This window comes from Streptomyces sp. WMMB 322, assembly GCF_900090145.1.
In the GTDB taxonomy this organism is placed as follows: domain Bacteria; phylum Actinomycetota; class Actinomycetes; order Streptomycetales; family Streptomycetaceae; genus Streptomyces.
In genome coordinates, this window is sequence record NZ_FMHI01000019.1 from 110,594 (window position 1) to 156,055 (window position 45,462).

42 protein-coding genes and 1 pseudogene (1 of these 43 running past the window's edge) are annotated in these 45,462 nt (G+C 72.0%); 31 read left to right on the forward strand and 12 right to left on the reverse strand.

Annotated features, from left to right (window positions below):
* Together eat and H180DRAFT_RS24660 are read right to left on the reverse strand one after the other, a co-directional pair.
* Positions 1-1,392, reverse strand: partial view of an ethanolamine permease gene (eat, locus tag H180DRAFT_RS24655; protein ID WP_055488337.1) — the 5' portion only. The gene continues 117 nt to the left of window position 1, outside the view; the window shows 1,392 of its 1,509 coding nt (coding positions 1-1,392); the start codon lies at positions 1,390-1,392; its stop codon lies off the left edge, out of view.
* Positions 1,393-1,509: 117 nt separating this feature from the next.
* Positions 1,510-2,295: a FadR/GntR family transcriptional regulator gene (locus H180DRAFT_RS24660; RefSeq protein WP_055488338.1), complete on the reverse strand. Its 786-nt coding sequence runs from the start codon at positions 2,293-2,295 to the stop codon at positions 1,510-1,512.
* An 84-nt stretch (positions 2,296-2,379) separates the two neighbouring features.
* Here H180DRAFT_RS24660 and H180DRAFT_RS24665 point away from each other — a divergent pair, with 84 nt between their 5' ends.
* From H180DRAFT_RS24665 to H180DRAFT_RS24680, 4 genes are all read left to right on the forward strand, one after another.
* Positions 2,380-3,747: a glutamine synthetase family protein gene (locus H180DRAFT_RS24665; RefSeq protein ID WP_055488339.1), complete on the forward strand. Its 1,368-nt coding sequence runs from the start codon at positions 2,380-2,382 to the stop codon at positions 3,745-3,747.
* A 9-nt stretch (positions 3,748-3,756) separates the two neighbouring features.
* Positions 3,757-5,142 (forward strand): aldehyde dehydrogenase family protein, encoded by a 1,386-nt coding sequence (locus H180DRAFT_RS24670; RefSeq protein WP_055488340.1) that lies wholly within the window; start codon positions 3,757-3,759, stop codon positions 5,140-5,142.
* Positions 5,139-5,945 carry a 3-oxoacyl-ACP reductase gene (locus tag H180DRAFT_RS24675; RefSeq protein WP_055488341.1) on the forward strand — a complete coding sequence of 269 codons (807 nt, stop codon included), beginning with the start codon at positions 5,139-5,141 and terminating at the stop codon, positions 5,943-5,945. Before H180DRAFT_RS24670 ends, H180DRAFT_RS24675 begins: the two co-directional genes overlap by 4 nt.
* 83 nt (positions 5,946-6,028) lie before the next feature.
* Entirely contained in the window at positions 6,029-6,868 is an 840-nt protein-coding gene (locus H180DRAFT_RS24680; protein ID WP_079100378.1) for a DUF2510 domain-containing protein, read from the forward strand.
* Positions 6,869-7,041: 173 nt separating this feature from the next.
* On the opposite strand, the gene H180DRAFT_RS24685 is transcribed toward H180DRAFT_RS24680, so the two are convergent.
* Positions 7,042-8,253, reverse strand: a complete 1,212-nt coding sequence (locus H180DRAFT_RS24685; RefSeq protein WP_254666170.1) for an amino acid deaminase/aldolase — start codon at positions 8,251-8,253, stop codon at positions 7,042-7,044.
* A gap of 765 nt (positions 8,254-9,018) precedes the next feature.
* On the opposite strand from H180DRAFT_RS24685, the gene H180DRAFT_RS24690 reads away from it, so the two are divergent.
* From H180DRAFT_RS24690 to H180DRAFT_RS24705, 4 genes are all read left to right on the forward strand, one after another.
* On the forward strand, positions 9,019-9,804 hold the full coding sequence (locus H180DRAFT_RS24690) for a hypothetical protein (protein WP_107097762.1): 786 nt from the start codon (positions 9,019-9,021) through the stop codon (positions 9,802-9,804).
* Positions 9,805-9,887: 83 nt separating this feature from the next.
* Positions 9,888-11,036, forward strand: a complete 1,149-nt coding sequence (gene mycP / locus H180DRAFT_RS24695) for a type VII secretion-associated serine protease mycosin (protein ID WP_254666173.1) — start codon at positions 9,888-9,890, stop codon at positions 11,034-11,036.
* A 168-nt stretch (positions 11,037-11,204) separates the two neighbouring features.
* Positions 11,205-11,954, forward strand: coding sequence for an SseB family protein (locus tag H180DRAFT_RS24700; RefSeq protein WP_055488343.1), 750 nt, complete (start codon positions 11,205-11,207; stop codon positions 11,952-11,954).
* Between the two features lie 178 nt (positions 11,955-12,132).
* A complete protein-coding gene (locus H180DRAFT_RS24705; protein WP_055488344.1) occupies positions 12,133-12,870 on the forward strand; it encodes an MIP family channel protein in 738 nt (245 codons plus the stop codon).
* Positions 12,871-12,916: 46 nt separating this feature from the next.
* Here H180DRAFT_RS24705 and H180DRAFT_RS24710 read toward each other — a convergent pair whose 3' ends face one another.
* Complete coding sequence (locus H180DRAFT_RS24710; protein WP_055488345.1) at positions 12,917-13,306, reverse strand: DUF1844 domain-containing protein; 390 nt, start codon at positions 13,304-13,306, stop codon at positions 12,917-12,919.
* Positions 13,307-13,593: 287 nt separating this feature from the next.
* Between H180DRAFT_RS24710 and infC the strand changes: the two genes are divergently transcribed.
* The 8 genes from infC (at position 13,594) to H180DRAFT_RS24750 (ending at position 23,043) form a co-directional block, all read left to right on the forward strand.
* Positions 13,594-14,256, forward strand: a complete 663-nt coding sequence (infC, locus tag H180DRAFT_RS24715; protein ID WP_074466978.1) for a translation initiation factor IF-3 — start codon at positions 13,594-13,596, stop codon at positions 14,254-14,256.
* Positions 14,257-14,375: 119 nt separating this feature from the next.
* Entirely contained in the window at positions 14,376-14,570 is a 195-nt protein-coding gene (gene rpmI, locus H180DRAFT_RS24720) for a 50S ribosomal protein L35 (protein ID WP_055488347.1), read from the forward strand.
* Positions 14,571-14,652: 82 nt separating this feature from the next.
* Complete coding sequence (rplT, locus tag H180DRAFT_RS24725) at positions 14,653-15,036, forward strand: 50S ribosomal protein L20 (protein ID WP_028436556.1); 384 nt, start codon at positions 14,653-14,655, stop codon at positions 15,034-15,036.
* Between the two features lie 108 nt (positions 15,037-15,144).
* Positions 15,145-16,086: a TrmH family RNA methyltransferase gene (locus H180DRAFT_RS24730; RefSeq protein ID WP_055488348.1), complete on the forward strand. Its 942-nt coding sequence runs from the start codon at positions 15,145-15,147 to the stop codon at positions 16,084-16,086.
* A 209-nt stretch (positions 16,087-16,295) separates the two neighbouring features.
* Positions 16,296-17,534 (forward strand): sensor histidine kinase, encoded by a 1,239-nt coding sequence (locus tag H180DRAFT_RS24735; protein ID WP_055488349.1) that lies wholly within the window; start codon positions 16,296-16,298, stop codon positions 17,532-17,534.
* 153 nt (positions 17,535-17,687) lie between these two features.
* Positions 17,688-18,839, forward strand: a complete 1,152-nt coding sequence (gene pheS, locus H180DRAFT_RS24740) for a phenylalanine--tRNA ligase subunit alpha (RefSeq protein WP_055488350.1) — start codon at positions 17,688-17,690, stop codon at positions 18,837-18,839.
* The gene (gene pheT, locus H180DRAFT_RS24745; RefSeq protein WP_055488351.1) at positions 18,839-21,400 is read left to right on the forward strand and encodes a phenylalanine--tRNA ligase subunit beta; all 2,562 of its coding nucleotides are present in this window, start codon (positions 18,839-18,841) and stop codon (positions 21,398-21,400) included. Before pheS ends, pheT begins: the two co-directional genes overlap by 1 nt.
* Before the next feature lie 302 nt (positions 21,401-21,702).
* Complete coding sequence (locus tag H180DRAFT_RS24750; protein ID WP_079100380.1) at positions 21,703-23,043, forward strand: PP2C family protein-serine/threonine phosphatase; 1,341 nt, start codon at positions 21,703-21,705, stop codon at positions 23,041-23,043.
* A gap of 60 nt (positions 23,044-23,103) precedes the next feature.
* Here H180DRAFT_RS24750 and H180DRAFT_RS24755 read toward each other — a convergent pair whose 3' ends face one another.
* On the reverse strand, positions 23,104-23,961 hold the full coding sequence (locus tag H180DRAFT_RS24755; protein WP_055488352.1) for a 3-hydroxybutyryl-CoA dehydrogenase: 858 nt from the start codon (positions 23,959-23,961) through the stop codon (positions 23,104-23,106).
* A 423-nt stretch (positions 23,962-24,384) separates the two neighbouring features.
* Between H180DRAFT_RS24755 and H180DRAFT_RS24760 the strand changes: the two genes are divergently transcribed.
* Positions 24,385-25,632 carry a glycoside hydrolase family 10-like protein gene (locus H180DRAFT_RS24760; protein WP_055488384.1) on the forward strand — a complete coding sequence of 416 codons (1,248 nt, stop codon included), beginning with the start codon at positions 24,385-24,387 and terminating at the stop codon, positions 25,630-25,632.
* 69 nt (positions 25,633-25,701) lie between these two features.
* On the opposite strand, the gene H180DRAFT_RS24765 is transcribed toward H180DRAFT_RS24760, so the two are convergent.
* Together H180DRAFT_RS24765 and H180DRAFT_RS24770 are read right to left on the reverse strand one after the other, a co-directional pair.
* Positions 25,702-25,905 carry a DUF1918 domain-containing protein gene (locus H180DRAFT_RS24765; protein ID WP_055488353.1) on the reverse strand — a complete coding sequence of 68 codons (204 nt, stop codon included), beginning with the start codon at positions 25,903-25,905 and terminating at the stop codon, positions 25,702-25,704.
* Positions 25,906-26,047: 142 nt separating this feature from the next.
* Positions 26,048-27,028 (reverse strand): DMT family transporter, encoded by a 981-nt coding sequence (locus H180DRAFT_RS24770; RefSeq protein WP_074466979.1) that lies wholly within the window; start codon positions 27,026-27,028, stop codon positions 26,048-26,050.
* On the opposite strand from H180DRAFT_RS24770, the gene H180DRAFT_RS24775 reads away from it, so the two are divergent.
* Together H180DRAFT_RS24775 and ligD are read left to right on the forward strand one after the other, a co-directional pair.
* On the forward strand, positions 27,027-28,478 hold the full coding sequence (locus H180DRAFT_RS24775; RefSeq protein WP_055488354.1) for an aminotransferase-like domain-containing protein: 1,452 nt from the start codon (positions 27,027-27,029) through the stop codon (positions 28,476-28,478). The two genes, H180DRAFT_RS24770 and H180DRAFT_RS24775, sit on opposite strands and share 2 nt — an antisense overlap.
* Positions 28,479-28,595: 117 nt before the next feature.
* Positions 28,596-29,611, forward strand: a pseudogene (gene ligD / locus H180DRAFT_RS24780) (non-homologous end-joining DNA ligase).
* A 176-nt stretch (positions 29,612-29,787) separates the two neighbouring features.
* On the opposite strand, the gene H180DRAFT_RS24785 reads toward ligD, so the two are convergent.
* On the reverse strand, positions 29,788-30,714 hold the full coding sequence (locus tag H180DRAFT_RS24785) for a hypothetical protein (RefSeq protein WP_074466982.1): 927 nt from the start codon (positions 30,712-30,714) through the stop codon (positions 29,788-29,790).
* 191 nt (positions 30,715-30,905) lie between these two features.
* On the opposite strand from H180DRAFT_RS24785, the gene H180DRAFT_RS24790 reads away from it, so the two are divergent.
* Together H180DRAFT_RS24790 and H180DRAFT_RS24795 are read left to right on the forward strand one after the other, a co-directional pair.
* Positions 30,906-31,475, forward strand: coding sequence for a histidine phosphatase family protein (locus tag H180DRAFT_RS24790; protein ID WP_055488356.1), 570 nt, complete (start codon positions 30,906-30,908; stop codon positions 31,473-31,475).
* A gap of 419 nt (positions 31,476-31,894) precedes the next feature.
* Complete coding sequence (locus tag H180DRAFT_RS24795; RefSeq protein ID WP_055488357.1) at positions 31,895-32,779, forward strand: oxygenase MpaB family protein; 885 nt, start codon at positions 31,895-31,897, stop codon at positions 32,777-32,779.
* A 243-nt stretch (positions 32,780-33,022) separates the two neighbouring features.
* Here the strand turns inward: H180DRAFT_RS24795 and H180DRAFT_RS24800 are convergent, their stop codons facing one another.
* Together H180DRAFT_RS24800 and H180DRAFT_RS24810 are read right to left on the reverse strand one after the other, a co-directional pair.
* Positions 33,023-33,721, reverse strand: coding sequence for an alpha/beta hydrolase (locus H180DRAFT_RS24800; protein ID WP_055488358.1), 699 nt, complete (start codon positions 33,719-33,721; stop codon positions 33,023-33,025).
* A gap of 389 nt (positions 33,722-34,110) precedes the next feature.
* Positions 34,111-34,698, reverse strand: coding sequence for a TetR/AcrR family transcriptional regulator (locus H180DRAFT_RS24810; RefSeq protein WP_055488359.1), 588 nt, complete (start codon positions 34,696-34,698; stop codon positions 34,111-34,113).
* Between the two features lie 102 nt (positions 34,699-34,800).
* Here H180DRAFT_RS24810 and H180DRAFT_RS24815 point away from each other — a divergent pair, with 102 nt between their 5' ends.
* The 6 genes from H180DRAFT_RS24815 (at position 34,801) to H180DRAFT_RS24840 (ending at position 41,146) form a co-directional block, all read left to right on the forward strand.
* Positions 34,801-35,847: an NAD(P)-dependent alcohol dehydrogenase gene (locus H180DRAFT_RS24815; protein ID WP_055488360.1), complete on the forward strand. Its 1,047-nt coding sequence runs from the start codon at positions 34,801-34,803 to the stop codon at positions 35,845-35,847.
* A 253-nt stretch (positions 35,848-36,100) separates the two neighbouring features.
* Positions 36,101-37,129, forward strand: coding sequence for an N-acetyl-gamma-glutamyl-phosphate reductase (gene argC / locus H180DRAFT_RS24820; RefSeq protein WP_055488361.1), 1,029 nt, complete (start codon positions 36,101-36,103; stop codon positions 37,127-37,129).
* 91 nt (positions 37,130-37,220) lie between these two features.
* Positions 37,221-38,375, forward strand: a complete 1,155-nt coding sequence (gene argJ / locus H180DRAFT_RS24825) for a bifunctional glutamate N-acetyltransferase/amino-acid acetyltransferase ArgJ (RefSeq protein WP_055488362.1) — start codon at positions 37,221-37,223, stop codon at positions 38,373-38,375.
* Complete coding sequence (gene argB, locus H180DRAFT_RS24830) at positions 38,372-39,322, forward strand: acetylglutamate kinase (RefSeq protein ID WP_055488363.1); 951 nt, start codon at positions 38,372-38,374, stop codon at positions 39,320-39,322. Before argJ ends, argB begins: the two co-directional genes overlap by 4 nt.
* The gene (locus tag H180DRAFT_RS24835) at positions 39,319-40,572 is read left to right on the forward strand and encodes an acetylornithine transaminase (protein ID WP_079100381.1); all 1,254 of its coding nucleotides are present in this window, start codon (positions 39,319-39,321) and stop codon (positions 40,570-40,572) included. The genes argB and H180DRAFT_RS24835 overlap by 4 nt, the downstream gene beginning before the upstream one ends.
* 19 nt (positions 40,573-40,591) lie before the next feature.
* Positions 40,592-41,146 (forward strand): arginine repressor, encoded by a 555-nt coding sequence (locus H180DRAFT_RS24840; protein ID WP_055488364.1) that lies wholly within the window; start codon positions 40,592-40,594, stop codon positions 41,144-41,146.
* Positions 41,147-41,579: 433 nt separating this feature from the next.
* On the opposite strand, the gene H180DRAFT_RS24845 is transcribed toward H180DRAFT_RS24840, so the two are convergent.
* Positions 41,580-41,882 carry a helix-turn-helix domain-containing protein gene (locus tag H180DRAFT_RS24845; RefSeq protein WP_139151434.1) on the reverse strand — a complete coding sequence of 101 codons (303 nt, stop codon included), beginning with the start codon at positions 41,880-41,882 and terminating at the stop codon, positions 41,580-41,582.
* A 103-nt stretch (positions 41,883-41,985) separates the two neighbouring features.
* On the opposite strand from H180DRAFT_RS24845, the gene H180DRAFT_RS24850 reads away from it, so the two are divergent.
* The 4 genes from H180DRAFT_RS24850 (at position 41,986) to H180DRAFT_RS24865 (ending at position 45,042) form a co-directional block, all read left to right on the forward strand.
* Complete coding sequence (locus H180DRAFT_RS24850; RefSeq protein WP_139151435.1) at positions 41,986-42,849, forward strand: hypothetical protein; 864 nt, start codon at positions 41,986-41,988, stop codon at positions 42,847-42,849.
* Entirely contained in the window at positions 42,846-43,259 is a 414-nt protein-coding gene (locus tag H180DRAFT_RS24855) for a GntR family transcriptional regulator (RefSeq protein ID WP_055488367.1), read from the forward strand. The genes H180DRAFT_RS24850 and H180DRAFT_RS24855 overlap by 4 nt, the downstream gene beginning before the upstream one ends.
* 61 nt (positions 43,260-43,320) lie before the next feature.
* Complete coding sequence (locus tag H180DRAFT_RS24860; RefSeq protein ID WP_055488368.1) at positions 43,321-43,698, forward strand: DUF488 domain-containing protein; 378 nt, start codon at positions 43,321-43,323, stop codon at positions 43,696-43,698.
* Positions 43,699-43,845: 147 nt separating this feature from the next.
* Entirely contained in the window at positions 43,846-45,042 is a 1,197-nt protein-coding gene (locus H180DRAFT_RS24865; protein ID WP_055488369.1) for an argininosuccinate synthase, read from the forward strand.
* Positions 45,043-45,159: 117 nt separating this feature from the next.
* Here H180DRAFT_RS24865 and H180DRAFT_RS24870 read toward each other — a convergent pair.
* Positions 45,160-45,462: transposase (locus H180DRAFT_RS24870; RefSeq protein WP_139151394.1), on the reverse strand; the 303-nt coding region annotated here is incomplete at its 5' end.

Consider the following 45,462-nt stretch of genomic DNA (forward strand, 5'->3'; position numbering starts at 1 on the left):
GTGACGGCTGTAGAAGGCGAAGTAGGCGACGGCCACGACGTACAGGAGCAGCGCGATCCCGGCCGCGGTCGGGTCCACCAGGAAGGTGGCGACGACGGCGGCGCAGGCGAGCACGAAGGCCACCGAGGAGGTGAGCAGCCCGCCGGGTGTGCGGTACGGACGGGGCAGCTCCGGCTCACGGCGGCGCAGCACGATGTGCGAGAGCGACATCATCACGTAGCTGATGGCCGCGCCGAAGACGGCGATGTTCAGCATCCGCGCGCCGTCACCCGTGGCGGCGGCCAGCGCGAAACCGATCGCGCCCGGCACCAGCAGTCCCAGGTAGGGCGACTTGCGCCGGCTGGTCAGGGAGAGGAAGCGGGGGAGGTACCCGGCGCGGGAGAGAGCGAACAACTGCCGGGATCCCGCGTAGATGAGGGAGAAGAAGGAAGCCACCAGGCCTGCCAGGCCCGCGTAGTTGACGATCCTGCTGAGCGTCGTGGCCTCGCCGCCGGTGGCGGCCTGGAGTGCGGCGACGAGCGGGTTGTCGGCGTCCTTGATGGCGTCCGACCCGGCGGCGCCGGCCGCGGGGATCAGCGTCAGCACGGCGAGCAGCACCAGGATGCCGATGGACAGTGCGAGCGCCTTCGGCATGACGCGAACCGGGTCGCGGGCCTCCTCGGCCGCCAGCGGCACGCCCTCGACTCCGAGGAAGAACCACATGCCGAAGGGGAACGCGGCCCAAATGCCCAGCAGGCCGAGCGGCAGCCACGAGTTGGAGCCGAAGGCGTCGCCGTCGACAGCGACGTCGTTGAGAGAGCCGCCGCCGAAGTGCGTGAAGGCGCCGACACAGAAGACCAGAAGGGCAGCAACCGCGATACCGGTGACGATGAAGCTGAAGCGCAGCGCCTCACCGACGCCCCACATGTGGATGCCGATGAAGAGCACGAAGCAGACGAGGTAGACGGGCCAGCCGGCCTCGATGCCGAAGAGGCCGAGCGATTCGACGTAGCCGCCGATGAAGACGGCGATGGCCGCCGGGGCGAGGATGTACTCGATGAGGATGGCGGTGCCGGTCAGGAAGCCGCCCCAGGTCCCCAGCGCCCGGCGGGCGAAGCCGTAGCCGCCGCCGGCGGTCGGCAGGATCGAGGAGAGCTCCGCGAGGGAGAAGACCAGGCAGGTGTACATCGTGCCCATGAGCACGGTGGCTATCGCCAGGCCCCCGAAACCGCCTTCGGCGAGGCCGAAGTTCCAGCCCGCGTAGTCGCCGGAGACGACGTAGGCGACCCCCAGCCCGGTCAGCAGCAGCCACCCGGCGCTGCCCCGCCGGAGCGAACGGGCCTGGAGATAGGCCTCGGCGCTCTCCGGGCCCGTATCGGAGGACGAGTGCGAGGACTTGGTTCCTTCGGCCATGACCGCTCCTACCCTCGGCATTGGTGTGGCTACATACCTTTGCCCCGAGTCGGGCCGCAGCGCAACCCCTGGTGAGTTACGCGGGGATTACGTGTGCGTGCGGCGTCGTGCCGGAAGTCATGCGAGGAAGCCCCGCAACAAGGCCGCGGTGCCCGCGCAGTGCTCGCGGCTGACGCGGCGGGCCCGTTCCGGATCACCGGCCAGGACCGCCTCGACGAGTTCCGCGTGCTGGCGCTGGGCGTGCTCCAGGTTGCGCACCAGCAGCGGGATGCGCCCCAGCAGGTCGTTGACCTGGGCCCGCACGGCCGCGTACTGCGTCGTGAGGGTGGGGGAGCCCGCCAGTTCGACGAGTGTGAGGTGGAAGAGGGTGTCGCTGCGGCGGTAGTCGGCCAGGGCCGTGTTCCGCGTGGCGTCCAGGGCCGCCCGCAGCCGTGCGGCCTCGGCCTTCTCCAGGCCGCGGGAGGCGCACAGTTCGGCCGCACCCGTCTCGAGCACCTCGCGGAAGCGCAGCGTGTCCTGCACATCCACGCCCTCGTGCGCCGCCGCGCCGCGGGGCGGTGAGTCGGCCGTCTCCGCTGTCTCCCCACCGGGGGAGTGCGGCTGCGGATAGTGGACGAAGGTGCCGCCGTAGCGGCCGCGCCGGCTGATCACCAGGCCTTGTTCCGCGAGCACCTTGAGCACTTCGCGGAGCATCACGCGGCTGATGCCGAGGCGTTCGGCCAGGTCACGTTCGGCGGGGAGCCGTTCGCCGTCGGGGACCAGGCCCAGGCGGACGATCTGGAGTATCTGCTCCAGAGCCTCCTCGAAGCCGTTGCCGGCCCGTACGGGGCGCAGCACAGCCGCGAGCGGGTCGTTCCCGGCCCCGCCGCCGGAGCCTTCAGGTCGGGCGCTCTCGGCTCTCACTGCCCCTCCCTCATCGAACCCCTTCCGAACCAATGGTCTTCGGGACTACCTTATGACTTCCGGAGGACCGACAGGAGGCCAGACGTGGCAGAACGCACACCATTGCTCTCCGTCGACGAGCTGCGGGTGCTCGTCGAACGGGAGGAGATCGACACCGTCGCCCTGGCCTTCACCGACATGCAAGGGCGGCTGCAGGGCAAGCGGTTCGCGGCGCGCCACTTCCTGGACGAGGTACTGGAACACGGCACCGAGGGCTGCAACTACCTGCTCGCCGTGGACGTCGAGCTGAACACCGTCGACGGCTACAGCATGTCCTCCTGGGAGCACGGTTACGGCGACTTCGCCATGCACGGCGACACCAGCACCATGCGCGTCGTCCCCTGGAACCCCGGCACGGTGATGATCACCGCAGACCTCACGTGGCACGACGGCTCTCCCGTCGTGGCCTCGCCGCGGCAGATCCTCCGCCGCCAGCTCGACCGTCTCGCCGAGCGCGGCTGGAGCGCGTACACCGGCACCGAGCTGGAGTTCATGGTCTTCCAGAACACCTACGAGCAGGCGTGGGACAGGGCCTACCGGGACCTGACCCCCGTGAACCAGTACAACGTCGACTACTCGATGCTCGGCACCGGCCGCGTCGAACCGCTGCTGCGCCGCATCCGCAACGAGATGGGTGCGGCCGGGATGAAGGTCGAGTCCGCGAAGGGCGAGTGCAACCTGGGCCAGCACGAGATCGCCTTCCGCTACGACGAGGCGCTCACGACCTGCGACCAGCACGTCGTCTACAAGACGGGCGCCAAGGAGATCGCGGCGCAGTCGGGCCAGGCGCTCACCTTCATGGCCAAGTTCAACGAGCGCGAGGGCAATTCCTGTCACATCCACCTCTCGCTCCGCGACGAGAACGGCTCTCCCGTCCTCGCCGACGACGAAGCGCCGTACGGCATGTCCGAGACCATGCGGCACTTCCTGGCCGGACAGCTCGCCGCCCTGCGTGAGTTCACGCTGCTCTACGCGCCGAACATCAACTCCTACAAGCGCTTCCAGCCCGGCTCGTTCGCGCCCACCGCCGTCGCCTGGGGCCCCGACAACCGCACGTGCGCGCTGCGCATCATCGGGCACGGGCACAGCCACCGGCTGGAGAACCGGGTTCCCGGCGGCGACGTCAACCCGTACCTGGCGACCGCAGGAATGATCGCCGCCGGGCTCCACGGGGTGGACCAGAAGCTGGAGCTGGAGGAGGCCTGCACCGGCAACGCCTACGCCGGGGACGCCGCGCACGTGCCCGCCACGCTGCGCGAGGCGGCCGAACTGTGGGAGCACAGCGCCATCGCCCGCGAGGCGTTCGGCGAGGAGGTCGTGGCGCACTACCTCAACATGGCGCGCATCGAGCAGCAGGCGTACGACACGGCGGTCACGGACTGGGAGCGCTTCCGCTCCTTCGAGCGCATGTGAGGAACGGACTTGCAGGACGAGCACCGAATCAACGAACTCCCGGTCATCAACCCCGCGACCGAGGAACTGATCACCACCGTGACCGCCGCCGGCCCGGCCGACGTCGACACCGCCGTGCGGCGGGCGGCGAACGCGCAGACCACGTGGGCCGCGCTGGCTCCCGGCGAACGCGCCCGGCTGCTGCGCCGGTTCGCCGTCACCGTTGACGAACACCTGGAGGAACTGGCCGCGCTGGAGGTCCAGGAGGCCGGACACCCCGTCGGCAACGCCCGTTTCGAGGCGGGCAACGTCCGCGATCTCCTCGACTACGCCGCCGGCGGCGTGGAGCGGCTCACCGGCCGCCAGATCCCCGTCGCGGGAGGCATCGACGTCACCTTCGCCGAACCCCTCGGCGTCGTCGCCGTCATCGCCCCCTGGAACTTCCCCATGCCGGTCGCTGCGTGGGGGACGGCCCCGGCGCTGGCCGCGGGCAACGCGGTCGTGCTCAAGCCCGCCGAGACCACACCGCTGACCGCGCTGCGGCTGGCCGGACTCGCCCTGGAGGCGGGCCTTCCCGAAGGGCTCTTCCAAGTGCTGCCCGGGGAGGGGCCGGTGGCCGGCACCGCGCTGGTCGAGCACCCGAAGGTGGCCAAGGTGGTCTTCACCGGCTCGACCGCGGTCGGCAAGGACATCATGGCCAGGTGTGCGGCGAGCGTGAAGCCCGTGACCCTCGAACTCGGCGGCAAGAGCCCCAACATCGTCTTCGCCGACGCCGATCTCGCACTGGCCGCCACCGCCGCTCCCGGCTCGTTCCTGGACAACACGGGCCAGGACTGCTGCGCCCGCAGCCGCATCCTCGTGCAGCGCGAGGTCTACGACCGGTTCCTGGAACTGCTGGACCCCGCGGTGAAGACGTTCACGGCCGGCGACCCGAACGACCCGTCGACGCAGATGGGCCCGCTGATCTCGCAGCGCCAGCGGGAACGCGTGCGCGGCTACGTCCCCGAGGACGAGCCCGCCCTCATCCGGGGAGAGGTCCCCGACGGGAAGGGCTTCTGGTATCCGGCCACCGTCCTGGAGGGGCGTCCCGGCGACCGGCTCAGTGCCGAGGAGATCTTCGGACCGGTCGCCGTGGCCATCCCCTTCGAGGACGAGGAGGAGGCCGTCCGCATCGCCAACGACACCCAGTACGGCCTGTCGGGATCGATCTGGACGCGTGACGTGGGCCGGGCGCTGCGCGTCTCGCGAGCGGTGGCGGCGGGCAACCTGTCCGTCAACTCCCACAGTGCCGTGCGCTACACGACCCCCTTCGGCGGCTACAAGCAGTCGGGGCTGGGCCGTGAACTCGGCCCCGATGCGCTCGCCGCCTTCACCGAGACCAAGAACGTCTTCATCAGTACGGAGGAACAGCCGTGACCGAATCGCTCACCGGCGCCGAGGGAGCAGCGCCGCAGTGCCGCCGCCTGACCGGACGCACAGCCGTCGTGACGGGTGCGGGCAGTGGTATCGGCCTCGCGTCCGCGCGGCGTCTCGCCTCGGAGGGCGCCAACGTGGTCTGCGCCGACGTCGACGACGAACGCGGCAAGAGCGTGGCGGAAGAGACCGGCGGCCTGTACGTGGAGACGGACGTCACCGACTCCGCTCAGGTCGAGGCGCTCTTCCGCACCGCTCACGAGATGTACGGCTCCGTCGACATCGCCTTCAACAACGCCGGCATCTCGCCTCCCGACGACGACTCGATCCTCACCACCGGCATCGACGCGTGGCAGCGCGTGCAGCAGGTGAACCTCACCTCGGTCTATCTGTGCTGCAAGCACGCCATCCCGTACATGCAGCGGCAGGGACGCGGCTCGATCATCAACACCGCCTCGTTCGTCGCCGTGATGGGCGCGGCCACCTCCCAGATCAGCTACACGGCGTCCAAGGGCGGTGTGCTCGCGATGTCCCGGGAGCTGGGCGTCCAGTTCGCGCGGGAGGGCATCAGGGTCAACGCCCTCTGCCCGGGGCCCGTCAACACGCCATTGCTGAAGGAGCTGTTCGCCAAGGACCCGCAGCGGGCCCAGCGCCGGCTCGTGCACGTACCGCCGGGCCGCTTCGCGGAACCGGAGGAGATCGCCGCCGCCGTCGCCTTCCTGGCCAGCGACGACTCCTCGTTCGTGAACGCGACGGACTTCATGGTGGACGGCGGGATCTCCGGCGCGTACGTGACGCCCGTCTGATCGCGTCCTCCACCGGGACGTCCCGGGCCGGGCGGTGCCCGTGTGATTCGTACACACGTTGCCCTACAGTGCGATGCGTGAGCATGACGACGCCGCCCGGCTGGTATCCCGATCCCGACCCCGCGCAGAGGGACAACTCGCCCTCTGCGGAACGCTGGTGGGACGGCGCCTGCTGGACCGGGCAGACCCGCACCAGGGCGGCCGTGCGCGGCCCGCTCGTCGCGGGCGTCGTCGGTGCGGCCGTGCTCGCAGCCGCCCTCGTCGTCAGCGTTGTTCTGGCCTTCGGCACCGCTCCGGGGTCCGGCCTCGCACGCGACGAGGCGGGAGCGGGTGACTCCGACAGCCCCGGCCCGCCCGACGACGACGGGGGCCCGCCGGGGGCGGACCCGGAAGCGCCGGACTCACCGGACGGCGACGTTCCCGCCACCGGAGTCGACCTGCCGGTCCTGAAGGGCTGGGACCACGACCCGTTCGGGCCGATGGTCACCACCGGGGAGTACAAGTGCCCCGGAAGCAAGGAGGAGAGCTGCCTGCGCGGCTCGTCCGTCATCATCGTCGCGCCCGGCGGCACCGCCGGGGCCGAGGAGACCGCCAAGAGCGACATCGGGCGGTTCGCCGAACTCGCCTACAGCAAGAGCACTTACGGCGGAATCACCTCGCACGAGGCGATCGCCTCCGAGAAGACCTCGGTGGCCGGCCAGGATGCGTACCGGGTGCGCTGGAAGATCGTCAACCGCACCAAGCCCGACGCCTACGTCGAGTCCGTCGCCTTCCGGCACCCCGACGGATCGGGGGAGATGCTGCTGCTGCGCACCGGCTTCGACATCGCGAAGTCGGCTCCGCCGCTGAGCGACATGGACAAGCTGGCGGAAGGCGTCACCGAGGGCGACCCCGGAGAGGACGGCCGCGGCAAGGACGTCTGAGAAGCCTCAGCCCGCTCGCCGCCCGCCGCCCGACAAGACCTCGGATCAGCACAGTTGAGGGTGCGTGCACGGCAGTCGGGGCGGTGCGGGCACGGGTTCACCGTCACCCCGTGACGAGTCCCCCTCCGCTGCCCGCCGCGGCAGCCGGGCAACCTCCGCAGCCCCCGCGGCCCTCAGAGGAACGTGTGCCCCTCGCCCCGGTACGTCGGGAAGGAACCCGTGACCCGGTCGCCCTCGATCGCGTGCAGCGTGTCGAACCGCTCGCACAGCTCGCCCGCCTTGGCGTGCCGGAACCACACCCGGTCTCCGACCAGAAGGTCGTCGGCGGGCGGGCCGAGCAGCGGTGTCTGCACCTCGCCCGCTCCCTCCTGCCTGTCGTAGCGCAGGCCCTCCGGCAGGTAGGGCTGCGGCAGCCGGTCCGGGCCGGGCGCCCCGGAGGCCGGATAGCCGCCGCCCAGAACCGTCACCACGCCCACGCCGGGCCTGCGTACGACCGGCAGGGCGAACAGCGCGGCAGGACGCCCGCTGAACGATGTGTAGTGGTCGAACAGGCGCGGCACGAACAGGCCGGAGCCCGCCGCGATCTCCGTGACGGCCTCCTCGGCCGCCGTGTGCTGCACGCTTCCCGTGCCGCCCCCGTTGACGAGTTCCAGGTCCGGGGCGACACCGCGCACCGCACGCACCGCTGCCGCCCGGCGTGCCGCCAGCTCCCGTCCGGCCGCCGCCTGCATGAGCCGGACGCCGCGCGAGCGCGCCCAGTTGCCCGGTGCGGCGTCGCCGACGCCCGCGATGTGCCCCTCGTAGGCCATCAGTCCGGTGAGGCGGAAGCCCTTGCGGCGGGCGACCGAGCGGGCGAGCTCCGCGAGCCGCGCCGGGGAGTGCAGCGGTGAGCGGCGCGCACCGATCCGCACCCGGCCGCCCAAGAGCCGCAGGGAGGTGTCGAGTTCGAGACAGACCCGGATCTCCTGTGTGCCGCCGTCCCTCGCGGAGTCGATCAGATCCAGCTGGGCGGTGTCGTCCACCATCACCGTCACGGACCGGGCGAGCTTCGGGTCCGCGGCGAGTTCGGCGAAGCCGGAACGGTCCGCGGAGGGGTAGGCCAGCAGCACGTCGTCGATTCCGGAGCGCGCCAGCCACAGGGACTCGGCGAGCGTGAAGGACAGCACCCCGGCGAAGCCCTCCCGGGAGAGCACCCGCTCCAACAGGGCCCTGCAGCGCACGGACTTGCTGGCCACACGGACCGGCTTGCCGCGCGCCCGGCGCACCAGGTCGGCGGCGTTCGCGTCGAACGCCTCCAGGTCGACGACGGCCAGCGGCGGGTCCAGATGGGCCGTCGCACGGTCGTAGCGGGCGCGGTCGGCTGGGTCTGAGGTGGCGTCGGGCACCCGGGCAGCTTGCCAGAGCGAAGCCGTGCAGGACAGCCCTGCCATGTGCCCGACCGGGTTGCCGGAACCACCAGTTCGCCCCGTAGAGTGACGGCCGCACGCTGCCACGAGTCTGGACCAGCGGCGTGCTGTCCGATACGAACCGGCATGCCCCGAAAGGGATCGTGTGGGGTGGCACTGCGCGCGGGAGGGGTGCAGATGAGCACTGATGCCGACCGCACACACCCGCCGGACCCCTCACCGGACTCATATCGCGGACGCCCCAAGGTCCCGCCGCAGCCCGCTTTTCCCCCGCGCCCCTCTGCCCCTCCGCGCCCCTCCGCCCCTCCGCGCCGGGGCGCGCACGTGGAGCACTCCCAGAGAGACGAGCCCACCGCACACATGCCGCACGACACGGAATCGGACGCGTCCAGGCCCTCCGAGCCGGAGGCCGCGTCCGCCCCGTCGGACAGAACTGCCGACTCCCCGTCCGGTGCGCCGCGCCTTCCCCGTTCCGCGGCGATACCCCAGCCTCCGCCGCCCAAGGGGGAGCCGCTGGCCTTCGGAACGGCACGGCGCACGATGCCCGCCTCCGACGCCGGCGGGCAGACCCGCGGCGCCGGCCCGGCGCCGGGCGAACACCCCCGCGGCGGCGGCCTCTCCGCGCCGCTTCCCCCTGCGGGCGCCGTACCGTCCCAGCGTCCGCCGGAGTTTCCCGGAACGGCCGGGAGTCCGCTGCCTCCGCGGCCGCCCGGCGTTCCCGAATCCGGGCCTCCCACATGGCACTTGCCGCCCGTCGGCGACAAGCCGGCACACCACAGGCCCGCGCCGCGGACCGTCGTCGCCGCCGTCTGCCTCGTCCTGGGTGTGGGGCTGCTGGGCGGAGCCGCGGCCGGTACTTTCCTCACCGACGATCCGGGCCGACAGGCCGCCAGCGAGGGCTCGTTCGACGAGATGCGTGCCGCCTGGCACAACCATTCGGTCGACGAGCTCTTCCCCCGCGTCCTCGAGGGCAAGGGCGCCGGCCCCGGCGGAGCCGACCGCCGCTGGCTCCGCGTCGCCGTCGCCCCCGACTCCAACTGCCGTGAAGCGTTCGACCCGTTGCTGGCCAAGGCCCTCCGGCCCGTCGGCTGCAGCCGGCTCGTACGCGCCACCTACGCGGACGAGACGACCAGCTCCGTGACGACCGTCGGACTGCTCTTCACCCGCTCCGAGGGCGCGGGAATGCGGGCGCTCCGCAAGCGGTTCGCCGTCGAGAACCTCAGCGAGCGCACCGATCTGATGCCCCGTCCGTACGGCTCACGCGGCACCGTCTCCGCCGACTTCGGGGACGCGCAGCGTGCCAGCTGGACGATACGGGTGCTCTCCGACGCTCCCGTCGTCGTCTACGCGGTCAGCGGTTTCGCGGACGGACGGATCGTCAGCGACCCGCAGGCCGCCGCGGAAGCGACCGAGAACGGCGAGACCTCGGCGGCCGCGCAGGCCGGACTCGGCCACGACGCACAGGGCATCGCGGACCGCATCGAGCGCCGGCTGCGCAACGCGGCGGGGGAGAAAGAGGACGACCAGTGAGGCAGACACGTCCCGCGCGGGGCCCGGTCCGGCGCAGCGGGCCGGGACGCCTGGCCGCCGCCGCACTCGCGGCGGTACTCGGCGTGCTCCCGGCAGCCGGAAGTGCACAGGCGGCCGACGGGGAGGGCGTCCAGCGCCGGCAGTGGGGCCTGAAGGCCATCCACGCGACGGAGGCCTGGAAGAGCACCAAGGGCAAGGGCGTCACCGTCGCCGTGCTGGACACAGGAGTCGACCCCGGCCATCCCGACCTGGACGGCAGCGTGCGCAAGGGCCGTGACTTCATCCGCATGGGGGCCGAGAAGGGCGACCGCACGTGGGCCCGGCACGGCACCGCCATGGCCGGGATCATCGCCGGTCACGGCCACGGCAGGGGCGGCAAGCTCGGCGTCCTGGGCGTCGCACCGGAGGCGAAGATCCTTCCCGTCCGCGTCCTCCTCGAGGACAGCGACCCCAAGCGCAAGCGGGCCCGCAACGCCCGGGCCTCCGCGCTCGCCGACGGCATCCGCTGGGCCGCCGACAAGGGCGCGGACGTCATCAATCTCTCCCTCGGCGACGACAGCCGCTCCGCACATCCCGAGCCCCGTGAGGACGCCGCCGTGCGGTACGCGCAGCGCCGCGGCTCCGTCGTCGTGGCGTCCGCCGGCAACGGCGGCGAGGAGGGCGACCACGTCTCCTACCCGGCCGCGTATCCCGGTGTCATCGCGGTCACGGCCGTCGACCGTCGCGGGGCGCGGGCGTCCTTCTCCACCCGCCGCTGGTACGCGACAGTCGCGGCCCCCGGCAAGGGGGTGCTGATCGCCGACCCCGACCGGCGCTACTACGAGGGCTGGGGCACCAGCGCCGCGTCGGCGTTCGTCTCCGGTGCCGTCGCACTGGTACGGGCCGCGCACCCGGACCTCAGCCCCGCACAGATCAAGGAGCTGATCTCCGACACCGCCCGGCACACTCCGGAGGGCGGGCGCAGCGACGCGCTGGGCACCGGCGTCGTCGACCCGGCGGCAGCCATCGAGATGGGTTCGAACATCAAGCCCCGCAAGCAGCAGCCGAGCCACCCCCCGTACCGGAGCGAGTTCTTCGGCACCGGACCGGACGACGGACCGAGCGCAGGCTGGCTGGCGACCATCGCCGCTGTGCTGGGGCTGCTGCTCATCGGCGGCGCGGTGGCAGTGCACAAGGGCGTGAACCTGGAGACGCTGCGCCGCCGTACGGGCACGGGGTCGGCGGGGCACTGAGCGGCGGAGGGCGGCCTGCGCTCCCCGAGGAGGGGCGGCGCCCGCCGAGAGAGCGCGCCGTACGCCCGGCCGCCGCCCCGGCGTGCGAAGCCCTGGCGGAGCGGAACTAAGCTGCCGTCCGTGGCACCGCTCAGGAACATCCCCGACCCCGGCTTCCCCCCCAGGGCCTTGCGGCCCGGGAGGTACCCCCATGCCGACACCGGCGCGGCCGACCCGGTCCTCGCCGAGGCGCTCGCCGCCTGGCGGGCCGGCCCCGGGGAGCCGGGCGCCGAGCAGCGCGTGCTCGAAGCGCTCGCGGGGGCGCGGCTGCTGGTTCCCGTCGTCGCCGTGCTGGGCGAGAGCAGCGTCGACGAGTCCGGGCTGCTGCGCGACAAGTCGAGCGACATGGCCGTCCCCACCCTCACCGCTCCCGGCGGACGCAGGGCCCTGCCCGCGTTCACGAGCACCGAGGCCCTGGCCCGCTGGAACGCGGAGGCGCGGCCCGTGGCCGTACCGCTGCGGCAGGCGCTTCGGGCGCTCGCGCAGGAGCAGGCCGACACCCTCGTCCTGGACCTCGCCGGGCCCGTGACGTATCAGCTCACCGGCGCCGCGCTGCGAGCGCTCGCCGAGGGCCGCACCAGCACCGACCCCGCCGCCGACCCGCAGGTCAAGGACGCATTGCGCGCCCTGCTCGCGGCCGAGCCCGACGTGATGGCCGCCCATCTCGCGCCCGGCGGCCCCGGCACCGGCGCCACCCTCGCGCTGACCCTCACCACGGACGCCGCCGCCGACGCCGCGGGGGCCGCCGGGACCGTGCGGAGGCTGGCCGGTGCACTCGCGTCCGACGAGACGCTGCGCTCACGTCTCGCCGGGGGACTCGAACTGGCGCTGCTCCCGCCCGGCAGCTCCCTGCCCGGGGACGCTCTCCACCGGCGCTGACGGTGTCACCCCGTACAAGGCGGTGTCGCCCCCGTACAAGGCGGCGCCGAAGTGCCCCCGGCCGCCGCGAGACCGCCCGTGCGGACGCTGCCGTCAGGGCGCCTCCCACTCGACATGCGGGCCCGCCGCAGCCGTCGGAGGATGGTGAAACGACCATTCCCGACGTGTCAGGAGTGCCATGTCGACCGAGACGGAGCTGCAGTCCACTGCGGCGGAATTCCTGGGAACCCTGGTCCTCGTGTTCTTCGCGGTGGGTGCCACGGTGCTGTCGGGCGAGTACATCGGCACGCTCGGCATCGCCCTCACGTTCGGGTTCACGCTGCTCGCCCTGGCCTACGTCTTCGGGCCGGTCTCCGGCGCCCACGTGAACCCCGCGGTCACCCTCGGGATGGTGGCGGCCAAGCGCATGGACCTGCCGACCGCGGTCAGGTACTGGATCGCACAGATCGCCGGCGCCATCGCGGGCGCCGCGCTGCTCTTCCTGCTCGCCAAGCAGGTTCCGGGCCTTCAGACCAGCGGCAGCTTCGGCAGCAACGGCTTCGGTGACCGCTCCGCTGTCCAGCTCAACCTCGGGGGCGCGTTCCTGGCCGAACTGCTCATGACCGCCCTGCTCGTCTACGTCTACCTGTGCATGACCCACAAGGTGACGATCGCGGGCTTCGGAGGGATCCCCATCGGTCTCACGCTGGCCGTGGTCAGCCTGCTCGGCATCCCGCTGACGGGAGCCTCGGTCAATCCGGCCCGCAGCCTGGGCCCGGCCATCTTCGCCGGCGGTGCCGCGCTGACCCAGTTCTGGCTGTTCCTCGTGGCCCCGCTCGTGGGCGGCCTGCTCGCGGCGGTGGTGCACCGCATCACGCACCCGCCGGCCGGCGCGGAACTGCACAGGCACCTTCAGCCTTCGGGGTCCCCCCGCTGACCGGCCGCCACCGGCCCGCCGGGCTTCGTCCCCTTGCTCGTGCCCGTCAGCCGAAGACGGGGCCGGTGAACTGCTCGCCGGGCCCCTGTCCCGGCTCGTCGGGCACGGCCGACGCTTCGCGGAAGGCCAGCTGCAGCGACTTCAGCCCGTCGCGCAGCGGCGCCGCATGGTACGAGCCGATCTCGGTGGCGCTCGCGGTGACGAGGCCGGCCAGGGAGTGGATGAGCTTGCGCGCCTCGTCCAGGTCCCGGTGGTGCTCGCCGCCCTCGGAGAGACCGAGGTTGACCGCGGCCGAGCTCATCAGGTGCACGGCGACGGTGGTGATGACCTCGACGGCCGGGACGTCCGCGATGTCACGGGTCAGGCTGTCGAAGTCGGGAGCGCCGGTGGCCGGGCCGCCGGGCCCCGCGGGGCGGTTGGATTCGGTCTCGCTCATGCGTGCCACCCTAGGCCCCCGTGCCGGGGAGCCTCCCGCCCAGGTGACCCCGGTGGGGGCCTGCGGTGACCCCTGGTATGCTGGGATATCGACCGGCTGGAGAGTACGTGACTTCAGCCCGCAAGTGGAGGCTCCGAACTCCCACCTGACGGCCCCCGGGGCCGCGGGTCAACGGTCAGGCTGCGCCCCGCGGTTCGCGCGTCGGTGCTCCAGGTCTTTGAGGAGCCACCGCCTGTGTCCGTCAGGGGCGTTTTCTGCGTCTCCGGCACGGTGGTCACAAAGACGACATCACTTGTGCGGCTGTCCGCCAGACCGCCGCGCCGTGTACCCGAGGAGGCCCCATCAGCGCCGAGCCCCGCATCAACGACCGGATTCGCGTCCCTGAGGTGCGACTCGTCGGTCCCAGTGGCGAGCAGGTCGGCATCGTGCCGCTTGCCAAGGCCCTGGAGCTCGCACAGGAATACGACCTCGACCTCGTCGAGGTGGCGGCGACAGCCCGTCCGCCGGTGTGCAAGCTCATGGACTACGGGAAGTTCAAGTACGAGTCGGCCATGAAGGCCCGTGAGGCGCGCAAGAACCAGGCGCACACGGTCATCAAGGAGATGAAGCTCCGGCCGAAGATCGATCCGCACGACTACGACACCAAGAAGGGTCACGTCGTCCGGTTCCTCAAGCAGGGTGACAAGGTCAAGATCACGATCATGTTCCGCGGACGTGAGCAGTCCCGCCCCGAGCTGGGCTTCCGGCTGCTCCAGCGGCTCGCTGACGACGTCGCCGACCTGGGCTTCGTGGAATCCAACCCGAAGCAGGACGGCCGCAACATGATCATGGTGCTCGGTCCGCACAAGAAGAAGACCGAGGCCATGGCCGAAGCCCGCGAGGCTCAGGCCGCCCGCAAGGCCGGCCGCCAGCAGGAGAGCAGCCCCGCCGAGGAGCCCGCCGAGGCGTGAGCCCTCCAGGGGCCTTCTGCCTCGGGACAACCCCCGGACAACCCGCAAGCGACACACGGCGCCTTCGCCGCCGGCCCCGGCCGGGTGCGAGGCGTCACCGACGAGGAGTGAACGGCGACATGCCGAAGAACAAGACGCACAGCGGTGCCCGCAAGCGCTTCAAGATCACCGGTTCGGGCAAGGTGATGCGCCAGCGTGCGGGTCGCCGCCACTATCTCGAGCACAAGCCGTCCACGCTGACGCGCCGCCTCGCCGGCGACACGGAGATGGCCCCGGGCGACGCCAAGAAGGCCAAGAAGCTTCTCGGCAAGTAAGGCCGGCTCGACCGGGACCCAATCGATTCGGGCCGGGTGGTTCGTCCCACCAGACCGGCCCCGTGTACCAAGGAGTTATCAAGTGGCACGCGTCAAGCGGTCAGTCAACGCACACAAGAAGCGCCGCGCGATCCTGGAGCAGGCCAGCGGTTACCGCGGCCAGCGCTCGCGTCTGTACAGGAAGGCGAAGGAGCAGGTCACCCACTCCTACGTCTACAACTACAACGACCGCAAGCGGCGCAAGGGCGACTTCCGCCAGCTGTGGATCCAGCGGATCAACGCCGCTGCCCGGGCCAACGGCATCACCTACAACCGCTTCATCCAGGGTCTGAAGGCCGCCAACATCGAGGTGGACCGCAAGATCCTGGCCGACCTCGCGGTCAACGACGCGGGCGCCTTCACCGCTCTCGTCGAGGCGGCGCAGAAGGCCCTGCCGAGCGACGTCAACGCCCCGAAGGCAGCCTGAAGCACGCCGGACGTATGACGCACAGCAGCGGACCCGCGGGCAGCGATACCCGCGGGTCCGCTGCTGTGCGTGCCGCACGGTCACGAACCGGGAAGTGAGCAGCCGCCCATGGGCACCCCCGACCTGATCTCGCCGCGCTCCGCACGCGTCGCCGCAGCGCGGCGTCTGGTGCGGCGCAACTTCCGTGCCAAGGACCGGCGTTTCCTCGCCGAGGGCCCGCAGGCCGTACGGGAGGCCGTCGCGCACCGGCCCCTCGGCACCGGTGCGGACGCGGGGAAGGACGCAACGGGTGAGGCCCCGGCGGGGGAGGCCGCCGGCCCTGCCCTGGTGGAGCTGTTCGCGACCCCCGAGGCCGCCGTCCGCCATGCCGGAATCCTGCGCGAGGCCAGGGAATCGGGCGTACGGGTCCATCTCGCCGAGCCGCAGACACTGGACGGCATCGCCCAGACCGTCAGCCCGCAGGGCCTGGTCGGGGTCTGCCGTTTCGTCGACTCACCGCTGGAGACGGTCCTCTCCGCCCGGCCGCGGCTCGTGGCCGTCCTCGCGCACGTACGCGATCCGGGGAACGCCGGCACCGTGCTGCGCTGTGCCGATGCCGCGGGGGCGGACGCCGTCGTCCTCACGGACGCCTCGGTCGACCTGTACAACCCGAAGACCGTACGGGCCTCCGCGGGTTCGCTGTTCCATCTGCCCGTCGCCGTCGGTGTTCCCGCCGAGAAGGCCGCGGAAGGACTGCGCGCCGCCGGGGTACGGCTGCTCGCTGCCGACGGCGCCGGGGAGCGGGACCTGGACGCGGAACTCGACGCGGGAACCATGAGCGGCCCCACCGGCTGGATCTTCGGGAACGAGGCGTGGGGTCTGCCCGAGGAGACCCGGGCCCTCGCCGACGAGGTGGTGCGGGTGCCGATCCACGGCCGTGCGGAGAGCCTCAATCTGGCGACGGCCGCGGCGGTGTGCCTGTACGCCTCGGCGCGTGCACAGCGCGGCGCCGCAGGGCGCGCGCCCGCCGCGGGAGGCGGCCCGGAGCCGGAGCGCCGGGAGCAGCCGTAGGAGTCCTCGCGCGAGAGGGCCGCCAACGAGCCTGCGCCGGGCGGGCGTTGGACGGGTCCGTCCTCGGCGGCGGTGCGCCTCCCGCCCCACGTCGCGGGGAGGGACATCACGGATGCCGCACTAGTAGGGTGGCCGGGCCCGGGGGCGGAGCCAGTGAGCAGTTGGGGCCGGTGGAGTCAGTGAGGCCAGACGAGGGGGGTGCAGCGGCGATGGAGGTGCGGACGCAGCGCGCCCAGCAGCGCGGCGCCCCGTCCCCGTCGGCGGACGCCTCCGCGGACCCGGCCGGCCGCACCGCTGAAGAACAGCACGCCCGGCAAGCTCAGCATGCCCAGCAGGCTCAGGCCGCCGGCAGCGGCGTCCCCGGCGCCGGTCCGGAGCCCGGTACGGCAGGCGTCGCGCCCGGCGTGCACCCCGACGATCTGCCCGACGGGCTCGTGGTCGCCGACCGCACGGGCCGAATCGTCTGCTTCAACGCCGCAGCGGCCCGCATCACGGGACTCAGCCCCGCCGACGCCCTGGGCGGCACCCTCCAGCAGGCGCTGCCCCTGGAGGACATGGACGGTCGCCGCTGGTGGCAGCTGACCGACCCCTACGGCGGTCTGGCCACCCGCACCGGACAGCCCGAGCGGAACCTGCTCCTGCCCGGCGGCCGCGAGGTCATGGTCGCCGCACGCTACGTGCGGGCCCGCCCGAAGGGGCCCGTGCAGCGGCTCGTGGTGACCCTCCGGGGGACGGAGGCGCGGCGGCGTGCGGAGCGCAGCCACGCCGAGCTGATAGCGACGGTCGCGCATGAACTGCGCTCGCCTCTGACCTCCGTGAAGGGCTTCACCGCGACGCTGCTCGCCAAGTGGGAGCGCTTCACCGATGACCAGAAGCGGCTGATGCTGGAGACCGTCGACGCCGACGCCAACCGCGTCACCAGGCTCATCGCGGAACTGCTGGACATCTCGCGCATCGACTCCGGACGGCTCGAGGTGCGGCGCCAGCCGGTGGACATGGGCGCGGCCGTGCGCCGCCACGTCGAGGCGCACATCGCCGCCGGCCGCTCCGCGGACCGCTTCGTCACGCGCATCAGCGACTCCCTGCCCGGCCTGTGGGCGGACCCCGACAAGGTCGACCAGGTGCTGGGCAATCTGCTGGAAAACGCGGTGCGGCACGGCGAGGGGACTGTCACCATCGAGGTGGCACCCGCACCGTCCCGCAGCGACGGAGAAGGAACGGCAGTCACCGTGAGCGACGAAGGTCCCGGCATCCCCGAGGAGTCGATGAGCCGCGTCTTCACCCGCTTCTGGCGGGGCAGCAAGCGCGGCGGCACGGGCCTGGGCCTGTACATCGTCAAGGGCATCGTCGAGGCGCACGGCGGGACGATCACCGTGGACCGCTCGGTCGCCGGTGGTGCCCGGTTCCGATTTACCCTGCCCGTGGGCGCCCCGGCCTTCATGGCCTGAGCGGCGCGCACGGGCTTCTCCGCGGCCCGCGGGAGCGCGGCCCCTGCGCGTGATCGGCCGGTCACGGCCGTGTGCGGGGCCGCACGCCCGTCCATCTAGACTCGGCTGCTGGCACCGTTGCGCAGCCGGATCCAATCGGAAGTACGGGAAAAGATGTCCGCACCCAATAAGTCCTACGACCCCGTCGAGGTCGAGGCACTCAAACCGGAAGTCGTCGACCGGGCGAAGGACGAGGCGCTGTCCGCCATCGCTGCCGCCGGCGACCTCGAAGCGCTGCGAGAGGTGAAGGCCGCACACGCAGGCGACCGCTCCCCGCTGGCCCTCGCCAACCGCGAGATCGGCGCTCTCCCGCCGCACGCCAAGGCCGAGGCGGGCAAGCGCGTCGGCCAGGCACGCGGCGCCGTCGGCCAGGCGCTGAAGAAGCGGCAGGAGGAGCTGGAGCGCGAGCGTGACGAGCGGGTCCTCGTCGAGGAGGCCGTGGACGTCACGCTGCCCCACGACCGCCTGCCCGAAGGCGCCCGCCATCCGCTCACGACGTTCAGCGAGCGCGTCGAGGACATCTTCGTCGCCATGGGATACGAGGTCGCGGAAGGTCCCGAGGCCGAGGCGGAGTGGTTCAACTTCGACGCCCTCAACATCGCGCCCGACCACCCGGCCCGCACGATGCAGGACACCTTCTTCGTGCGTCCGGCCAAGGACGGCGGCGCGGAGGAGTCCGGCGGGCACGCCGCGGAGGACAGCGGCGTCGTGCTGCGCACGCACACCTCACCGGTGCAGATCCGTACGCTGCTCGACCGCGAGCCCCCGGTCTACGTCATCTGCCCGGGCCGGGTCTTCCGCACCGACGAGCTGGACGCGACGCACACGCCCGTCTTCACGCAGGTCGAGTTGCTGGCCGTCGACGAGGGCCTGACGATGGCCGACCTGAAGGGCACGCTCGACCACATGGTGCGCGAGCTGTTCGGCGAGGGCGTGCACACCCGCCTGCGTCCCAACTACTTCCCCTTCACCGAGCCGTCCGCCGAGATGGACATGGTCTGCTACCGCTGCCACGGCGAGTCCGTCGGCGACCCGGACCGCCCCTGCCGCACGTGCTCCAGCGAGGGATGGATCGAGCTGGGCGGCTGCGGCATGGTCAACCCGCGTGTGCTGACGGCCTGCGGCGTGGATCCGGAGAAGTACAGCGGGTTCGCCTTCGGGTTCGGGATCGAGCGGATGCTGATGTTCCGCCACAACGTCGAGGACATGCGAGACATGGTCGAAGGTGACGTGCGCTTCACCAGGCCGTTCGGGATGGAGATCTGATGCGCGCCCCGCTTTCGTGGCTTCGGGAGTACGTGGAGCTGCCGGCAGGTGAGACCGGCCGGGACGTCGCGGCGAAACTGATCGCCGCCGGCCTCGAGGTCGAGACCGTCGACCGGCTCGGCGCCGCTCTCAAGGGGCCGCTCGTCGTCGGCAAGGTGCTCGCGATCGAGGAGCTCGCGGAGTTCAAGAAGCCGATCCGCTACTGCCAGGTCGACGTCGGTGAAGCCGGGGGAGGGTCCGCCGAGCCGCAGAACATCATCTGCGGTGCGACCAACTTCGCCGTCGGCGACAAGGTCGTCGTCGCGCTGCCCGGCGCCGTGCTGCCCGGCGACTTCGCCATCAGCGCCCGCAAGACCTACGGCAGGGTCTCCGAGGGCATGATCTGCTCGGCCGCCGAGCTGGACATGGGCGACGACCACTCCGGCATCATCGTTCTGCCGCCCGAGTACGAGCCGGGCGCCGACGCCGTCGAGCTGCTCGAACTCGTCGACGAGGTGCTGGACATCGCCGTCACCCCCGACCGCGGCTACTGCCTGTCCATGCGGGGCATCGCCCGCGAGACGGCGATCGCCTACGGGCAGCAGCTGCGCGACCCGGCGCTGCTGGACGTGCCCGCACCCAATGCGGACGGATTCCCCGTCCACGTCTCCGACCCGAAGGGCTGCGACCGCTTCGCGGCCCGCACCGTCACGGGGCTGCGGCCGGAAGCCACGTCCCCGCTGTGGCTGCGGCGGCGCCTTCAGAAGTCGGGCATGCGGCCCGTCTCCCTGCCCGTCGACATCACCAACTACGTGATGCTGGAGCTGGGTTCACCGCTGCACGCCTATGACCGCTCACGGCTGCAGGGCCCCATCACGGTCCGCCGTGCCACGCCGGGCGAGCTGCTGACCACCCTCGACGGCACGAAGCGGAAGCTGGACGCCGAGGACCTCGTCATCGCCGACGACGCCGGGCCCATCGGCCTCGCCGGCGTGATGGGCGGCATCAACAGCGAGATCGCCGACCCCGAGCAGGACCCGCAGAGCGGCGAGTGGCGGGGCACGACCGAAGTCGTCGTGGAGGCCGCCCACTTCGACCCGGTCGCCGTGGCCCGCGCCGGCAGGCGGCACAAGATCTCTTCGGAGGCGTCCCGGCGCTTCGAACGCGGGGTCGACCCCGAGGCGGCCGCGGCCGCCGCGCAGCGCACCGTGGATCTGCTGGTGCTGCTGGCCGGAGGCAGCGCGGAGCCGGGGGTCACCCAGTTCGTCACGCCGCACGGGCCGCACACCATCAAGATTCCCGTTACGCATCCGGGCCGGGTCGCAGGCGTCGAGTACGACCGCGAGACGGTCGTGCACCGCCTGCTCCAAGTGGGATGCGACGTGTACGGGCAGGACGAGCTCACCGTCACCGTGCCCTCCTGGCGCTCGGACCTGACCGACCCCAACGACCTGGCGGAGGAGGTCATCCGGCTGGAGGGCTACGAGAGCCTGCCCTCCACTCTGCCCAGGCCCCCCGCGGGGCGCGGTCTGACCGAAAGGCAGCGCCTGCACCGCCGGGTGGGGCGCGCACTGGCGGGCGCCGGTTACGTCGAAGCGCTCAACTACCCGTTCGTCGGGCCGGAGTCCTTCGACCAGCTCGGCCTCGCCCTGGACGACCCCCGCCGCCGTACGGTGACACTCGTCAACCCGCTCTCCGACGAGGAGCCGTCGCTGCGCACGACGCTGCTGCCGGGCCTCCTCGCGGCGCTGCGGCGCAACGACGGCCGCGGCAGCCAGGGCAGCCACGGCGGCCTGGCCCTCTTCGAGACGGGCCTGGTCTTCCTGCCCACCGGGGACGAGTCCCGGGCGGAGCGGCTGCGCGTGGACGCGCGGCCCGCCGACGAGGAGATCGCCTCACTGGACTCGGCGCTGCCGCGCCAGCCGCGGTACGCGGCGGCCGTGCTGGCCGGTCCCCGTGAACAGCCCGGCTGGTGGGGCGAGGGTCATCCGGCGGTCTGGGCGGACGCCGTCGAGGCCGCGCGGTCCGTGGCGCGCGCAGCGCGGGTCGAACTCACCGTCCGCAGCGCCCAGTCCGAGCCGTGGCACCCCGGCCGGTGCGCGGCGCTGTTCGTCGCCGGCGACGACGGCGGCGAGAGGCTCGTGGGGCACGCGGGCGAACTGCATCCGCGGGTGGTCAAGACGCTCGGGCTGCCGCCGCGGTCCTGCGCGATGGAGCTCGACCTCGACGCGGTGGAGAGGGCGGGCGGTGCGGTCGTGCCGGCCCCGCGGATCTCCGGCTTCCCGGTGGCCACGCGGGACGTCGCGCTGGTCGTGGACGAGTCCGTGCCGGCGGCGCGGGTCGAGACCGCGCTGCGTGAGGGTGCGGGTGAACTCCTCGAAGCGGTGCGCCTGTTCGACGTCTTCACCGGCGAACAGCTCGGCAGCGGCAAGAAGTCCCTGGCGTACGCGCTGCGCTTCCGCGCGCGGGACCGCACGCTCACGGCGGAAGAGGCCTCGGCGGCACGAGACGCCGCGGTCGCCTCGGCCGTCGAACGCACGGGCGCGATCCTGCGCGGGGCGGAGGCGCCGGCAGGGGCCTGAGATCACTTCGGCCCGGCCCGGGTTCCGCCCGGGCCGGGCCGAAGTGCGTCCGGACGCGTTCTGCCGTCTCTCTGCCGGACGCGGTGGGGCGCGACCGCACAGCCAGTCGTCGACTCACTCAATCGTGTGAGTAATTGCGGACCTTGGTCATTCCGGCCGCCGCTTCGGACACCATCGTGCTCGTCGCAGGGGGGTGGCACGGGGTGCACGCGTTCTCCGGGAGAGCCGGAGGGAGGGGGCAAAGGGCAGCAGCACGACAGGGGCGGGGTGGCACCGCCCCGACGGCCGGAGGGACCATCCGCATGACCGCAGACCAGCGAACGCGCGTCGGCGTGCAGAGCTCCGGCCCGGCGGAAGCGAACGCCGCCGGCGCCCGGACGAAGGTTCCCCACGGTCCGTGGCGTGCACGCAGAGCGGCGGCCTTCGCGGTGCCCGCCCTGTGGACGGCGGGCGTGGTCGTGTGGGAGCTGCTGCTGCCCACGGACACCCACTGTGTCGCGCTGCTGGCCGCCACCCCCGCGCTGGCCTGTGCCGGTACGGGCGGACGCAGTGGTGCGTGGCTCGGCGGCGGACTTGCGCTCCTCGCGCTGTACCCGTTGGGTTCCGTCCCCGTCTACGAGGAGATCGGCAGCAAAGCCGGAATGGGCGCGGCGATCATCTCCGTGGCGATTGTCAGCTGCTACACGACGCGGCGGCGCGCACGCCTCTCGGACGAGCTCGCACGCACACGTCAGGTCGCTGCGGCCGCGCAGCAGGCGCTGATACGTCCTCTGCCACCGCGCGTCGGGCGGTTCAGCTGCGCGGCCGGCTATCTGTCGTCCGCCCGCGGTGCGGCGGTCGGCGGTGACCTGTACGACGCGGTGGACACGGCCCACGGCGTGCGCATCGTGATCGGCGACGTGCGCGGTCACGGGCTCGGCGCCGTCGGCACGGTGGCGGCCGTGCTCGGCAGCTTCCGCGAGGCCGCACACGACGAGCCGCGGCTGGAGCGTGTGCCGCGCCGCCTGGAGCGGGCGCTGGAGCGGCACTTGGACGACCGCCGTCACGCGCCGGTCTCCCCGCCGGAGCGCGGCGCGGCGGGGGAATCCGGCGAGGTGGACGAGGAGTTCGTGACGGTGCTGCTGCTTCAGGTACGCGCGGACGGCGAAGTCACAGCAGTCAACTGCGGCCACCCCTGGCCGTACCGGCTGACCACCGGCCGCAACGGCGCCTGCCGCAGCGAACCGGTCACGACCGCCGAACCGCTGCCGCCCCTGGGCCTGTTGCCGCTGCCGCCGGAGGATCCCTCGCCCCGGCACCTGCGACTGCCGCCGGGGGAGGGGCTGTTCCTCTACACGGACGGAGCGGAGGACGCGCGTGACGCCGAGGGCCGCTGGTTTCCGCTGGCCGACGCGCTCACGGCAGCCCTCCTCGCCCACCGGCCGGAGGGGGCCGGGCGGGACGGGGGGTGCGGGGTGGCGGAGCCGGCGGACATCGTCGACTCCGTGCGCCGGTCTCTGCTGCGTCACGCGGGTGGACGGCTGCCGGACGACGTCGCGCTGCTCGCCCTGCGCAACGACCGGTGCCGCGTGCACGGCAGGGCGCACGACCCGGAGCCGCAACCGGCAGCGGCCGATGCGGCGTTGCTGTGCTCGTGCACGTGAGAACGGGTCCGCCGGTCCGCGGCCCGGCGGCTGCTCGCTGCCCCCGCCGGCCGGCGGCCGTCAGTACGCGTAGAAGCCCGCGCCCGTCTTGCGGCCGAGGCGTCCCGCGTCCACCATCCGCTGGAGCAGCGGGGGAGCGGCGTACAGGGGTTCCTTGAACTCCGAGTACATCGAGTCGGCGACCGAGGCGACCGTGTCGAGACCGATCAGATCGGTGAGCTTGAGCGGGCCCATCGGGTGTGCGCAGCCGAGCTCCATCCCGTTGTCGATGTCCTCGCGGCTGGCGATGCCCGACTCGAACATCCTGACCGCGGAGAGCAGATACGGGATCAGCAGCGCGTTGACGACGAAGCCGGAACGGTCCTGGGCCCGGATCGTGTGCTTGTCGAGGATGCCCGAGACGGCGGCCTCCGCACGCTTGATCGTCTCCTCGCTCGTGGTCAGCGCGGGGATGATCTCGACGAGTTTCTGCACCGGTGCCGGGTTGAAGAAGTGGATGCCGATGACCTGGTCGGGACGGGCCGTCGCCACCGCGAGCTTGACCAGAGGGATCGACGAGGTGTTGGACGCGAGGACGGCGTCGGGCCGCGTGACGACCTGGTCGAGGACCTGGAAGATCTCCGTCTTGACCTGCTCGTTCTCGATGACCGCCTCGACGACGAGGTCACGGTCGGCGAGGTCGCCGAGGTCCGTGGTGAAGGTGAGCCGGCCGAGCGTGGCATCCCGTTCGTCCTCGGTGATCTTGCCGCGTTCCGCGGCCTTGCCGAGGGAGTTCGCCAGGCGTGTGCGGCCCAGCTCCAGCGCCTCTCCGGTGGTCTCGGCGACCATGACCTCCAGTCCGGCCCGCGCGCACACCTCGGCGATGCCCGAGCCCATCTGGCCGCAACCCACCACTCCGACGCGTTCGATGTCCGTCACCTCGTGCCTTTCGCTGATCCTGTGGTCCCGGGCGCGACGGGCGTGGACCCCTGGAGGAACGGCCCGCCGAGGAACGGCCCCCGGAGGAACAGCCCTGTTCCTCCCTCACCCGGAGTACGTACGGGGTGCTGCCACGCCGCCCACGACGTTACCCCCGAGGGGCCCCGTCCCGGGGAGCGGGGGCGAAAGCCGGCAAGGGGACTTGTACGGGCGCCACGGGCACGGCAGCATCGGCGGATTGGTCTCCACCACTGCGCGGGTCGAGGCCCCCGCCAGGCTCCGCCCGGACCGTCGCGGAAGGCGGACCGGGAACGGGGCGGCCGCGGACGGTCCGCCATGAACGGGCGACCATGAAGAACGGGTGGCCATGGAGAACGGGCGACCATGGAGAGGCGGGTGACCATGAAGGGGGAAGGGGAGACGATGCGGCGCGTCACACGGAGAAGCTTCGCGACGGGTTCGGTGGCGGCACTGGCCGGTGTCGCCGGTTCTTCGAGCCCGAGTGCCGTCGCGCTGGAGCGGCAGCTCGCCCGGGACGCCGGAAACCCGGGCGCCGGGCCGGAGTTGCGCGGCATGTGGATCGCGACGGTCGACAATCGCGACTGGCCCAGCGCCCCCGGTCTGAGCCCGCAGGAACAGCGCGCCGAGCTGCTCGGGCATCTCGAGACCGCTCGCCGCCGCCGGCTGAACACGATCTGGTTCCAGGCGAGGCCGACGGCGGACGCCCTGTGGCCGTCACGTCACGAGCCCTGGTCGGAGTGGCTCACCGGCGTCCAGGGCAAGGACCCGGGCTGGGATCCGCTGGGCTTCGTCGTCCGCGAGGCGCACCGGCGGGGCCTGGCGGTCGAGGCGTGGTTCAACCCCTACCGCATCGCGCTGCACGACGACCCGGGGCGGCTCGTGCGCGCCCATCCGGCCCGCCGCCACCCCGACTGGGCCGTCGCCTACGGCGGGAAGCTCTACTACAACCCGGGACTGCCGCAGGTGCGCCGCTTCGTGCAGGACGCCATGCTCGACGCGGTCCGCCGCTACGACATCGACGGAGTCCACTGGGACGACTACTTCTACCCGTACCCGGTCGAGGGGGAGACGTTCGACGACGACGCCGCGTACGCGGAGTACGGCAGGGGATTCCCGGACCGCGCCGACTGGCGCCGCAACAACATCGATCTGCTCGTCGCGGAGGCCGCGCGGCGCGTCCGCCGCGTCAGGCCCGGAATTCGCTTCGGGATCAGTCCCTTCGGCGTGTGGCGCAACAAGTCGAGCGACCCGGCCGGTTCGGACAGCGCCGCGGGGGTGGAGACCTACGACGACCTGTACGCGGACACCCGTAAGTGGGTGCGCGAGGGCCGGCTCGACTACGTCCTCCCGCAGCTGTACTGGCACATGGGCTTCGAGGCCGCCGACTACGCGAAGCTGGTGCCCTGGTGGGCCGGGACCGTGCGCAGCACTCGTACACGCCTCTACATCGGCGAGGCTCTCTACAAGGCCGGCGACCCGGCCCAGCCCGCTCCGTGGCAGGACCCGGCGGAACTCTCCCGGCACCTCACGTACTGCAGATCGCTTCCCGAGGTGCGGGGGCACGCGTTCTTCTCCGCCAAGGAGGTCTCGGAGGACGTCATCGGTGCGATGGACCGCGTCGTCGCCGACCACTACCCGTTGCGGCGGTAGCGGCCGGCGAGCTGGGAAACGGCTCGATACACACCCCACCCCGGGAACGTCGCATCGGGTGCGCGACCGTCAGGCGGGGCGCTTGCTCTTCTTGCGTGCCATCACCACGGAGTCGGGGCCCGGTGAGACGACTGCCTCGTGCCCGTCGTCGAAGCGCACCCGGAACGGCGGTTCGCCGTCGGCGCCCAGTACCTCGACGATCTCCGCTTCGCGGTCGTGTTCACCCACGACCCGGCCGTGCACCAGCAGACGGTCGCCCGTGTTCGCTCGCATCAGGAGAACCCTCCTGTTCGCAGGGATGCAACGGATGGTCCGTACAGTCCGTGCTGTGCTGTCCGTACCGATAAGTCTAAGTCGGATGGCCCATCCGTGCCTCCGCCGGTACGGGTCCGCATGCGGGATCCAGGGGCGAGATCTACGTGCGGGCTCTTTGCACGACGACGATGCACACCAGCACGGCGAGGGCGGTCGCGGGAGCGGCGGGCGGCAGCTTCTCGCCGAGCAGCAGCACCGACCAGAACAGCGTGAGCAACGGCTGCGCGAGCTGCGTCTGACTGGCCTTGGCGACACCCGCGAGGCCCATGCCCCGGAACCACACCATCAGCCCCAGCAGCTGCGAGCCCATGGCCACCCACACCAGCCCGGCCACGGAGCGGACATCCGGGTGTGCGGGCTCCAGCAGCAGAGCCGCCAGGGCTGCGGGGACCGCCAGCGGCAGGCAGACGGCGAGGGCCCAGCCGATCACCTGGAGTCCGGACAGTTCGCGGGCGAGGCGGCCGCCCTCCCCGTACCCGGCGGCGCAGACGAGAAGCGCGACGGCGAGATACAGGTCGCCGGTGGTGGGGGCGCCGCCGCTCTCGTGCAGTGCGAAGGCGATGACGGCGGCGGCGCCCGCGAGCGCCGCCACCCAGAAGACGGGGGAGGGCCGGGTGCCGGTGCGCAGCGACGAGTACAGCGCCGTCGTCAGCGGCAACAGCCCGACGACGACGGCGGCGTGCGCGGTGGTGGAGGTCTGCAGCGCGAGTGTCGTCAGCAGGGGGAAGGCGATCATCACGCCGGAGGCCGAGACGGCCAGCCACGGCCAGTGCCGCCGTGCGGGCACCGGAACCCTCAGCACGGCGAGCGCCAGGCACGCGACGGCTCCGGACAGGACCGTCCGCAGCGAGGTCACCGACCAGGGGCCGAAGCCGTCCAGTGCCCAGGCGGTCGAGGGAAAGGTGAGGGAGAAGCACAGGACGCCGAGCGCGGCGAGCGCCAGTCCGCTGCCCCTGACGCGCCGGGTCCGCGGGCGCGACGCCGGCGGGGCGGACTGTGACCGGTCCGGTCCGGAACCGGAGGAGATTCCGGAGGGAACTGCTACCGACTCGCAACTGATAGCGCTACTCTTACTATTCATGTACGAGCGTAGCAGTGTGGCTGAACTGGCCGGAAGGCTCCGTCAGGAAGTGGACCGCTACTCTCCTGGTGAGAAACTCCCGTCCAGTCGGGAGCTGGTCGAGGCCCATCGCGTCAGTCCCGTCACCGTCTCCCGCGCGCTCGCCCGGCTCGCCGCCGAGGGGCTGGTCGTCACCAGGCCGGGGGCGGGCGCATTCCGGGCGGGACCGCGCAGGGCGGCAGCAGCCGCGGAGAGCGGCGACACGTCCTGGCAGGAGGTCGCGCTGAGCGCCGACGCGTCCGCCGACCAGGTGCCGCGAAGCGTCGACGCCGAGGGCGTACTGGCCACGCTTTCCGCGCCCCCGCCGGGCGTCATCGAGCTCAGCGGCGGATATCTGCCGGCGAATCTGGCGCCCGAGAAGGCCCTCGCGGCGGCGCTTGCCCGCGCGGGACGACGGCCCGGGGCCTGGGAGCGCTCCCCGGTCGAAGGCGTGGCGGAACTGCGCGGCTGGTTCGCGCGGGAGATCGGCGGCCCCGCAGGAAGCGTGACGGCGGCGGACGTGCTCATCACCGCCGGCGGCCAGAGCGCCATCACCACGACACTGCGGGCCCTCGCACCGCCCGGGGCGGCCGTCCTCGTGGAGTCGCCGACCTACCCGGGCCTGCTCGCCGCCGCCCGCGCGTCGGGCCTGCGTCCCGTCCCGGTGCCGGTGGACACCGACGGCGTGCGGCCCGAACTCCTCGAAGGTGCCTTCCGGGCCAGCGGAGCGCGCGTCTTCGTGTGCCAGCCGCTCTTCCAGAACCCGACCGGGGCCGTGCTCTCCCAGGAACGCCGCACGGCCGTACTGCACGCGGCCCGGCAGGCGGGCGCGTTCGTCGTCGAGGACGACTTCGCCCGCCACCTCGCCCACGAGGACGCGGGGCCGCTGCCGTCCGCGATCCGGGCCGCGGACCCGGACGGCAGAGTCGTGCATCTGCGTTCGCTGACGAAGGTCACCTCGGCGAGCCTCCGTGTCGGGGCGCTCGCGGCACACGGGCCGGTGCTGGAGCGGCTGCGGGCCGTGCAGACGGTCGACAGCTTCTTCGTCCCCCGTCCGCTCCAGGAGGCGGCGCTCGAACTCGTCGGAGCGCCGGCGTGGCCCCGTCATCTGCGTACCGTCGCCGCCCGGCTGAGGGAGCGGCGCGAAGTGATGCTGACCTCGCTCGCCCGCGAGACACCGGCGCTGACCGTGACGCACGCGCCGCGCGGCGGCTACCACCTGTGGGTCCGGCTCCCGGACGGCGCGAACGAGGAGGCGCTCGCCTCGGCCGCGCTCCGTGCCGGGGTCTCCGTCGCCGCCGGGCGGCCTTACTTCGCCGCCGAACCCGCCGCCCGTCACCTGCGTCTGAGCTTCGCCCCGGCAGCGGGCGACAGCCAGATCGCGGAAGGAGTACGGCGGCTGCGGACCGCCTGCGAGGAAGCGCTCGGCTGACCGCCGGCGCGGCCGGCCCGCGAGCAGTGCGTGAGGTGCCGCAGGACGCGTCCGGCCTGCGGCATGGCCCGTACGCACCGGGGTACCTGCCACGCCCGGACCGGGAGGAGTGGAGCGATGAGCACACTGCTGGACGGGCTGCCCGCCGAGTACCGCGGAAGGCTCCGCGACGCGGCGCCCGGAGCGGACCTCGCCGGCCGGCCCATGCTCGCCACGCTCAGCGACCGGCGCGACTTCCCGGCGGATTCCTGGATCTTCGAGCGCAAGCTCGACGGCGTCCGTCTCCTCGCCGTCCGCGAAGGGGAGCGGGTACGGCTCCTCTCCCGGACAGGGCAGGACCTGCACGGCACGTACCCGGAGGTCGCCGACTCCCTCGCCGCGCAGGAGTGCTCCGACTTCACCGTCGACGGGGAGATCGTTGCGTTCTCGGCGGGCCGCACCGACTTCTCACGGCTCCAGCAGCGCCTTCAGATCACCGACTCCCGCAAGGCGCGCGCCAGCGGCGTCGCCGTCTTCTACTACGCCTTCGACCTGCTGCGGCTGGAGGGCAAGGACGTGCGGACGCTGCCGCTGCGCACCCGCAAGTCCCTGCTGCGGCGCGCCCTGCGCTTCGACGGGCCTCTGCGCTTGACCACTCACCGCAACGAGGGCGGGCAGACGCTGCTGGACGAGGCGTGCCGGCGCGGCTGGGAGGGCCTGATCGCGAAGGTGGCCGACGGGCCGTATGCGCCCCGCAGGTCGCCGGACTGGCTGAAGCTGAAGTGCGCGAAGGGGCAGGAGTTCGTCGTCGGCGGCTTCACCGAACCGTCCGGCAGCCGCGTCGGGTTCGGCGCGCTGCTCCTGGGCTACTACGAGGACGGGCGCCTGCGGTACGCGGGGAAGGTCGGCACCGGCTACGACCACGCGACGCTGCTCGACGTGCGGCACAGGCTGGACGAACTCCCCGCAACACGTTGTCCGTTCGCCGGGCCCGTCCGGGAGAAGGGCGCGCACTGGGCCGAGCCGGAACTCGTCGCGGAGATCGGCTTCACCGAGTGGACGCGGGACGGGAAGCTGAGGCACCGCGCTTCCTCGGCCTGCGCGAGGACAAGACGGCGCGAGAGGTCGTCCGCGAACGGCCGGATCCCGCGTGACGGGAAGCGGAGGGCGAGTGCCGCGCCGGGAGGGAGGCCGGGACCGTGCCGTCGACGTGCCGCCGCCGGAGAGCCCCGGCCTCCCGGGACACGGAGAAGGCCGCGGGCCGGGCCGCTGAACCGTCGGCACCAGACCGGGGTCGCGGCCCGGTCCTGTTCCAGACGGGGGCCGCGGCTCAGTTCCCGTACCCCCGGGCATCGGCCTGCCGGCGCGCGCGCTCCGCCGCGGCCTCGGCCTCCCCGGCCCGGCGCCGTGCCTGCCGTTCGGCGCGCTCGGCCTCCTTCTCCCGGCCCCGTGACTGCTTGCGCGCCTCCTCGGCCTCCCGGACCTCTGCGCGCAGCCGGACGAGCCGCTCCTCGGCCTCCTCCCGTTCCGCGCGTGCGGCAGCCGTCTCCTCGGCCGCCCGGTCCGCTTCCCGCCTGCGGCGCCGTGCCTGGTCGGCGGTCTCCCGGACGGCACGGGCCGCCTTCCGGGCGTCCTCAGTCCGCTTCGCCGCCCCGCTCTTCGCTGCCTTCCGGTCCGTGCGGTCCTTCCGATCCTTCCCGCCCGCCTGGTCCCGCCGGTCCTCCCGGCTCCGCTTGCGAGCCTGGTCCCGCGAAGGTGGTGCCGCGGCGGCTTCGCGTGCCGCCGCCTCGAATCCGGGGGTGGCGGTCAGCGGCTTCGACAGCCTCCCGGCCGCCCACTCCCGCGCGGCCTCCGGATCGGCCAGCACCGCATGGAGCGTCTGTGCCACCTCGTGCTGCGCCTGAGCACCCAGCGGCTGTCCCGCGTCCCCGGCGAGCCGCCCGGCCTGCTCGGACAGGGCGTTCACCAGCTGGTGCTGCTGGTGCGAGAGCGCACGCAGTTCCGCCCCCTCCAGATTCCGGTGGGCGCCGCGCAGTTCCTCACCGAGGCGCAGCAGCGGAGCGACCTGTTCGTCCTGCTCGCGAACCAGCAGATTGCTCGCCCAGGCGGCCAGGGTGGGCCGGCGCAGGGCGCGGATGCTCGCCGCGAGCTCCCGCTGCCCGGCGGCGCGGGCCCGCCGGGCCCGGTCGTCCCGGGCGGCGGTGAACTCCTGCGGCCGCAGCCCGTACAACTCGTCCGCCACGTCGTCCAGTTCCACGACCCGCACTCTCCCGTGCCTGCTTGTCCCGGTGGGGTTTCATTCCGTATGCCCGTGAGGACCGGTTGGTGACGTGCGCTTTCATTCCACCGCTCTCGGGCAGAGGTGTCCATCGCAATGGGGTCCTGTGCTGGGGCGGGAATGATGAAAGTCCTATCGAAGACGGGCCCCGATCGCTTTACGATCGCCGAATGGCCCTACGCCTCACCCTGCTCGCGTCCGGACGCAGCTCTTCCGTGCTCGACGTGCGGTTCGCGGACAGCCGATCCCTCGATGCCACGGGCTGGGACGAGGTGAAGAGGGCGGGGCCGTCGCTCTCCCACCTTGCCGCCGCCGAGCTGCGGTACTGCTCGCCGTCGGTGCGCTGCCGGGAGACCGCTCATGCCCTCAGCCTCTCCCCGGTGGCCCAACCGGCGCTGCGGGACTGCGACATGGGCCGCTGGAGCGGCTACACCCTGCGCGAGATCGCGGCCCGCGAGCCGCAGCCGGTGCAGGCATGGCTCGCGGACCCGCGCTCGGCGCCGCACGGGGGCGAGTCCCTGGTGACCTTCATCCAGCGCATCGGCGGCTGGCTCGACACCCGGCCGGTCAACGACGGCAGCTGGATCGTCGCGGTCACGGAGCCCGGAGTGATGCGGGCCGCGGTGTGCTACGTCCTGAAGGCTCCCCCGAAGGCGTACTGGCAGATCGACGCACAGCCGCTCTCCGCCGTGACGTTCTCCGGGCGGGTGGGGGACTGGAGCCTGTGCCTGGAGCACTGACGGGCCACGCCGGGGTGTCGGGACCGGGAGGGAGGCGGCGGGGAAGCCCGCCCGGGGAGGTCGCTCGGCATGTGCAGGGGTGCCGTCGGGGCGCCGCGTCAGGACCGGGCGGGGAGGCAGCACGCCCCTCCCGTCACTGCGTGGCCTCCGGACCGGGCCGGACCGGACCGGACCGGGCCGGGCACGTCCGGGGGGCATCGCCCTGGCCGGGGTCGAGGTCGGTGGCGCCGAGGTCCGCGGCCGGGCCGGGCTGCTCTGTCGTCCTGGGTCTTGTCGGGACGGAGACGACGTCGATGCAGAGGATGACCGGTCCAGCGGGCCGAAGCCGACGAGTCCGGCGGCCGCCGTGCCGGATTCCCGCCGGGCCCGGTTCGGGCCCGGCGCCCCTGCGCCGTCCGCGCAGCGCGGACAATGGAGATATGGAGCGGTGGATACCTGGCGTGGCTGCAGTGCGGGAGCGGCTGGGCAGCAGCCTCTTCGAGCGTGTGGCAGGCCCGTCGGGTGGCGAGAACCGGGCACGGATCCACGGGACACCCGGACCGAGATGGTTCGCCGAGGACCGGCCCGTCCGCGTCGTGCACGGTGATGCCTCGATGTTCATCGGCGGGCTGAGTGCGCTGCTGCTGCAGTCGCTGCACCCACTGGCCATGAGCGCCGTCGCGGGGCACTCCGGGTACAAGGGCGACCCGTGGGGGCGACTGCAGCGGACCAGCCTCTTCCTCGCCACGACGACGTACGGCACGGCGGACGACGCGCAGCGGGCGGTGGACCGGGTGAGGGGCGTCCACCAGCGGGTGCGGGGACGGACCGCCACAGGGGAGGGGTACCACGCCGCGGATCCGCACCTGCTCACCTGGGTGCACGTCGCGGAGGTCGACAGCTTCTGGCGGGCCCACCGTCTCTACGGCGCGAACCCGCTGACGCCGGCCGAGTACGACGGCTACGTGGCCGACATGGCACGCGTCGGCACCGCCCTCGGCGTCGTCGATCCGCCGCGCGACCGCAGGGAGCTGGCCGGACGGATCGAGTCGTACCGGCCCGAGCTGCGTGCCACGCCCGAGGCCGAGGAGGCGGCCCGCTTCCTGCTCCGGCATCCCCCGATTCCCCTGACCGCCCGGCTTCCCTACGCCGCTCTCGCAGCGGGCGCGGTCTCGCTGCTGCCTCCGTGGGCCCGGGCGCCGCTGGGGCTCCCCTACGTCCCGGTGGTGGAGAGGACGGGTGTGCGCTGGGCCGGTTCAGGCATCACGTCCGTCATCCGCTGGGCCATGACACGCCGGCCTCCGGAAGCGCCACCGGTGAACTGATGCCGCCGCTGTGACCGAGATCTTCAGTTGGCGGATCGTGGTTTGGATTGTGGTGCTCAGGAGCGCGTCGAGAGTGCTTGTCGGCGGATCTTGATCCGGGAAGCTTGCTCTGCGTGGAGTGCCGTGGTGAGGCCGAGCAACATCCGCACGAGTGACTGGAAGCATGGGGTTCAGAGTCAGCCGCGCCGCAATGTCCCGCCGACGAGCTGCGCGCGATTGAGACGACGAGGACCGCCGTCGCCCCTAAGCAAGGGTCGCGATGATGTCGGCGACGGTCTGCGGCTCGGACAGGAACGGGTGGTGGCCCGTTCGCACCTCGATGACCCGGTCCGCGCGGCGGGAGAAAGCGCGTTGCGCGGCAACCGGGGTGCCCCGGTCCTCGGTGCACACCAGGTACGTCGCGGGCAGGTCGTGCCACGCCGCGGCCTGCACGGGCTGCTGGGTCACAGCGAGGGTCTGCCGGACCAGCCGGGCCGCGGCGTCCCGGGCGATGTCCGGCGGGCAGTCCTGGGCGAACGTCTCGGCGAACAGTTCGGGCCGCACGCCGAACGTGCCGCCATCAAGATCGAAGTCCAGGTACGGCGGGGGCGCCGCGGCGCCGAACGTCGACAGTGTCTCGCCGGGCTCAGGCAGGTAGCTCGATGCCAGAACCAGATGGCGCACCACGTCGACGCCGACTGCCGCTTCAGCGACGACGATGCCGCCGTAGCTGTGCGCCACGACCACAGTCGGCGCGTCGCCCTCGCGCAGGACGGCGCGTACGGCGGCGACATCCTCCGTCAGGCCGGGGCCCTCGGGCCCGGCGGGCCGGTCGCCCTCTCCGCAGCTCGGCAGCGCCGGGGAGACACTCGCGTGGCCGCGGCGGCGCAGAGCCGCGGCGGCCCGGTGCCACCACCACGGTCCGTCTCGTACACACGCCCCGTGCACGAATACGACACGCATTTCTTCCTCCTGCATTTCGGGTCCGGGTGGAGTTGCCCCGCGCCGCCGCGGGGCAACTCCCCCCGGACTCCCGCGAGCCCAGAGGGTTTGATCCACGGTAGACGTACCGTCAGTTACATGAACAAGTGCGGCGACGGGTCGACCCGGACAGCCTCAGATCCGCGGCCGCATCCTTGACGATGCGCCGACTACGCGCTCGGGCACGGGCTTCCCCAACGCCTTGAGCCGTTCGCGACGGCATCCGGCACATCGGCCCGGATGCCGATCCACCACTTCGGGATCCGGGACGCGCTGCTGCGGGAAACCCTCAGGCGGGCGCGGCCACGCCGGCGCGACTTCTTCGGCGACCTGGTGTCCGCGCGGCCGGACGAGTGGTGTGATCGGACGCCTCACTCGGGGGCGACGGCGCGGCGTACGCAGTCCCGGAGCAGGGCGCGTCGTTGGTCGTGCACGGTCGCGGGCTCCTGGGCCGTGGCGGCGTAGACGTTGCTCACAGGTGACCAGGCCATGGACATGGCGATGACCATGGCCAGCACGTCGAAGGGGTCACCCTGCCTGACGCGCCCGGCAGCCTGAGCCCCCGCGATGGCTCTGAGTTTGTGGTCGTCGTAGCGGTCGTGGTCCGTCACGAGATGCCCCGCCGGGCGTCGCTCCAGGCGCGCCCAGGTCGCGAGCCGGATCAGATCGGGGCGGTGGAGGTATTCGTCGTAGAGGCGCACCGCCCAGTCGGCGAGGTCCTCGGCGTCGATGGGCACCACATTGGTGATCCGCTCCAACGACGCGAAGAAGATCGCGTCGAAGAGCTGTTCCTTGTTGCCGAAATAGCTGTAGAGCTGCGCCTTGTTGGTGCGTGCGGCGGCGACGATGCGGTCGATGCGCGCGCCGGCAATGCCGTACTGGGCGAATTCCCGGGTGGCGAAGTCGATGATGCGCCGGTACGTCGCGACTCCACGCGCACTGGATGGCTGGTCAGGCATGCGACAGACCTTAACAGTTCATAGACTGACTAGTCTGTTTGCCTCTTGGTTCACATCTCCGTAGTCTCAAATAGACCGAACAGTCTGTCTGAGGAGAGTGTCATGCGTTTCACGGCCGGTTGGCAGGCGGACAGCACGACAGGGACACTGCGCCGCGCGTCACTGGAGCGCAGGGAACTGCGCCCGGACGACATCGCGGTACGCGTCGAGTACTGCGGCGTCTGCCACAGTGATCTCCACGCCCTGCAGGCACACCGGGGTGATGCGAGCGGTGGCGTGCTCGTACCCGGGCACGAGTTCACCGGCGTGGTCACCGAGGTCGGGGGCGCGGTTTCCGGCTTCTCTCCCGGCGACCCCGTGGCCGTGGGCAACATCGTCGACTCGTGCGGCGCGTGTCCCATGTGCCGGGCGGGCCAGGAGAACTTCTGCCACGCCTTCCCGGTCCTGACCTACGGCGGAACCGACCGGCGGGACGGCTCGACCACTCTGGGCGGCTACTCCCGTGAATACGTCGTGCGCGACCACTTCGCGTACCTCCTCCCCGCGGGCCTCGACGCGGCCCCGTTGCTCTGCGCGGGCGTCACAGTCTGGGAACCGATGCAAGCGCTCGGAGTCGGCCCGGGCAGTACCGTCGCCGTTGCCGGCCTCGGGGGCCTGGGACACCTCGCGGTCAAAATGGCCTCCGCGCTCGGCGCGACGGTGACCGTCATCAGCCGCAGCCCCGGCAAAGCCGACGAAGCACATGGCCTCGGGGCTTCGGGATTCGTCGTCTCGACCGATCCCGGGCAGATGGGAGCCGTCCGCGACCAGTTCGACGTCGTCGTCGACACCATCTCCGCCCCGCACGACCTGGCCCCGTATCTGCGCACGGTGACCATGGACGGCACCCTGAGCCTCCTCGGCCACCTCGGACCGGTCACCGTGAACGCCACGGACCTGCTCATCGGGCGCAAGAAACTCAGCGCCAGTGGCAGTGGCGGACGCCCCTCGACCTCCGCCATGCTGCGCTTCTGCGCCGCACACGGCATCACGGCGGACATCGAACTGCTGCCTTCCTCCCAGGTGAACCAGGCGCACGAACGCCTGGAGCGCAACGACGTCCGCTACCGCTTCGTGCTCGACATGTCCGACCTGGACCCGAGCAGCTGACGGTCGTCATGGCACTCCTGCCGGCCAGGACTCTTGCAACAACCGCAGTGCTTCCAGTCACTCGTGCAGATGTTGTTCGGTCTCACCACGGCACTCACGCAGAGCGAGCTTCCCGGATCAAGATCCGCCAACAAGCACTCCCGGGGTCCGCCAACTGAAGATCCCGGTCGCATCAGGTGTCCGGGACGCCCCCGAACGCATTGCATAAAAGTGCTGTGTTGCGTATAGTCATGCTATCGGCGAGGAGGGATCGATGGCAGTACGAGCAGCGGTCGCGGGGGCGAGCGGATACGCGGGCGGGGAGGCTCTGCGCCTGCTGGCCGCACACCCCGAGGTCGAGGTGGGGTCGCTCACCGGCCACTCCAACGCGGGCAGCCGGCTCGGCACACTCCAGCCGCACCTGACTCCGTACGCGGACCGGGTGCTGGAGGAGACGACGGTCCCGGTGCTGTCCGGGCACGACGTCGTCTTCCTCGCCCTGCCGCACGGACAGTCCGCCGAGGTCGCACGGGAGTTGGGCGAGAGCGTGCTCGTCGTGGACTGCGGCGCGGACTTCCGTCTCTCCGACGCTCAGGCGTGGCAGCGGTTCTACGGCACACCTCACGCAGGCACCTGGCCCTACGGCCTTCCCGAACTGCCCGGGGCCCGCGCCGCGCTGGTGGGGTCCAAGCGCATCGCGGTCCCGGGCTGCTACCCGACGGCCGTCTCTCTCGCCCTCGTCCCCGCCTACGTGGCGGGCCTGGCCGAGCCGGAGGCCGTCGTGGTCGCGGCGACGGGCACCTCGGGTGCCGGCAAGGCCCTCAAGCCGCACCTCCTCGGCAGTGAAGTGATGGGGTCGATGAGCCCGTACGGCGTCGGAGGCGTCCACCGGCACACGCCGGAGATGGTGCAGAACCTCTCGGCGGCGGCCGGGGAACGCGTGAGCGTTTCCTTCACCCCCACGCTCGCCCCCATGTCCCGCGGGATCCTCGCCACGTGCAGCGCCCGCGCCGTGCCGGGCACCGGGCTGGAGGAACTGCGCGCCGCCTACGAAAAGGCATACCAGGACGAGCAGTTCGTGACGCTGCTCCCCGAGGGTCAGTGGCCCTCGACGGGGTCCGTGTACGGCTCCAACACCGTCCAGATGCAGATCGCCCTCGACGAGGACGCGGGCCGTCTCGTCGCCGTCAGCGCCGTGGACAACCTCACCAAGGGCACGGCGGGCGGCGCCGTGCAGAGCATGAACATCGCCCTCGGAATGCCCGAGGGACTGGGGCTGCCCGTCGCCGGAACCGCACCGTGAGCGAGGTGCACGCAACACCACGAGGACGGCGCGACGTAAGCGACAGCACGGGCCCCCGGCCCTACGGCAGCGAAGCGAACGGAGAAGCAGAGTGAGCGTGACAGCGGCAAAGGGGTTCACGGCCGCGGGCATCGCGGCCGGCATCAAGGACAGCGGGGGAGAGGACCTTGCGCTGGTCGTCAACAACGGGCCCGGCCGCGCCGCCGCCGGCGTCTTCACCGACAACCGCGTCAAGGCCGCGCCCGTGCTCTGGTCGCAGCAGGTCCTCAAGGGCGGCCGGGTCTCGGCGGTCGTGCTCAACTCCGGCGGTGCCAACGCCTGTACGGGTCCGCTCGGCTTCCAGGACACGCACGCCACGGCCGAGCAGGCCGCTGCGGCCCTCGGTCACAGCGCCGCCGAGGTGGCCGTCTGCTCCACAGGCCTGATCGGCACCAGGCTCCCGATGGACAAGCTGCTGCCCGGAGTCGACACGGCCGCGGCGCAGCTCTCGGAGTACGGCGGCGAGAAGGCCGCCCTGGCGATCAAGACGACCGACACGGTGCACAAGACCGCCGTCGTGCAGGGCTCCGGGGGCTGGACCGTCGGCGGCATGGCCAAGGGCGCGGGCATGCTCGCGCCGTCCCTGGCCACCATGCTCGTGGTGCTGACCACCGACGCCGACCTGGACTCCGCCGCCCTCGACGAGGCGCTGCGCGGGGCCACCCGCACCACCTTCGAGCGCATCGACTCCGACGGCTGCCTGTCCACCAACGACACGGTGCTGCTCCTCGCCTCCGGGGCCGCCGAAACAGTCCCGGACCGCGGGGAGTTCACCGAGGCCGTCCGGGCCGTCTGCGCCGACCTGGCCCAGCAGCTCATCCGCGACGCCGAGGGCGCCTCGAAGGACATCCGCATCGAGGTCATGGGCGCGGCGAGTGAGGACGACGCCGTCGAGGTCGGCCGTTCGATCGCCCGGAACAATCTGCTCAAGTGCGCCGTGCACGGAGAGGATCCCAACTGGGGCCGTGTGCTCTCCGCGATCGGGACGACCGGCGCGGCCTTCGAACCCGACCGCCTCAACGTGGCCGTCAACGGCGTGTGGGTCTGCCAGAACGGATCCGTCGGGGAGGACCGCGACAAGGTGGACATGCGCTACCGCGAGGTGCGCATCACCGCCGACCTGGCCGCCGGCTCCGAATCCGCCGTCATCTGGACCAACGACCTGACGGCCGACTACGTCCACGAGAACAGCGCCTACAGTTCATGAACGATTCCGTGCACCCCACTCGCAGGCACACCGCGCTGCCCAAGGCGCAGACACTCATCGAGGCGCTGCCGTGGCTCACACGGCACAACGGCAGGACCGTCGTCATCAAGTTCGGCGGCAACGCCATGGTGGACCAGGAGCTGAAGGCGGCCTTCGCCCAGGACGTCGTCTTCCTCAGGCAGGCCGGGCTGCGCCCCGTCGTCGTGCACGGCGGCGGGCCCCAGATCAGCGCCCAACTGAGCCGTCTGGGACTGGAGTCGGAGTTCAAGGCGGGCCTGCGGGTGACCACGCCCGAGACGATGGACGTGGTACGGATGGTCCTCGCCGGGCAGGTCCAGCGAGAGCTGGTGAACCTGCTCAACCGGCACGGTCCGCTCGCCGTCGGCATGACCGGCGAGGACGCCCACCTCATGGCCGCGACGAAGCGCTACGCCCAAGTAGGCGGTGAGGCGGTCGACATCGGCCGCGTCGGAGACATCGACAGCATCGAGACGGGAGCCGTGCAGGCTCTGCTGGACGACGGCCGCATCCCCGTCATCTCCTCCATCGCGCGCAGCGCCGACCCGTCCGACGGCACGGGCGAAGGGGAGGAGTGCGGCGTCTTCAACGTCAACGCCGACACCGCCGCCGCGGCGCTCGCCGCCGCGCTCGGCGCGGAGACCCTGATGGTGCTCACCGACGTCGAGGGGCTGTACGCGGACTGGCCGGACAGCGACGAGGTCATCAGCGAACTCACCGCCACGGAACTGGAGAAGCTGCTGCCGGAACTGGCCAGCGGAATGGTCCCCAAGATGGAGGGATGCCTGCACGCCGTACGCAACGGAGTCCGCACCGCACGCGTCCTGGACGGCCGCGTACCGCATTCGATCCTGCTGGAGATCTTCACCGACGAGGGCATCGGCACGATGGTCGTGCCCGACAAGCGCGAGGGAGAGCCCACGCCATGACCACCACGGAAGAACAGGCCGGCGCCCCCGGCGGCCCGGGAGCCGCGGACGCCGCCGACACCGCCGACGCCGCGCTCACCGGCCGCTGGCAGTCCGCGATGACCGACAACTACGGCACGCCGCGGATACCCCTGACGCACGGTCACGGCACCACCCTGTGGGACGCCCGGGGCCGGGCCTACACCGACTTCGTCGGCGGCATCGCCGTCAACGCGCTGGGTACCGCACACGATGCGGTCGTGCGGGCCGTCTCCGACCAGATCGCCATGCTCGGACACGTCTCGAACCTCTTCATCGCCGAGCCGCCCGTCCAACTGGCGGAGAGGCTGCTGGAGTTGTCGGGACGCCAGGGCCGGGTCTTCTTCTGCAACTCCGGTGCCGAAGCCGTCGAAGCGGCTTTCAAGGCCGGCCGGCGCACGGGCCGTACGCACATGGTCGCCACGGAGGGCGGCTTCCACGGCCGCACCATGGGCGCGCTCGCGCTGACCGGACAGCCGTCGAAGCAGGCGCCGTTCGAACCGCTGCCCGGCGACGTCACGCATGTGCCCTACGGCGACGCGGAGGCGCTGCGCGCGGCAGTCACCACGGAGACCGCCCTGGTCATCGTCGAGCCGGTGCAGGGGGAGAACGGCGTCGTCGTGCCGCCCGAGGGGTACCTCGCCGCGGTCCGCGACATCACACGTGCCACCGGGACCCTCCTCGTCATCGACGAGATCCAGACAGGTATCGGGCGTACCGGCCACTGGTTCGCCTGCCAGTCGCAGGGTGTGGAACCGGACATCATCACGCTGGCCAAGGGGCTGGGAGGCGGCCTCCCGCTCGGCGCGACCATGTTCTTCGGCGAGGCGGCGGGGCTGCTGACGCCGGGCCAGCACGGCTCCACCTTCGGCGGCAACCCGGTCGCGTGCGCTGCTGCGCTCGCGGTGCTCCGGACCATCGAGGAGGAGGCACTGACCGAGCGTGCGGCGCGGCTCGGGGAGCGGCTGCGTGACGGGATCTGGTCGATCGGACATCCGCTCGTCGAGCAGGTCCGCGGAGCGGGACTGCTGCTGGGTATCGTGCTCACCGAGCCCGTCGCACCCGATGTGCAACAAGCGGCTCAGGATGCGGGGTTCCTGGTCAACGCGGTCGCGCCGGATGTCGTTCGGCTCGCACCGCCGCTGATCGTCACCGAGGACGAAGTGGACGCTCTCCTCCGGGCCCTTCCCGCCCTCCTGGACGCTGCGGACGGCGGGAAGCAGAGCCGATGAGCCGAAGGGGACCGCGCCGATGACCGACGGGTACGCGCAGGAGCAGGAGCTGGGCAGCGGTTACGGGGGCCCGGCCGTGCCGCAGACCCGCACCGCCCGGCATCGCAGGATCGTCGACATCCTCAACCGTCAGCCGGTGCGCTCCCAGAGTCAGCTCGCCAAGCTCCTCGCGGACGACGGACTCTCCGTCACACAGGCCACCCTCTCCCGTGACCTGGACGAACTGGGTGCGGTGAAGATCCGCAACACCGGCGGCGAGCTGATCTACGCGGTGCCCAGCGAGGGCGGCGACCGCACGCCGAAGGCGCCGCTGGGCGAGTCGGCGAGCGAGGCCCGCATGGCCCGCCTCGCAGGTGAACTCCTCATCTCCGCCGAGGCGTCGGCGAACCTGGTTGTCCTGCGCACACCGCCGGGCGCCGCGCAGTTCCTCGCCTCGGCCATCGACCAGGCGGGCGTCCACGACATCATCGGCACCATCGCCGGCGACGACACGCTCCTGCTCATCAGCCGCGCACCCGACGGCGGGCAGGCCCTCGCGGGACATCTGCTGAACCTGGCCCAGAAGGAGCACTAGGGCCTGCCGCGAAGGCAGGAGTGAGGTCCGCGCACGAGGGCGCGCAGCCGTCTCTTGCGGGCCTGGCCCGGGCACCTGCATGAGGATGCCCAGCGTCGGCTGCGCATTCCCAGCGTCGGCCGCGAGGGGCCGCATCCCGGAGACGAGCACCGAGCCGAGCGGCCGGCCGTCCGCGAGCCGCGCGCAGCCCTCCGTCCCCGGGGCGCGGTACGGCCCGGCAGCCGGTTCGTCCGTCCTCCGCTCGCTCTCGTCACGCTCGCGGAGCCCACGGTCTGTGGCGGCGCCCGACGCGTCCAGCCGGCCCCGCTCGCTCAGGCGCTTCCGTGCCTCCCCCCATTCCTGTTCGCTCCATCCGGGAGGGGCGAGGGCCGCCCGCGGCGCCGCCCCGATGCCGGCGGACGAGACGAGGGTTTCGCACCCGCCGAGTCCGCCGTCAGCAGTGTGCCGCCAGGTGCCCGTCGCCGCGGTGCTCCAGCAGCACCGTGGCGACGGGCCACAGGACGAGGTGCGGTTCCCCGGGCCACGGCAGTGCGGCGTTCGCGGCGGCCAGCGGGGGCCTCGGCAGTTCCGCCGACTCGGCGGCCGTGTACGCCGGTTCCGCCGGACCGCTCAGTCGGGTCGTCGCGTGCCGTGGCTGAGCGCTGCGCTCCCTCGGGATTTTGCGGGCCCTCCGGACGGCCGGCCCGTGCGCCCGGGTGCGTGCCACGCGGAGCCGTACGTCCGGTCCTGGAGTCACCCCTGGGCAATGTATCGACTGTTTGACACATCTTCCCTTGGAGACTTACTGTATCAACGACCTGATACAAGTGAGTCAGAACGACTCTTCAAGGGGGAATCCGATGCTGAGCGTCCCAGTGGTGCCGCTCGTTTCCGTTCCGATCGTGGCGGGGTTGCTGCTTCTTCTGATACCGACCCGCACGCCGGCAACCGATCCAGCGGGACCCACGCCGCCGCAGCCCCGCCGCATCGCCCACTGGCGCCGGGGGAGCCTCGCTGCAGGCATCGTCGCTGCCGCTGCTCTGGCAGGACTCAGCGCCGGTGGCAACGACGTGGCCGCCTTCCTTGCCGGTCCCGCGCTGGGTGTCTGTGTGCTGGCGGGCTGCCTGGCGGGTGAACTGGGGGTGGCCGAGCCGAAGGCGCAGGTCCGCACGGCCGCGCTGCGTCAGCGCCGGGTCCGCGACTACTTCCCCCGTCGTCTGGCGATCCGTCTCGCCGCCCTGACGGTGCTCCTCGCGGGGATGCTGGTGTTCACGCACCTGAGCTGGAAGGGAATTTCGGGGGCCAACTGGGTGTGCGGCAGCAGTCGCATCATGGTGCTGTACTTCTCGGACCGGCTCGGCTTCTCCTACGCGATCCCGGTCCTGGCCGCACTCGCGGCGGGTGCGGCGCTCTCCTTCGTCGCGCTGCGGCGCATCGCTCACCGCCCACCGCTGGACGCAGGGCCGGAGGCTCTGGAGGCCGACGAGCGGCAGCGTCACACATCTGCCCGCGCCGTGATCTCCGCCTGGGGCGCCGCCGTCTCCGCAGCCCTCGCGGCCGGCGCGCTTGCCCCCGGCGGTGTGCTCAACGGCTTCTGCCCGAGGTCCCCCGCCGATCTGCCGAGCATCCTGGCCACGCTTGCGGGCGCAGCGGGCATCGCATGCCTCGTCCACTTCCTGGTCCAGCTGGTCCGTGTCCCCGCCGGGCCCAAGGACGCCGCATGAAGCCGCAGACGGTCCACGTCGACACCACGAGCCCGACGCCGCCCTATGAGCAGGTGCGCTCTCAGCTCGCCGACCTCATCCTGGGCGGGTACCTCGCGGCCGACGCACGTCTGCCGTCCGTACGGCAACTCGCCACGGACCTCGGCCTGGCGCCGGGCACCGTCGCGCGTGCATACCGGGAGCTGGAGTCCGCCGGTCTGATCCGGTCACGCAGGGGTGCCGGTACCCGGGTCACGCCACCGCAGGACCGCGGCCGGCGCGAGGAGGAGATGCTCGCGGAGGCGGCGCGCGCCTACATCGCGGCAGGACGCAGTCTCGGGGCGGACGACGAGCGTCTTCACGTGGCGCTGCGTGCCGCCCTCAGGGCGGAGCAGGCGGAGCTGGGGGCCCCTTCGGGCGGAGATCCCTGACCGCGCCCGTCTGCGGGCACGCGATTGTGCAGCCCGGGGGCCACGGGCCCACCCTGGGGGCATGACGAAGCCGGAGCGAGTGCGGGTGCGCCGCGTGTACGACGAGGTCAGCCCCGGTGAGGACGGGCTGCGGGTGCTGGTGGACCGGGTGTGGCCGCGGGGAATGAAGAAGGAGGACGCCCGGCTGGACGAGTGGGCCAAGCGGATCGCGCCCTCCACCGAGCTGCGCAAGTGGTATGCGCACGATGCGGAGCGCTTCGGGGAGTTCGCCGAGCGCTACCGTGCCGAACTCTCGGAGCCCGAGGCGCGCGAGGCGCTCGACCGCCTCCGCGAACAGGCGGACGGCGGCACAGTGACGCTGCTGACCTCGGTGAAGGAGGAGCAGCTGGACCGCAGTCACGCGGCGGTGCTCAGGGAGGAGCTCGGCGGTACCGGCTGAGCTCCGGCTGCCGGGCGCCGGAGCCGGGCGGTACGCACTGGGACGGTGCGCACGGCCCGTCACACGTCTCTGACCAGCCACGTTGACGAAGCATACGATGCAGTGCATACTTATGCCCATCAGCGTATGCACTGTAAGGAGAACCCCGTGACTGAGCGCGTCGTACTCGCCTACTCCGGCGGCCTTGACACCTCCGTCTGCATCGGCTGGATCGCCGAGGAGACCGGGGCCGAGGTCGTCGCCGTTGCCGTCGATGTCGGCCAGGGAGGCGAGGACCTGGACGTCATCCGCAAGCGCGCGCTGGCCTGCGGTGCCGTCGAGGCCGAAGTGGCGGACGCCAAGGAGGAGTTCGCCGACGAGTACTGCCTTCCGGCGATCAAGGCGAACGCGCTCTACATGGACCGCTACCCGCTGGTGTCGGCCCTCTCCCGGCCCACCATCGTCAAGCACCTCGTGGACGCCGCGCACAAGCACGGCGCGACCACCGTCGCCCACGGCTGCACCGGCAAGGGCAACGACCAGGTGCGGTTCGAGGCCGGCATCTCCTCCCTCGCCCCCGACCTGAAGTGCATCGCCCCCGTCCGCGACTACGCCATGACCCGGGACAAGGCCATCGCCTTCTGCGAGGACAAGGGCCTGCCGATCGCGACGAGCAAGAAGTCCCCGTACTCCATCGACCAGAACGTCTTCGGCCGGGCCGTGGAGACCGGCTTCCTCGAGGACATCTGGAACGCGCCGATCGAGGACGTCTACGAGTACACCGAGAACCCCGCAAGCCCGCGTGAGGCCGACGAGGTGATCGTCACCTTCGAGAAGGGCGTCCCCGTCGCACTCGACGGCAAGCCGGTCAGTGTCCTCCAGGCGATCCAGCAGCTCAACGACCGGGCGGGCGCCCAGGGCGTCGGCCGGATCGACATGGTCGAGGACCGGCTGGTGGGCATCAAGTCCCGTGAGGTCTACGAGTCCCCGGGCGGAATCGCGCTCATCACCGCGCACCAGGAGCTGGAGAACGTCACCGTCGAGCGCGAACTGGCCCGCTACAAGCGGCAGGTCGAACAGCGGTGGGCCGAACTCGTCTACGACGGGCTGTGGTTCTCCCCGCTCAAGCGCGCCCTGGACGGCTTCATCGACGAGGCCAACGAGTACGTCAGCGGTGACATCCGGATGACCCTGCACGGCGGGCGGGCCGTCGTCACCGGCCGGCGCTCCCAGCAGTCGCTCTACGACTTCAACCTCGCGACGTACGACAGCGGAGACACCTTCGACCAGTCGATGTCCAAGGGCTTCATCGAGCTGTTCGGCATGTCGAGCAAGATCGCTGCCAAGCGGGACCTGGCCCAGTAGTCTTCCCTCCCGGCCCGCCCGCCAGGGCCGTGTACGCACCACCTTCAGCCGCCTCCCCGCCGCATCCGGCGGGGAGGCGGTCTGCGACGAGCACCGAGGAGAATCTCAATGAGCGTGTCAAGCCGCCTGCGTGGCCGGTGGGACGGAGGTGAATTGCCTCTTGTCGCGCAGCATCGCCCAGAGCACGTCGACTCGTCGGCGGGCGAGGGCGAGCAGGGCTTGGGTGTGCAGCAAGCCCTCGGATCGCTTCCTGAGGTAGTAGTCCCGGGAGGGACCGGGCCGCATCATCGCAGTCTGGGCGGCCAGGTAGAAGATGTGCCGCAGGCGCCGGTTGTAGCGCTTGGGCCGGTGGTAGTTGCCGGTTCGTCGGCCGGAGTCCCGGGCGACTGGGGCCAGGCCGGCGTGGGAGGCCAGTCGGCC

Coding starts and splice junctions, on each gene's coding strand:
- H180DRAFT_RS24760 (WP_055488384.1), top strand. CDS start 24,385: ATGCGGCGCGTCACACGGAGAAGCTTCGCGACGGGTTCGGTGGCGGCA.
- H180DRAFT_RS24680 (WP_079100378.1), top strand. CDS start 6,029: ATGACGACGCCGCCCGGCTGGTATCCCGATCCCGACCCCGCGCAGAGG.
- H180DRAFT_RS24795 (WP_055488357.1), top strand. CDS start 31,895: ATGGAGCGGTGGATACCTGGCGTGGCTGCAGTGCGGGAGCGGCTGGGC.
- H180DRAFT_RS24840 (WP_055488364.1), top strand. CDS start 40,592: ATGACCGACGGGTACGCGCAGGAGCAGGAGCTGGGCAGCGGTTACGGG.
- argB (WP_055488363.1), top strand. CDS start 38,372: ATGAACGATTCCGTGCACCCCACTCGCAGGCACACCGCGCTGCCCAAG.
- H180DRAFT_RS24705 (WP_055488344.1), top strand. CDS start 12,133: ATGTCGACCGAGACGGAGCTGCAGTCCACTGCGGCGGAATTCCTGGGA.
- argC (WP_055488361.1), top strand. CDS start 36,101: ATGGCAGTACGAGCAGCGGTCGCGGGGGCGAGCGGATACGCGGGCGGG.
- H180DRAFT_RS24835 (WP_079100381.1), top strand. CDS start 39,319: ATGACCACCACGGAAGAACAGGCCGGCGCCCCCGGCGGCCCGGGAGCC.
- H180DRAFT_RS24765 (WP_055488353.1), bottom strand. CDS start 25,905: ATGCGAGCGAACACGGGCGACCGTCTGCTGGTGCACGGCCGGGTCGTG.
- H180DRAFT_RS24855 (WP_055488367.1), top strand. CDS start 42,846: ATGAAGCCGCAGACGGTCCACGTCGACACCACGAGCCCGACGCCGCCC.
- H180DRAFT_RS24750 (WP_079100380.1), top strand. CDS start 21,703: ATGACCGCAGACCAGCGAACGCGCGTCGGCGTGCAGAGCTCCGGCCCG.
- H180DRAFT_RS24775 (WP_055488354.1), top strand. CDS start 27,027: ATGTACGAGCGTAGCAGTGTGGCTGAACTGGCCGGAAGGCTCCGTCAG.
- H180DRAFT_RS24860 (WP_055488368.1), top strand. CDS start 43,321: ATGACGAAGCCGGAGCGAGTGCGGGTGCGCCGCGTGTACGACGAGGTC.
- pheT (WP_055488351.1), top strand. CDS start 18,839: ATGCGCGCCCCGCTTTCGTGGCTTCGGGAGTACGTGGAGCTGCCGGCA.
- H180DRAFT_RS24800 (WP_055488358.1), bottom strand. CDS start 33,721: ATGCGTGTCGTATTCGTGCACGGGGCGTGTGTACGAGACGGACCGTGG.
- pheS (WP_055488350.1), top strand. CDS start 17,688: ATGTCCGCACCCAATAAGTCCTACGACCCCGTCGAGGTCGAGGCACTC.
- H180DRAFT_RS24735 (WP_055488349.1), top strand. CDS start 16,296: ATGGAGGTGCGGACGCAGCGCGCCCAGCAGCGCGGCGCCCCGTCCCCG.
- rpmI (WP_055488347.1), top strand. CDS start 14,376: ATGCCGAAGAACAAGACGCACAGCGGTGCCCGCAAGCGCTTCAAGATC.
- H180DRAFT_RS24850 (WP_139151435.1), top strand. CDS start 41,986: ATGCTGAGCGTCCCAGTGGTGCCGCTCGTTTCCGTTCCGATCGTGGCG.
- H180DRAFT_RS24810 (WP_055488359.1), bottom strand. CDS start 34,698: ATGCCTGACCAGCCATCCAGTGCGCGTGGAGTCGCGACGTACCGGCGC.
- H180DRAFT_RS24815 (WP_055488360.1), top strand. CDS start 34,801: ATGCGTTTCACGGCCGGTTGGCAGGCGGACAGCACGACAGGGACACTG.
- H180DRAFT_RS24790 (WP_055488356.1), top strand. CDS start 30,906: ATGGCCCTACGCCTCACCCTGCTCGCGTCCGGACGCAGCTCTTCCGTG.
- H180DRAFT_RS24730 (WP_055488348.1), top strand. CDS start 15,145: ATGGGCACCCCCGACCTGATCTCGCCGCGCTCCGCACGCGTCGCCGCA.
- H180DRAFT_RS24770 (WP_074466979.1), bottom strand. CDS start 27,028: ATGAATAGTAAGAGTAGCGCTATCAGTTGCGAGTCGGTAGCAGTTCCC.
- H180DRAFT_RS24710 (WP_055488345.1), bottom strand. CDS start 13,306: ATGAGCGAGACCGAATCCAACCGCCCCGCGGGGCCCGGCGGCCCGGCC.